The sequence below is a fragment of the Segatella copri genome (genome assembly GCF_019127135.1).
GTDB lineage: Bacteria > Bacteroidota > Bacteroidia > Bacteroidales > Bacteroidaceae > Prevotella.
In genome coordinates this window covers 1-57,671 of sequence record NZ_JAHOEA010000025.1, presented here as the reverse complement: position 1 = coordinate 57,671, position 57,671 = coordinate 1, and the positions used below count along the sequence as shown (strand labels likewise).

Annotated in this window: 38 protein-coding genes; 19 read left to right on the top strand and 19 right to left on the bottom strand. The window is 45.7% G+C overall.

Annotation, left to right across the window (positions count from 1 at the left end; all coding sequences use genetic code 11):
* Nucleotides 1-177: 177 nt before the first annotated feature.
* The 8 genes from KSW37_RS08275 to KSW37_RS08240 form a co-directional block, all read right to left on the bottom strand.
* Complete coding sequence (locus KSW37_RS08275) at nucleotides 178-1,461, bottom strand: glycoside hydrolase 5 family protein (RefSeq protein ID WP_217314032.1); 1,284 nt, start codon at nucleotides 1,459-1,461, stop codon at nucleotides 178-180.
* Between the two features lie 141 nt (nucleotides 1,462-1,602).
* Complete coding sequence (locus tag KSW37_RS08270; RefSeq protein ID WP_217314031.1) at nucleotides 1,603-2,916, bottom strand: glycoside hydrolase family 5 protein; 1,314 nt, start codon at nucleotides 2,914-2,916, stop codon at nucleotides 1,603-1,605.
* A 215-nt stretch (nucleotides 2,917-3,131) separates the two neighbouring features.
* Nucleotides 3,132-4,946 carry a cellulase family glycosylhydrolase gene (locus KSW37_RS08265; protein WP_217314030.1) on the bottom strand — a complete coding sequence of 605 codons (1,815 nt, stop codon included), beginning with the start codon at nucleotides 4,944-4,946 and terminating at the stop codon, nucleotides 3,132-3,134.
* Between the two features lie 30 nt (nucleotides 4,947-4,976).
* Complete coding sequence (locus tag KSW37_RS08260) at nucleotides 4,977-7,100, bottom strand: hypothetical protein (protein WP_254368593.1); 2,124 nt, start codon at nucleotides 7,098-7,100, stop codon at nucleotides 4,977-4,979.
* Between the two features lie 34 nt (nucleotides 7,101-7,134).
* Complete coding sequence (locus tag KSW37_RS08255; protein ID WP_254368592.1) at nucleotides 7,135-9,036, bottom strand: hypothetical protein; 1,902 nt, start codon at nucleotides 9,034-9,036, stop codon at nucleotides 7,135-7,137.
* A 26-nt stretch (nucleotides 9,037-9,062) separates the two neighbouring features.
* A complete protein-coding gene (locus KSW37_RS08250) occupies nucleotides 9,063-10,763 on the bottom strand; it encodes a RagB/SusD family nutrient uptake outer membrane protein (protein WP_022120883.1) in 1,701 nt (566 codons plus the stop codon).
* A gap of 18 nt (nucleotides 10,764-10,781) precedes the next feature.
* Nucleotides 10,782-13,955: a SusC/RagA family TonB-linked outer membrane protein gene (locus KSW37_RS08245; protein WP_217314029.1), complete on the bottom strand. Its 3,174-nt coding sequence runs from the start codon at nucleotides 13,953-13,955 to the stop codon at nucleotides 10,782-10,784.
* Nucleotides 13,956-14,244: 289 nt separating this feature from the next.
* Nucleotides 14,245-15,195, bottom strand: a complete 951-nt coding sequence (locus KSW37_RS08240; RefSeq protein WP_217314028.1) for an ATPase — start codon at nucleotides 15,193-15,195, stop codon at nucleotides 14,245-14,247.
* A 176-nt stretch (nucleotides 15,196-15,371) separates the two neighbouring features.
* On the opposite strand from KSW37_RS08240, the gene KSW37_RS08235 reads away from it, so the two are divergent.
* From KSW37_RS08235 to KSW37_RS08215, 5 genes are all read left to right on the top strand, one after another.
* Nucleotides 15,372-17,732, top strand: a complete 2,361-nt coding sequence (locus KSW37_RS08235) for a mechanosensitive ion channel family protein (protein WP_217314027.1) — start codon at nucleotides 15,372-15,374, stop codon at nucleotides 17,730-17,732.
* Between the two features lie 76 nt (nucleotides 17,733-17,808).
* Nucleotides 17,809-18,558 (top strand): 3-deoxy-8-phosphooctulonate synthase, encoded by a 750-nt coding sequence (gene kdsA, locus KSW37_RS08230; protein ID WP_217314026.1) that lies wholly within the window; start codon nucleotides 17,809-17,811, stop codon nucleotides 18,556-18,558.
* Nucleotides 18,559-18,603: 45 nt separating this feature from the next.
* Nucleotides 18,604-19,584: a KpsF/GutQ family sugar-phosphate isomerase gene (locus tag KSW37_RS08225; RefSeq protein WP_217314025.1), complete on the top strand. Its 981-nt coding sequence runs from the start codon at nucleotides 18,604-18,606 to the stop codon at nucleotides 19,582-19,584.
* 60 nt (nucleotides 19,585-19,644) lie between these two features.
* Nucleotides 19,645-20,910 carry a cardiolipin synthase gene (gene cls, locus KSW37_RS08220; protein WP_217314024.1) on the top strand — a complete coding sequence of 422 codons (1,266 nt, stop codon included), beginning with the start codon at nucleotides 19,645-19,647 and terminating at the stop codon, nucleotides 20,908-20,910.
* Nucleotides 20,911-20,976: 66 nt separating this feature from the next.
* Nucleotides 20,977-21,594, top strand: coding sequence for a response regulator transcription factor (locus KSW37_RS08215; RefSeq protein WP_228115308.1), 618 nt, complete (start codon nucleotides 20,977-20,979; stop codon nucleotides 21,592-21,594).
* A gap of 132 nt (nucleotides 21,595-21,726) precedes the next feature.
* On the opposite strand, the gene KSW37_RS08210 is transcribed toward KSW37_RS08215, so the two are convergent.
* Entirely contained in the window at nucleotides 21,727-22,683 is a 957-nt protein-coding gene (locus KSW37_RS08210; protein ID WP_006846389.1) for a LuxR C-terminal-related transcriptional regulator, read from the bottom strand.
* 369 nt (nucleotides 22,684-23,052) lie between these two features.
* Here KSW37_RS08210 and KSW37_RS08205 point away from each other — a divergent pair, with 369 nt between their 5' ends.
* The 6 genes from KSW37_RS08205 (at nucleotide 23,053) to KSW37_RS08180 (ending at nucleotide 32,862) form a co-directional block, all read left to right on the top strand.
* Nucleotides 23,053-24,348 carry a hypothetical protein gene (locus KSW37_RS08205; protein WP_118253774.1) on the top strand — a complete coding sequence of 432 codons (1,296 nt, stop codon included), beginning with the start codon at nucleotides 23,053-23,055 and terminating at the stop codon, nucleotides 24,346-24,348.
* Nucleotides 24,349-24,413: 65 nt separating this feature from the next.
* The gene (locus KSW37_RS08200; protein WP_217314023.1) at nucleotides 24,414-25,742 is read left to right on the top strand and encodes an imelysin family protein; all 1,329 of its coding nucleotides are present in this window, start codon (nucleotides 24,414-24,416) and stop codon (nucleotides 25,740-25,742) included.
* Between the two features lie 118 nt (nucleotides 25,743-25,860).
* Complete coding sequence (locus KSW37_RS08195; RefSeq protein ID WP_217314022.1) at nucleotides 25,861-27,663, top strand: di-heme oxidoredictase family protein; 1,803 nt, start codon at nucleotides 25,861-25,863, stop codon at nucleotides 27,661-27,663.
* A 167-nt stretch (nucleotides 27,664-27,830) separates the two neighbouring features.
* Entirely contained in the window at nucleotides 27,831-30,095 is a 2,265-nt protein-coding gene (gene ccsA / locus KSW37_RS08190; RefSeq protein ID WP_217314021.1) for a cytochrome c biogenesis protein CcsA, read from the top strand.
* Between the two features lie 274 nt (nucleotides 30,096-30,369).
* Nucleotides 30,370-32,013 (top strand): hydroxylamine reductase, encoded by a 1,644-nt coding sequence (gene hcp / locus KSW37_RS08185; RefSeq protein ID WP_217314020.1) that lies wholly within the window; start codon nucleotides 30,370-30,372, stop codon nucleotides 32,011-32,013.
* Nucleotides 32,014-32,193: 180 nt separating this feature from the next.
* The gene (locus KSW37_RS08180) at nucleotides 32,194-32,862 is read left to right on the top strand and encodes a Crp/Fnr family transcriptional regulator (RefSeq protein WP_217314019.1); all 669 of its coding nucleotides are present in this window, start codon (nucleotides 32,194-32,196) and stop codon (nucleotides 32,860-32,862) included.
* Between the two features lie 207 nt (nucleotides 32,863-33,069).
* On the opposite strand, the gene KSW37_RS08175 is transcribed toward KSW37_RS08180, so the two are convergent.
* The 5 genes from KSW37_RS08175 to KSW37_RS08155 all read right to left on the bottom strand — a co-directional run bounded on the left by KSW37_RS08175 (nucleotide 33,070) and on the right by KSW37_RS08155 (nucleotide 36,792).
* Nucleotides 33,070-33,831 (bottom strand): tRNA 2-thiocytidine biosynthesis TtcA family protein, encoded by a 762-nt coding sequence (locus tag KSW37_RS08175; protein ID WP_437183116.1) that lies wholly within the window; start codon nucleotides 33,829-33,831, stop codon nucleotides 33,070-33,072.
* Between the two features lie 54 nt (nucleotides 33,832-33,885).
* A complete protein-coding gene (gene rny, locus KSW37_RS08170) occupies nucleotides 33,886-35,421 on the bottom strand; it encodes a ribonuclease Y (protein WP_217314017.1) in 1,536 nt (511 codons plus the stop codon).
* Between the two features lie 26 nt (nucleotides 35,422-35,447).
* Nucleotides 35,448-35,747: a cell division protein ZapA gene (locus KSW37_RS08165; protein ID WP_022120985.1), complete on the bottom strand. Its 300-nt coding sequence runs from the start codon at nucleotides 35,745-35,747 to the stop codon at nucleotides 35,448-35,450.
* Between the two features lie 11 nt (nucleotides 35,748-35,758).
* Entirely contained in the window at nucleotides 35,759-36,052 is a 294-nt protein-coding gene (locus KSW37_RS08160; protein WP_217314016.1) for a hypothetical protein, read from the bottom strand.
* 89 nt (nucleotides 36,053-36,141) lie between these two features.
* On the bottom strand, nucleotides 36,142-36,792 hold the full coding sequence (locus KSW37_RS08155; RefSeq protein ID WP_217314015.1) for a hypothetical protein: 651 nt from the start codon (nucleotides 36,790-36,792) through the stop codon (nucleotides 36,142-36,144).
* Nucleotides 36,793-37,020: 228 nt separating this feature from the next.
* Here KSW37_RS08155 and rfbA point away from each other — a divergent pair, with 228 nt between their 5' ends.
* From rfbA to KSW37_RS08140, 3 genes are all read left to right on the top strand, one after another.
* Nucleotides 37,021-37,896, top strand: coding sequence for a glucose-1-phosphate thymidylyltransferase RfbA (gene rfbA / locus KSW37_RS08150; protein WP_217314014.1), 876 nt, complete (start codon nucleotides 37,021-37,023; stop codon nucleotides 37,894-37,896).
* Nucleotides 37,897-37,959: 63 nt separating this feature from the next.
* Nucleotides 37,960-40,503, top strand: coding sequence for a GumC family protein (locus KSW37_RS08145; protein WP_217314013.1), 2,544 nt, complete (start codon nucleotides 37,960-37,962; stop codon nucleotides 40,501-40,503).
* Between the two features lie 81 nt (nucleotides 40,504-40,584).
* Nucleotides 40,585-41,013, top strand: a complete 429-nt coding sequence (locus tag KSW37_RS08140; RefSeq protein WP_217314012.1) for a BT0820 family HAD-type phosphatase — start codon at nucleotides 40,585-40,587, stop codon at nucleotides 41,011-41,013.
* 132 nt (nucleotides 41,014-41,145) lie between these two features.
* Here the strand turns inward: KSW37_RS08140 and KSW37_RS08135 are convergent, their stop codons facing one another.
* The 4 genes from KSW37_RS08135 to KSW37_RS08120 all read right to left on the bottom strand — a co-directional run bounded on the left by KSW37_RS08135 (nucleotide 41,146) and on the right by KSW37_RS08120 (nucleotide 46,753).
* Complete coding sequence (locus KSW37_RS08135; RefSeq protein WP_217314011.1) at nucleotides 41,146-43,296, bottom strand: peptidylprolyl isomerase; 2,151 nt, start codon at nucleotides 43,294-43,296, stop codon at nucleotides 41,146-41,148.
* A 176-nt stretch (nucleotides 43,297-43,472) separates the two neighbouring features.
* On the bottom strand, nucleotides 43,473-44,744 hold the full coding sequence (locus tag KSW37_RS08130; protein ID WP_217314010.1) for a hemolysin family protein: 1,272 nt from the start codon (nucleotides 44,742-44,744) through the stop codon (nucleotides 43,473-43,475).
* 19 nt (nucleotides 44,745-44,763) lie between these two features.
* Nucleotides 44,764-45,390: an LPS export ABC transporter periplasmic protein LptC gene (lptC, locus tag KSW37_RS08125; protein ID WP_437183117.1), complete on the bottom strand. Its 627-nt coding sequence runs from the start codon at nucleotides 45,388-45,390 to the stop codon at nucleotides 44,764-44,766.
* Nucleotides 45,391-45,472: 82 nt separating this feature from the next.
* Entirely contained in the window at nucleotides 45,473-46,753 is a 1,281-nt protein-coding gene (locus KSW37_RS08120) for a hypothetical protein (protein WP_217314008.1), read from the bottom strand.
* A gap of 165 nt (nucleotides 46,754-46,918) precedes the next feature.
* Between KSW37_RS08120 and KSW37_RS08115 the strand changes: the two genes are divergently transcribed.
* The 4 genes from KSW37_RS08115 (at nucleotide 46,919) to feoB (ending at nucleotide 54,969) form a co-directional block, all read left to right on the top strand.
* The gene (locus KSW37_RS08115) at nucleotides 46,919-48,196 is read left to right on the top strand and encodes an Lnb N-terminal periplasmic domain-containing protein (protein WP_367397494.1); all 1,278 of its coding nucleotides are present in this window, start codon (nucleotides 46,919-46,921) and stop codon (nucleotides 48,194-48,196) included.
* A 67-nt stretch (nucleotides 48,197-48,263) separates the two neighbouring features.
* On the top strand, nucleotides 48,264-48,623 hold the full coding sequence (locus tag KSW37_RS15995; RefSeq protein WP_254368590.1) for a hypothetical protein: 360 nt from the start codon (nucleotides 48,264-48,266) through the stop codon (nucleotides 48,621-48,623).
* A gap of 232 nt (nucleotides 48,624-48,855) precedes the next feature.
* A complete protein-coding gene (secA, locus tag KSW37_RS08105) occupies nucleotides 48,856-52,194 on the top strand; it encodes a preprotein translocase subunit SecA (protein WP_217314006.1) in 3,339 nt (1,112 codons plus the stop codon).
* Nucleotides 52,195-52,437: 243 nt separating this feature from the next.
* Nucleotides 52,438-54,969 carry a ferrous iron transport protein B gene (gene feoB / locus KSW37_RS08100; RefSeq protein ID WP_217314005.1) on the top strand — a complete coding sequence of 844 codons (2,532 nt, stop codon included), beginning with the start codon at nucleotides 52,438-52,440 and terminating at the stop codon, nucleotides 54,967-54,969.
* Nucleotides 54,970-55,245: 276 nt separating this feature from the next.
* Here feoB and KSW37_RS08095 read toward each other — a convergent pair whose 3' ends face one another.
* A complete protein-coding gene (locus KSW37_RS08095) occupies nucleotides 55,246-56,415 on the bottom strand; it encodes an MFS transporter (protein WP_217314004.1) in 1,170 nt (389 codons plus the stop codon).
* Between the two features lie 171 nt (nucleotides 56,416-56,586).
* On the opposite strand from KSW37_RS08095, the gene KSW37_RS08090 reads away from it, so the two are divergent.
* Nucleotides 56,587-57,453 carry an SGNH/GDSL hydrolase family protein gene (locus KSW37_RS08090; RefSeq protein ID WP_254368589.1) on the top strand — a complete coding sequence of 289 codons (867 nt, stop codon included), beginning with the start codon at nucleotides 56,587-56,589 and terminating at the stop codon, nucleotides 57,451-57,453.
* Nucleotides 57,454-57,671: the final 218 nt, after the last annotated feature.

Here is a 57,671-nt window from a genome sequence, read left to right as displayed (position 1 = left end):
AAGGCAAAAAATAAAAAGGGGTGCGTCACAGACTTATGACACACCCTCTTGAAACAGCCAAGAAATTCAGGGGTGTAGCAGTTCCCCAAAGTGGACACGAAAAAGCCAGAAAAAAGAGGGTGCACCATGAACTGATGGCACACCCTTCTAAAACAATTAACAATTTCACCAAGCTTATTACTTACCAATCTTCTTCATTCTGTCTACCTGCGTCTTTACTACATCCAATGTAGATTTATCGGTAGAGAAAACAGAATTCAGACCTTGCGCTTCCTGAGCAGGATCACCGGTGTAATCATCACCTACCTGCCACTGCTCATGCTTAGGATTGGCAAAGCCGCCCCATCCCCAGAAGTTACAACCGGCAAAGTAACCGCCGGATGCAGCATTGTCGCCAACAAGACTGAACACGTACTTATAATATCCGTCACGTGCTTCTGTTGTAGAAGAAGTTGAGAAAGAGAAACCATCACGAGGATAGCCGAACTCCTCCATAACCAATGGCTTCCTGATACGTCCGCATACCTCAAGATGTTCATCAATATACTCCTTGGTGTTCTGGCAGGAGATTCCCAAATCTTCCTGCAAATGGTCTTTTCTCGCCCAACTCCAGTTGTATGGCCAAAGATGAATGTTGCAATAATCCACATTCTTGTCGGCACAGATCCGTTCCCAACAGTTCAGTTCACCTTCGCATCCCCATTTGCCTTCGCTACCGATAGAAATCAGATGATTCTTGTCGAGCGAACGGATCAGCTTGCTTGTTTCACCCAGCCACTTTTCAAAAGCAGGCAACTGCTCTTTGCTGAAAGCACGAGGCTCGTTACCTATCTGCCATGACATGATAGCCGGGTCATCCTTATACTTCTTCTTTGTATATCTGTTGGTTCTCGTAAGTATGAATCTCACATAATCATAGAATAGCTGATGCGCCTTTTCGCAGGATGCATATTTGGCAACGAAGTTCATAAAGGCAGAATAGCCGTCGATACTAGGAAGCGGAGCCTTACCAAAACCAGCCTGCTCCAGATAATAGCCATAACCGCCACTCCATTCCCAGGAGTTGTTCAGGTAGAGCACGGCTACCATCTTGCGTTTGCCCATCTCCATCAGAAGATAGTCGAGACCGGCAAGAATCGTATCGTTATAAACGCCCGGAGCTTCCTGCAGCGTCGGTTCCACCTTGGTCTTCACTCCTCGCTTTCCATCAGAGCCCACCAGGATGCGGAGATTATCAATGCCCATCTCCTTCATCTTATCGAGTTCCCTACAGAGACGCTCACGGTTGCCGCCCTGTCCTTCTGAACCGAGGATTGCACCATACCAGAAATTGGTACCTACATAATAATAAGGTTTACCATCACGAACAAAATGTCCGTCCTTCACCTGCACAAAGTTTGACTTTGCAGAGATATTGCATGTAGCCAAAGCCATCATCAATAAAATAAATATCTTCTTCATTTATTATTTAAGTTTACAGTTTAAAGATTCATTTTCGGTTGCAAAGATACTAAATAAGGGCAAAAAAGCATGATACTTTTTTGCCCTTTCTACATATAAATCTAAACTATGCTTATTTATTATTGCTTTTTCTGCTTTTTTCTAAGGTTTCGGATAGATTTTCAGGTAATCTTCCATCCCTTCGGCTGCTCCCTGCATCACACCTTTAAATATATAGGAGTCGGAAACCACCTGCTTCTTTCTGTCGAAGATGGTCATGTGAGGAAGAGGCTGCACATTGATATCCCAGACGTATGGGATAAGTCCTGCCTTCATCATTTCGGCAGTCACAGCACCATACCATGCCATCATACTCTCATTATGCTTCTCCTGATTACCACCGAAGAGAGAGGCATCCTTACGGTTGGCACCATATTCACCGATGACTACCGGATACCCCTGGTCTACAAATTTACGTTTCATCTTCATCATCTGATTGGTGATATGCTGGTAGGCATCCACGTTCTTATTATTATACCAGATGGTGTTTATGGTTCGTCCCTGGTCATCGGCAGGCGCATGTCCTTTCCAATAAAGAGCCACCTTGCCCCAATCGGCATCCTTGTCCATCAAGGTAAATATATAAGGATCGTAGAAATGAACCTCTGCCATCAGGCGGTTCTTCGCCTTATCCTTCAGACGGGTGATATCATAAGAATCCTTGGCAGCCAAATCAATCTCGGTCTTTGGAGCCTGAACGATGAGTACACGGCTAGCATTATTACCACCGGTAGCACGGACGGCATCGATAAACACCTGTTCGTATGCCAGGAGCCGGTCGGCAAACTCCTTGCTTTCGGGAGCCATCATGTCGCCCTGAGCCTGCGGACTGGCACCTCCCACTCCCGGTTCGTTTAGGGCAGCAAAGAGAACCCGCTGGTCATACGCTTTGAATTCCTTTGCAATATTCGTCCACAGCTTGCGGAACATCTCCTTATGCTCTGCCACATTCACCCCACTGGTAAAGGCATCATGCTCCATCCATCCGCCATCCCAGTGTTCGTTGATGATGACACAGAGACCAGCATTGAGACCATAGTTTACGATTTCCTTGATTCGTTTCATCCAGACAGGATCTATGGTCATATTCTCCTTATCCGTAAGATGCCCAGCCACCCAGGATGTAGGGATGCGAAGACTGTTGAACCCCTGCTGCTTCAAGCTCCGGATATAACTTTCTGAAGTTTTATCATTCTGCCATGAAGTTTCCGACTTCAGTCCAGCCTGATTGGTAAAGACATCGTTCCAGTCGCATGCCTCCATCGTATTACCCAGGTTAACTCCTGGAGCCATATAGTGAGCCAGTTCGGTAGCCGTAAGTTTCATTTTCGAGATACGACCATCCACTGGTTTAACCTGTGCGCCAGCCCAAGCGAAATGAGCGGCAGCCAATATAATCATAACTATCTTCTTCATATATCAATCTAACGTATTATCGGGTTTTGAAGTTATCATGTTGCAAAGATAGCGAAAAAACAGTAGCGTGAATGTATATTTTTGATAAAAGGATAGGTATATTATGTTAGGATGTACGATATTTGCACAAAAAAAGGACGCACATCAGAGAAAGATTCCCCGATATGCGCCCACACCTACTTTATATCAAACCTAAAGACTTAATATCTCGTTTTTTATTTAGCAGGCCACTTTGCTGCAGCAACAGCAGCCTGGATACTCTCAAGCATATTAGCATTGCTAACACTTGCACCAGCACGGTTGAAGATGGTCATGCTAGGAAGACCGCTATTGGTATCCCATGCCATTGGAACACAACCATTATTGATAGCACTAGTTACAACAGCCTTGTAATAGTCCTTAACTGATGCATCATGAACAGCATCCTTACCGATGGCCAGACGCTGGTTGGCACCAAACTCACCAATCACTACAGGATAGCCCTTGTCGAAGAACTTGGTCTTCATCTTCTTCATCTGAGCCTCTACATAATCCTCGTTGTATTTGGCATCAGCTGTACGACCAGCCTCAGAACCATTGGTGTTATTCTTGCCCCAATAGAGGCAATACTTGCCCCAATCCTTGTCTTCACTCAGATCGGTAAAATTATATGGATCATAGAAGTGAACCTCTACCATCAGTCGGTCGGTAGCAGAATCCTTAATCTTAGACATGTAGTTGTTGGCTACAAATTTATCGATATCGGTATTAGGGCCCTGAACTATCAGAACTCGCTTGGCATTGTTGCCACCTGTAGCACGCACTGCCTCAATGAAAGTCTGCTCATACTCTGCAATTCTATTGGCCAAATCCGCAGTGCCCAGCAATGCATTGTCATCACCGCCACCCACACCAGGCTCATTCATACCGGCAAAGATAAGACGCTCGTCATAATTCTTGAAACTATTGGCTATCTGAGTCCAAATCTTGGTGAGTTTTGCCTTGGTAGCATCCACATCAGTAGCAGCAGTGAAGCCATCATGCTCAATCCATCCACCATCCCAATGCTGGTTGATGATGACATAGAGATTGTTCTTGATGCAGTAATCTACCACCTCGTGAACACGGGTCAGCCAATCGGCATCGATGGTGCAAGCCTCAGCATCTGTGATGTGACCCATCACCCAAGAACAAGGAATACGGACGCTCTTGAAACCGGAAGCCTTCACCAGGTCGATGAGCTGCTGGGTAGTCTTTGCCGACTGCCAAAAAGTTTCAGAACCGATACCGGCATTCTTCCAGTTATTGGCAGCATTTCCTGCCTCCATCGTATTACCCAGATTCCACCCCGGATACATCAAGGCAGCAATATCCATAGCTGTCTTGCTCATATCACCAGTAGTAGTACCCTGCTCCTGGTTAATGGTAACAGCTTCGGTGATGGAAGTACTGTCGTTTACCACCATGGTATAGCTGATGGTTGCCGAACGGGCATTGCTGATGTTGGCAGCCACAGAATAGTTGTGGGTGTATTCCACCATGTTGGCACGAGAAGTAATCTCACTCACCCAGTCATTGCTGATTACCTGAGAATAACTTGCATTTGCCTTCAGGGTTACTGTAACCTGACCACCGGCAGCCCCCACATTCATGGTTTTACCTGATGATATGAGCAGTCCCTCGGTAGAGTTCTGGCTCACGGTGATAGTTTTGGTATCAGAACCAGCCGCTACGGTGATAGTTGCCGAACGGTCATCATTGGCAGTATTTGCCTCTGCCTTGATGAGGAAATGATGGGTAATACTAGAAGAGCCAGCCACTGGAGTTACAGCCAACCAAGCCGCTTCGGTAGAAACCGTTGGTACCTGAGCCGCCTTGACATATAAATCAGTCTCACCACCATTCTTCGTAAACGCCATATCAGAACGGGAAACCACGAAGTCCTTAGAGAGTCCTTCACCGCCTCCGATGGTATCCTCATCAGAACAAGCTGAGAAACTGACCATGGCAAAAGCCATGATCAGAAACGATAAAATTGTTATTTTCTTCATATTCATAGAATATCAAAATAATACGTATGATTACTTACTTGGAGTCAAGACATGATTAATCTTAACCTTAACCTGAGTAGGATCAACCAGGTCTTTCCACAAATCGTAGAGTTCGATGGACCAAACCACTGCACCCGAGCACTTATCTGCCAAAGAAGCGGAAACCTCGTAGGTGCCATCGCCCTTCACATAAGTGCGACCGAATTCAGAACCGCCCCAGTAGCTAGGATACCAGCTAGGTGTGGCATAAGAAAGTTCTGTCTTGTAGTTCTTGGAAGCAGAATCCTTCAGGTTGCCGTCGATACCTGTGATGGTAAAGTTGACAATCAGATTACCAGTGAATGACAAGGCTGAAGCATCCACTCCATTTGCCTTGGTATTACCATACTCATTGTAGATTTCAATGCGACCGTCTGTGCCCTTGCCATCCTTGTTGACGAACTCTGTCTTGGAGAAATCCATAGAGAATTCAGGATCCACATCAAACTTGATGCTCACAATCTCTGCAGTAATCTTGGATGCATCGATGGCATCAGCTGCCAGATTGTTGATATCCACACAGAATACCGCTGCACCTTCTGCCTCGGCACCACCTGTCTCCATCCAAACCGTATAGAGACCATCGCCAGTAACGTTGGCATCATACTTGGAATTATCAAAGGCTGACCAGCGACTTGGATCCCAAGAAGCATCACCATATTCCAAACCAGCCACATGACTGCCCGCACCTTCCTTCATGTTATCTGTCAAACCAGAAAGACGGAAAGTAACCACCATGTTCTTGGTAAACTTAATCTGAGCCTGGTTGATGCCAGGATTGCTGCCCGTAGAACCATACTGGTTGAAAATCTCGATACGGATTCTACCATTATTTTCAAGGTCACCGACAACCAATTTGGAATTATCAACCTTCAACTCAGGTGACATACGAACAGGACGAATCGCCAAGCCCAGGTTGCGGGCCGAAACACCAGATGAAGCAGTACCATTGCTCAGATTGAGCGTCTGGCTATAATCCGTAGCGATGCTATAGTTATTGCCGCTCCAATACAAGCCCTGGTTGCCCTCACCTACCTTGGCAGTTCCATTGCGGTAACCGGTGTAAGGCATAAAGATGCTGTTGCCATTGGCTGCAGTAAATCTGATACCCTTCACGCCCTTCACCTCAACTTCTGTCTGAGTGGTATTGGCAATCAACTCACTCATCTGATCAGCTGTAGGAGTAGAACTGCGCATCAAGGCACCCGCATCCACGTTCACCTTCTTCAAGATATCCTTATCCGTACCGGCGATATCTTCCACTGTATTGTAATCGATGAGATAAGTACTCTGATTCACACCAGTCAAATCACCATAGCCCAGAAGGGTACCTGTCTCTTCCTCTGATTCTGCACCCAGGTTGCATTTAGCCCAAAGGATGCTCAAACCCAAGTCAACATATTCCATTGTCTGAGCAGGAGTGGTAAAGCTCTTGGTCTCACCATAGACAAAACCATCGCCCAACTCGAAATATGATGTATAATAGTAAGTAGTTCCAGGAAGCAAACCTTCCACACGTTGACTGATGGTCTTGGCACTGGCAGAGATTGGATAATTGATACCATTCTCTACATCTGCCTCAGAGGTTGAAATCTTGAAACCATAGTTCATCTGGGTCTCTCCCTCTATCAGGATGCCTTCCAAGCCATTGGCTGTAGCACTCAGGGTAGCCTTGGTAGCCGTAACATCCGTGGCTCCGGCTGTAGCAATCTGGGCATCGGTAGCCACGAAGCTCTTCACCTCACCAAACTTGGTTACTATGCCCTGCAACTGTACGTAGGTGGCATAATAATAGGTATTACCCTTGGTCAATCCCGAGAGAGTAACGGTTACATTACCTTCGGCATCAATAACGCCTGGCTGCTTGGTACCGGCTGTGGTAGGATCGGGGTTGGTACCGTAAACAACACCTACCGCATAGGCACCTGCATCCTGCTTACTCAAGTCCAAGACCTTGCCGCTGACTACTGCCGAAATAGCAGTAACAGAAGCATCTCCCGTCTCAATGGTGCTAATCACATTTCCTGTGGCTGCAGAGTAGTCATCATCATCGCTACAGGAAGAGAGCGAGCAAAGACCGGCCATCAGCAGCATCACACCTGCTAAATATTTCATTTTCATAATCTAATCCACATTAAAGTTTCTAATCTTATTTACCCTCTGATGGTGTCACTACAGGAGCACCTGTATCCATCTTCACGGTGATAACCACTTCGATGCTTGAAGAACACTTGAAGTCGGTAAACTCATTTTTGCCGGAATCAAACTTGAAGCATGCGGCAGGTCCCCATGGGTTCAATACATAACGACGGAAGGAGTTGGTACTTGGGTCGTCATCTGTATATCCTCTTGGGATGAGTGTATCATCAAAATCAACACTCTTGCCATCTACCTTGATGCTCTTGATGGTGATATCGCAGTTTGGATTGTCCTTCAGAATCTTGTTGACGTCGATGTAGAGAAGATATGGATTGCTCTCTGCACCCTCAAACTTCAAGGAATAGTCGCCATCGCCTGTGATGAACACATTGGTGCTCATATAGTTGGCGATATCGCCATCGTGCTTCCAGCCCCAACCGGAGTTGTTGAAGAAGAGGTTTGCCTTATACTTAGGACCTGATGCAGAACTTGCGCTCTGGGCTACCCAGTGGTATGCCTGATACTGATAGAGATTGCCCTGGTCATCAAGACACTGGCTACCGAGCCACAGATCCTTCAGATGTCCGGTATAATCATCCTTGCTGACTTTCAGGATGCGCAGGGTGTTGTCGGCATTGGCATGCATGTTGTAATTGCCCGTTGCAGAAAGCTGGGTATTTCCGAAGCCCTTGTCGAAGGTGAATACGCCCTCATCGGTCAAGGTATATTTACCAGAAACCTGACTTCCATCAGGAGCGGTATAGATATAACTCTTTGACTCGCTGTTCATCACGAGGGTTGCATCCTCGATACCACTAGCTGCTGTAAGCTGAATGCCCTTGGCACTACCGTCGAGGTTGCAATAGTCAAACTGCCGTCCCTCTTCATTATCAGGGTTAGCCAACTTGTAGGTGATTTCCTTATTGGTCTTCTGCTCTACCCAGTCGCGCCAGTCTGTCATCAGCGTTGGCTTCACCTGGGTGTTCTCTGGCGCGGAAGGAGTCCAATTGTCCCAGTATTCCTCTGAAACGAAGTTGTAGCAAAGCAAGCACTTGCCCTCATCAGAATTGTCTCGAACTGTTGCTATCTGCAAACGGTCGTCGGCAAGTCCCATCAGTTTCAGTCCGCTACGCCAGTTGGTAGCAACCTGGTCATGTCCCGAATTGTGGAGCAGCTCCGCATCCGAGAAGGTGATGGTATGATTGTCTGTATCCAGCATGTAAGTACCCTTAAGGGTCTCACCTGTCTCAGCATTATATACGGTGACATGGGCACCGCCAATCAGGTCGAACTCCATATAACCATAGTCGATAGCCGACATCACCCAGGAGTTGCCTGCGATATCAGGAGTCCAGTTCCAATGGTCGCCGGCAGAAGCGATCTGTCCCATCATACAGGTACTCCAGTCATCATCCATACCCCAGAATCCGAGCGGACCTGCCCAGAGGTCAGAATGCTTGGTGATGGTATTGGCATCGATATCCAACTTCCATCGCTTCGATTTGCCTACACCTCCGCTCAGGTAGGTCCAAAGAGGATCGGTAACGAATTCGGCACAGAAATCATCTACCTTGAACTCGGCGTAGGGTCCCCAGAGGAAACCGCCGCGGGTTTCAACACCGACACGTGCCTGATAGGTACCATTGAAAGGAATCTTCAGGCTCACCTCATCCTGCTGGAAACGTCCCTGAGGCGTATCAAAGACCACCGAATAGCTCGATGGCAACAGACTCTTGAACTTGACGATATTAGGATTGCTTTCGTCGTGAGTAATCGTGAAGGCGATGTTCTCTGCCAAATCCTCAGAAGACAAGTTCTTATCGCCCAGATCAAACTCGTCTGGAGAGCAGCTCGCCATGATGAGAATCATGACAGCTGCCAAAAGCGAATATATTTTATTTATAATCTTCATAAAACCAATACTTTAAAAAGTTAGAATTACCAACCTGGATTCTGCTTCAGGAGACCATGAGAAAGTCCGATCTCGGTGATAGGAATCTGAATCAAACCACGTTTCTTGATGATATTCTCGGCACTGATGGATACGGTGGTTTTCTCGCCGCCATCCTTCACTTCCCAGGAACCGGCAATCTCCCTGGCTGCCTGCTCCACGCCCTGACGGAGCTGATCCCAATAGCGGATTCCCTCGAAGGCAAACTCAAGCTTGCGCTCTTTCAGGATGTTCTCCTTGGTGGCTGTCTGCTGAGAATAGTTGCCACTCAGGGTGGTGCCATCATCCTCGGTATAAGCACGCTTGCGAACCTGGTCGAAGTAAGACTGGGCATTAGGACTGCCCAACTCTGCTGCCATCAACAGGACATCGGCGTAACGGACGAGGACCCAATCCTGGAACTGACTGATTTGGAAATCGCCTGCACCCACTGTTTCCGTGTAATGCTGCAACTTGCCATCACCAGCAGTTTCGTGCTTAGACAAAGGGGTATATTTCTTAACGAAATATCCGGTGTATTCACGCTGGTCGGCAAGATAGGTGTTCTCGTAATCCTTCAACTGTGAAGCATCGATGATAGAGGCTGAACGGCGGGTATCACCCGTAGCATAGGCTGAAGCAATGGATGGTGTAACAGTGCATGCACCCCAACCCTGGCCATAGCCTTCGTAAACCAGACTACCGGTACGCATTCCTATCATTACCTGGAAACGGTTACCATCATTGTTGCCATTATAATCGGCTGTGTAGTTGAACTTCATCGAGAGTATGGTCTCTGGGTTTCCAGGACCAGCCCAGGAAGAGTTCTCATGTGCCCAAAGTCCTACGTGGTCACCGCTCTTGTCATCAGCAGAAGCTGGCCACAAATCTCTGAATCGAGGTACCAGACTGAACTCGCCACTGGAGATGATATCCTCGCAGGCTGCCAGGGCATCCGCCTTGGTCAAGCCCAGCTGATCAGGCTCCTTGCCATAATAGCCACTATAGAAGAGGTATGCGCGAGCCAGAATTGCCTCGGCACCATACTTGGTGATATGTCCATCGTTGGTAGCCGCATCCTTCTTAGGATAGGCATTGGCAGGAATATGCTCGATGGCATACTTCAAATCTCTGAATACCAGACTATATACAGAGTCAGGAGCAGCCTGAGGAACCACTTCGCTGGTGGCATGTTCCAGCAACGGAATATTCTCCCAAAGGCGAAGCATATCGAAATAGCACAAGGCACGAAGAGCATGAGCCTCACCCAGATAGGTGTTCTTTGCATTCTCATCATCCCAGGTAATGCCTTCACCCTTATCGATAAACTCATTGCAGCGGAAGATGGCTGCATAATAGCTCTTCCACAAGGTTTCGTGCATATCGGTATAAGACGGTGCCTGATTCATGTCGAAACGGTCGAGAATCTGCGTGTTGCGGCCATCGGTGTTACCCGTACCGCCAAAGCACTCATCACTCATCGTCTCGGTCAACTGATAGACGGTGAACGAAGGACCATCTGAAACGGTACGCTGCCAACCATCGTAGCAGGCATAGAGCGAGCGAAGTCCATCTTCCTGACTCTTATAGAAATTGCCGGAATTTGATTCTGTCTTGGAAGCCACATCCAGCCAACTGTCGCTGCAAGATGCCAGACCTCCCATAGCCAAAATACCCAAAGCGGCTATCTTTATTTTATTTGTCTTCATAATGATATCTCCTTTAAATTAGAACTTAAGATTCAAACCTACCATGAAGGTACGTGGACGTGGATAGTAACCCAAATCTACGCCTGATGCCCAACTATTGACACCATAACCGATTTCTGGGTCCATGCCGTCATACTTGGTAAAGGTAAACGCATTCTGAACCTGGAAGTACAAACGGGCCTGAGATACGAACTTCTGATGAAGCAGCTTGGCAAAATCATAACCTAAGGTGATGTTGCTGATTCTCAGGAAGTCACCATCCTGGATAAAGAGGTCGGAGAACTGATAGTTCACATTGGTCTCTGTTACACGTGGATATTTGTTGGATGTTCCCTCACCTGTCCAGCGCTGCAGAATAGCTGAAGTGTAGTTGGCAGTCTTGGCACCTACATTGCGGTAGCTCTGAACGATGTCGTTGCCTACAGAACCGTTGGCGGTTACAGAGAAGTCGAGTCCCTTGTAGCCGAAGCCGAGTGAGAAACCATAGGTAAAGTCTGGCATACCATTGCCCAGGTTTACCTTGTCGGCATCATTGATGGTACCATCGTGGTTGACATCGTAATACTTCACATCGCCTGGTTTTACAGAAGACCCCTGAAGTACGCCATTGCCTGCCGCTACCCACTCGTTGATTTCTTTCTGGTTCTGGAAGATACCAGCGGTCTTGTAACCCCAGAAGTAACCGATTGGTTCGCCATTGCTGCAACGGTAGAACTCGGTAGAGTTATCATAGAGCTGACCATTACCATCGGTACCATGAATGATACCATCGGATGTAGGGATGCTTCCCACCTTATTCTTATTATAGGCACCGTTGACATTCACATAGTAGTTGAAATCTCTACCAATGTTGTCGTTCCAGCCCAAACCGATTTCTATACCGGTATTCTCTACGTCACCTCCATTGAAATAAGGGGCTCCCGTACCGGCTGTGCCTGGGATAGGCTTAACCAGCAACCAGTCTTTGGTGGTCTTCTTATACCAGTCGATGTTGACATTCAGCTTGCCCAGGAGACGCAAATCCAAACCGAAGTCCAACTGCTCTGAAGTTTCCCACTTCACATTCTCGTTAGACAGACGGCTTTCGTAAGCACCATAGTAATTTGACTGTCCGTCAGCACCCAAAGCCGTACCGAAGTTATAGTAAGCGCCCGATGTTGAGATAGGAGAAATAAACATCAGGTCGCCAATATTCTGGTTACCAACCTGTCCCCAGCTTGCACGCACCTTGGCATAATCAAGCACCTTGAGCAGAGGCTTCACCCATTTTTCATTGGTTACAATCCAACCGGCAGAAACAGAAGGGAAGTAGCCCCAGCGGTTGCCACGGGCAAACTTAGAAGAAGCATCGGCACGCAGGGTAGCTGTTGCCATATAGGTTTCCTTCCAGTTCCAGCTTACACGACCAAAGTAGCTCACCATGCGCTGTGACAGAGAAGGAGCACCGCTGGCACCCAGACCATCGGTAGCGGTGGCAGCGGTACCATTGCTTACATAAGCATGGTTCCAGTCGGCAAAGCCACTCTTCAGGGTGGCATTGGATGCACTTACGCCTACGCCATCAAAGCGCCAGGACTCCATACCTGCCAAGGCTGTGAAGCTATGATCCTTTACCTTGAAGTCGTAAGACAGGGTGTTGGTCCAGGTCAACTGCCAGTTATGTCCCATATTCTGGTTCACACTGGTACGGTTGGCTGTGTTGTAGCTATAGATAGAGAACTGATAGAGAGGAGTAAACGAACGGTAATCGCTTGCATAATATTCGTAACCTACTACGGTGCGATACTTCAAGTTCTTGATAGGCTCAATCTCCGCATACACATTACCGGTGAAACGGGCTGCATTCGACTGATTGTTATTGTTCGTCATCATCAAGCCGTATGGGTTGCCATCGGCATTATACCAGTCGCTGTTGCTGGTATCATTAAAAGGAGAATCATACTTGTTGTTGTCGCTATAGACTGGCGACAATGGAGAGGTATTGAAGGCACTGCGCAGAGTGTTGTTGTAAGCATTGCCCACAGCGATACCCGTATTCTGGGTATAGATGAAACTGATCTGCTCACCCACCTTCAACCAGTCCTTCACCTTCCAGTCGGAATTGACACGGAAGTTGTAACGTTCATAATTGCTGACGTCCTTGCCGCCAACAATACCTTCCTGGTTCATATAACCCAGCGTCATGGCATAATTGGCAGTCTTGCTACCGCCATTTACACCTATATTATAAGAAGAAGTTTTGGCATTCTTCACAAACATCTGATCTACCCAGTCGGTGTCAATCAAATCGCCATTGGCATCATAGATACTCTTGTATTTACTCCAGTCGTAGGCGTTCTTACCCGAGTTGATGGCAGCCTCATCCAGAATAGTCATATACTCACTGGCATTGAGCATATCAATGCTGCGTGGCTTGTTCTGCCAACCCACATAGCCGTCGAAGCTAACCACGGCACGGCCTTCCTTACCACTCTTGGTAGTAATCAGAACCACACCATTGGCCGACTGCGAACCATAGATGGCAGCCGATGCCGCATCCTTCAGCACATCAATGCTTTCGATATCGGCAGGATTCAGAGAAGCGATGTCACCACGTACACCATCAATGATGTAAAGCGGATCAGAACCACTCACGGTACCCATACCACGGATGTTTACCTTCAAACCGGAACCCGGCTGACCGGATGTTGAGATGATGCTCATACCAGGAGTCTGTCCCTGGAGCGCCTGAAGCGGATTGGAAGTGTTCAACTTGGCGATGTCATCACCCTTCACGTTGATGTTAGCACCCGTCACCAGCTTTTTCTTCTGAACACCGTAACCTACTACGACAACTTCATCAAGTGACTGCTTGTCTTCATTTAAGGTTACGTTGATTGTCGAACCTGTAACTTTAATCTTTTGGGTGATAAAGCCAAGATACGAAACTTCGAGTGTTTGTCCATTCTTTGCTTCAATGGTAAAGTTACCATCCAGGTCAGTAACGGCACCCGTCTTTGTACCCTGCACCATGACACTTGCACCAATCAATGGTTCATTGTCACTGCCAGAGATGACAGTACCCTTAACCGTCTGAGCATTGAGGACACCCGCTCCGATTCCTAACATTGCCTGGAACACCAACATGATGGCTACCAGAGCAACTTTGCAGAGCATGTGGCTCTGCGAGAATTTCTGAGATGTTTTTCTCATAATTACTTTAGGTTTAAATTAATAATTGTTGCTTCTAGGTGTAATATAGGGCCTATGTAACATAGGTCGAATATTGCCTTTATATAAATAAGGTATAAGCCTCGGTTATGAGGATTGCCTCGATTTATCGTTGTTTACATTTACTTTTCGGGGGCAAAGATAGATAAAAAACAGACACAATGGGGTATGTTTTGGTTAATCAATTACGTATAAAATGTTGCGCAACCTACATTTTTTAACGAAAAAGCACCAAAATGTAGCATAAAATACATTTTGGTGCAAAAATTGCTTAATTAATATGATATTTTATCAACCCCGGCATCGGAGCTTTCAATATCTGGGAAATCTTGAGATGAAACTCATCCTCCATCACATTTCTCAAAGGTGATTCAAAGTAATGAGCTATGCTTCCAACAAAACCAAGCATCGGGATTTCTTCTTCCAAGGATGAATGCCATGCCTTCATGCCTGGCTCCAACTGACTTATATCTTCGGTGCTCGCCTTGACATATTTAATATAAGGTGTGAGATTCTTTGCATAGAACTGATTGAAGCTCTCCAATATCATACGATAGAGAGCCATCGCTTCGTTCAGTTCGTCGGTTCCATTCTCATGTTTCTCACCTTCTGCTATCTGTTCTGAGATAAAAGGACAGATGGAAGCCAGGAAGCGATTGGCAAGCGGCTGTCTGTACACCTTATTAATAATAGTAGGATAATCCAAGCCCGACCAGGCAAGATATTTATTCTTTAGCGATACAGGCAATGTGCCCTTGAAGATACCATTGAGGAAAAGTTTGCCGATTACTGCCCCACTACCCTCATCGCCCAGGATATATCCCAACGGAGGAGTGTTCATCACAATCTTCTCTCCATCGTAAAGACAACTGTTGGCACCGGTTCCCAAAATACAGGCGATACCCGGTTTCTTGCCAAACAGGGCACGGGCTGCTCCCAGCATATCACCTTCAGCCTCAACCTTGGCTTCGGGGAAAGACTGCTGCAAGAGTGATTTCATGCGAGACTTCATCGCCTCGGTTACTCCACTGCCATAAAAGAAAACCGCCTGAGGCTGCTCTGACAGAACAAGTTCCTTACACAACACATCCAATATCTCGGCATCACTCTGATGAATCGGACTGATGCCCTGCGTCTTACAGGTAACCATCACGTTACCCTGTTCATCAACCAGAGCCCAATCGGTCTTGGTACTGCCACTATCTGCTATGAGTATCTTCATATTCTTATCTGATTAATTAACGTATCCTTTGACGTTGCAAATATAATCAATTTATATGAAAAATGGAAAAGATAACCCTAAAAATCGAACGTAAAGGTGCTAATATATCAAAAAAGGCGATTTTCTCTTTGCTTTTTCACGAATTATTAATAACTTTGCAGTCAAATTTACCAAATATGAAGAAGAGACTATACATCATAATTCTGCTGATGATGGCATTCGTGCTGCCAAGCAACGCTGTGCTCAAGGAAGCTAACCTGGACACAACGCTCTATATGCTGCGCACAGAATTGACCAACTATCATATAGACTTGGAGAGACAGAACCAAGCTGCCAAGGCCCAACAGTTGGCTGTGATTCAGGAACTCATCAGTATTGTGAAACAGGCTGACCAGAACTCCATCATGCTCTATTCGCAGCGCAATGGGTATATTTTCGACATGACGTATGCCTGTCATGAGGCTACAGAGCAGTTTAAGAAGTTTAAGTCGAAGGCTGTTCCTTTCCGCCAGATGATCAAGAAGAACAATGTTGAGGTGGCGCGTTTCGATTCGCTCATCAACTATCTCTACGGCATGAACACCATGTTTCTCAGCGAAGAAGCACAGGTGAACCGAAACGTTGACCTGACTCTGGCAGTCAATATCCGCCGCCAGCTGGTAGAGAAACAGAAACAGCTGCAAGCCTATGTACAGGCTTACGACAGAACCGACCGTAAGCTACAGGCACTCAACGACTATGCCAACCACAGATACGAAGATATCCAGAACAGCATCTTCAATAATGGAGGCGACAACTATCTGCGTATACTCCGCAATATCAGCATGAACTATAAGGAGGCGAAGACGTCTGTAACCGAGAAATACAAGCCCGTACCGGGCATGATGTCGCAATGGGATGTACGTATCATCTTCATTCTCTTTGGTATCATCATCTTCTGGGGGCTCATCTCTATCTTCCTCAATCTCTTTACCATCCGCATCGTGATTACCCAACTCATGAAGCATGGTATGTTCGAGAACAGAAAGGAAAGTTTTATGGCAAAACGACCATGCCTTATCATGGCGATGACGGTAGTAACCTTCGCAGTCATTCTGGGTATCGTAAGAATGGCGGTTACCCAGAACTTCGTGATTATGGCAAGCCAGTTGTTGGTAGAATATTCCTGGCTGGTTGGCGTTATTCTGGTATCCATCCTGCTACGTGTAGACAACGATAAGATCAAGAATACCTTCCGTATCTATTCGCCATTGATGCTGGTAGGTTTCATCGTTATCGTGTTCCGTATCATCCTGATACCAAACGACCTGGTAAACCTTATCTTTCCACCGGTCCTTCTGCTCTGCGCTCTCTGGCAGTGGAATGTGATAGGCAGAAAGCACAACCAGGTATTGCGCACCGACAAGACATACGCATTCATATCGCTTGCCGTATTCGGAGTAAGTACCATTTTTGCCTGGACAGGTTTCACACTGCTTGCCGTCCAGCTTATCATCTGGTGGACCATGCAGCTTACCTGCGTGCTTACCATCACCTGTTGCGAGGGATGGCTCAGCGTATATGCCAAGCGTAAGAAGTTGGCAGACAAGGCGATTACCGATAAATGGCTGTATCGCTTTATCTATAAGGTATTGCTCCCTATTTCAGGCGTGCTCTCGTTCATCATCTCTATCTATTGGGCAGCAGATGTATTCAACATGAGTGATACGACTTGGGAGATATTCAACAAGGATTACATCAAGACCAGCAACTTCACTGCATCGCTTTTCAGTATTTCAGAGGTAGCTTGTCTGTACTTCCTGTTCAACTACATCAACATTACTTCTGTAGACTTCATGCGCCATCACTTCGAGAAGGCAGACCCGACTTCTGCTGCCTCAAAGATTGTGATGTTCAAGAACGTGATGCAGGTGATTATCTGGGGTATCTGGCTGATGATAGCCCTGAACGTGTTCCAGGTAGGAAAATCATGGCTGCTTGCTATCTTTGCCGGCTTATCAACCGGTCTGGGTTTTGCATCAAAGGATATTCTCGAAAACATCTACTACGGCATCTCTCTGATGATGGGCCGTGTGAAGGTGGGTGACTATATTATCTGTGACGGCACCCGTGGTAAGGTGAGCAGTATCAGTTATACCTCTACGATGCTGGAGGCTACCGATGGTTCGGTCATAGCCTTCCAGAACTCGCAGCTCTTCTCCAAAAACTACAAGAACATGACCAAGAATCATGGTTATGAGCTGGATATTCTGGAGGTAGGTATTGCTTATGGCAGCAATGTGAAGGAAGTGAAACAGATTCTGATTGATGCCCTCATGAAACTGGACTGTATCTATCAGGACAAAGGGGTGAAGGTATTATTGAAAAGTTTCGATGACAGCTGCATCACCCTCAGAATTGTGGTATGGGTGAACGTGCTTACCCAAGCCATCGACGATGCCACCATTATGGAGTGCATCTACGATACGCTCAACGATCACAACATCGAGATTCCGTTCCCACAACGTGAGATTACAATCAAACAAGTTAATAATTAACAGGTTATAGTTTACAGTTAATAGCAGGTTAGCCCCCTATTAACTATAAACAATTAACTATAAACTATAAAAAAATATGGCAACATTCATAGCAGGTCCTTGCGTCATCGAGTCAATGGAACTATTGGAAACAGTAGCTCAGGAACTCGTCCGCATCAACGAAAAGTTAGGAACTAAAATCATATTCAAGGCTTCATTCGATAAAGCCAACCGTACCAGCATCCACTCTTTCCGTGGTCCAGGACTGGAGAAAGGTCTCCAGATGCTGGGAGATATCAGGGAGAAATACAACCTTCAGGTTACAACAGATATTCATGAGAGTTATCAGGCTTCAGCAGCAGGCGAAGTTTGTGATATTCTCCAGATTCCAGCCTTCCTCTGCCGACAGACCGACCTTCTGGTTTCTGCAGCCAAGACTGGTAAAACCGTCAACATCAAGAAGGCACAGTTCCTGAGCGGTAGAGATATGAAATATCCTGTAGAAAAAGCATTGGAGAGCGGTGCCAAGGAAGTTTGGCTCACAGAACGCGGCAACTGTTTCGGCTATAACAATCTCGTGGTAGATTTCAGAAACATCCCTGACATGAAGGAGATTGTGCCAAATGTCATCATGGACTGTACCCATAGCGTTCAGCGCCCGAGTGCAGGTGACGGCAAGACGGTAGGCGACCGTAAGTTCGTTCCAGCAATGGCAAAGGCGGCTAAAGCTTTCGGAGCTACCGGCTACTTCTTTGAAGTACATCCAGACCCAGACCAGGGCAAGAGCGATGCAGCCAATATGCTGGAATTAAACAAGTTGGAATCACTTATAGAAGAACTTTTGTAAGTGAAGAGTGAAGAACGAAGAGTGAAGAATTCAAATGATTTAGAAATGCCCGATAAAAATAACAATATAGATGATAAGATTGTTCGCGGTTATGGCGAACAGGCTCTTAAAGACGAGGCGCAAGCCATCCTCGACCAGATACCTTATCTGAACGACAACTTTGAGAAAGCTGTAGACATGATGTATCATTGCCAAGGCAAGATTATCGTTACAGGTGTGGGCAAGAGTGGACACGTAGGTGCCAAGATTGCCGCTACACTTGCCTCTACAGGCACACCAGCCTTCTACATCAATCCACTGGATGTCTATCACGGCGACTTAGGTGTGATGACCGACAAGGATGTGGTTCTGGCACTGAGTAACAGCGGTCAGACCGATGAACTGCTCCGTTTCATCCCGATGGTACTCCACATGAATGTTCCTATCATTTCCATCACCGGGAATCCAGATTCCCTGCTGGCAAAATACTCCAACCATCATATCACCGTAAAGGTAAAGAAGGAGGCTTGTCCGCTGAACCTCGCCCCTACCAGCAGTACTACTGCAGCATTGGCTATGGGTGATGCACTGGCTATCGCCCTGATGCAGGTACGCCACTTCAAGCCTCGTGACTTTGCACAGTTCCATCCTGGTGGAGAATTAGGCAAACGACTGCTGACCACAGCAGAAGATGTGATGCGCAGTGATGATATGCCTATCATTCCTAAGGAAATGCACCTGGGCGAGGCTATCATCCACGTAAGCAAGGGCAAACTGGGATTGGGTATCTCATTGGATGAAGACAACCACGTTATCGGACTTATTACCGATGGTGATATCCGACGCGCCATGGAGAAATGGCAGGCAGAATTCTTCAACAAGACTGTAAGCGACATCATGACCACCACTCCGAAAATGGTGACTCCGAAGACGAAGATTTCGGAGATTCAGCGCATCATGCACAAGTATAAGGTGCATACGGTACTGGTTGTAGACAAGGATAATCATTTAAAGGGCATTGTAGATCACTATGCCTGCATGGTATAATTTTTTAAGCACGGATAACACAGATTACACGGATTTATAGATAACACGGTTATAGATAAGATGAGATATTTTTTATTAATAGCGACATTATGGCTGTCTTGTTCGCTGTGCAGCGCACAGACCAGCGATTCACTGATTGTTAATCAGCTTCGTGGGAAAGGTGTGAGTTTTTCTCACGATAATTCCGTGACCCTTCTGATGAATGGTCAGGAAAAGTTTGATGATATGTTCCAGGCAATCCGACAGGCTAAACATAGTATACATCTGGAATACTTCAACTTTCGTAACGACAGCATCGCCTCCCTTCTCTTTGATATTCTTGCACAGAAGGCAAAGGAGGGAGTAAAGGTGAGAGCCTTATATGATGGTTTCGGAAACTCTTCCAACAACAAGCCTCTGCGAAAGAGACATCTCAAGAAAATCCGTGCCAACGGCATAGAGATTTATGAATATAAGCCCCTGAAGTTTCCATGGGTACATGCAATCTTCAACCGTGATCACCGTAAAATCGTTGTCATCGACGGGCAGATAGCCTATACGGGCGGTATGAACGTAGCCGATTACTATATAAAAGGTACAAAGGTGGTAGGAGAATGGCACGATATGCACTGCCGAATCGACGGCAGTGAGGTAAATACCCTGCAGAAGATATTCCTCAAGATGTGGAACAAGGTGAGCGGACAGCATATTGATGGCGAAGAGTACTATCGCAAAGAAAAAGAAGACTACCTGGTAGAGAATCTCAAGCCAGACACAACAGCAACTGCCTACAGAAAGATGGTCGGCATCATCAATCGTGAGCCTCATATAACAAAGGATATCATCCGATATTTCTATGTGAATGCCATCAATGATGCACAGGACAGTATCAAGATTATCAGCCCCTACTTTACCTTGAGTCATAAACTTAAAAAGGCATTGAAGAATGCTGTGAAAAGAGGAGTAAAGGTAGAAATCATGCTCTCTACCAAGAGCGACATTCCTCTGACTCCTGACTGTGGTTTCTATAATGCGCACAAACTGATGAAGGCAGGATGCAATGTCTGGATGTATACGCCGGGCTTCCACCATACCAAGATTATCATGGTAGACGGCAAGTTCTGTACCGTGGGTAGTGCCAATCTCAATGCCAGAAGCCTGCGCTGGGACTATGAAGAGAATGCAGTGATTGTGGATTCTTGCACTACACAACAACTGGTACAGCTCTTTGATGGGGAAAAGAAAGACAGTTTCTTACTCAATGAGAAGAACTGGAGAGAGTGGCGTACGGGCTGGCAAAGATTCAAAGGATGGTTTGCCGCAAAGGTACTCACTCCATTCTTGTAAAAACAAGATATAAGTATAACCCAACTTTCACTAGTAGAAGTAAAACAAACAGAGATGAATGAAGAAATGATGAAAGCCATGGCTGGCAAACAGATGCCAGAAATGGCAATAGTAGAGAGCAATACACTCGCCGCAATGGGACTCAGACAACTGCTTGAGTCGGTGATGCCCATGATGAAAATCTCGACCTTCGGTTCGTTCCGTCAGTACGAGGCAAACAATCCAGACCACTTTGTTCATAGCTTTGTATCTATGCACATTGTACTGGAACACCGCTACTTCTTCACACAGGGCAACAGGAACCGCCACGTGATCGTTCTGACACCCAGCAACGATCCCAATTCGCAACTTGCTGAATTTCATTGTCTCTGCGTCAATGTACCAGAAGGATACCTGATAAAAGAGCTTCTCAACCTGCAGCATTCCGGGCATCCTCATGGCGAACATATCCCTGCCATGCCCCCCGTCACTCAGGAAAAAGTTCTGTCGGATAGAGAAATAGAGGTATTATCTCTGGTAGCACAAGGGAAAATCAACAAAGAGATAGCCGACCAACTCTGTATCGGACTGACTACAGTGATTACCCATCGCAAGAAAATACAGGAAAAACTGGGATTAAAAAGTGTGTCTTCACTCACCATTTATGCTGTGATGCATGGTTTTGTGGACATCAATATGATTTAGCCTTCACCATAAATAGTGATGCAGAATCATCACATACCTAAATATAATGATAACGCCTTCCCCTCATGTGAGAGGAAGGCGCTATCATTTTAGAAAAAATAACATTATTTAAACTGATATTCCACAGATAAACTACAGCTTTACAGAAGAAATATCAACCAAATTGTTCACGATGGCATAAATTGTAAGACCTGCAGGAGAGTGAATCTGCAGCTTTCGGGCGATGTTTCTGCGATGCGTAATGACCGTATTGATAGAGATAAACAGGTGGTCAGCAATCTCCTTGTTGGTCATTCCCTGAACCAAAGCAACAATCACATCTTTCTCACGGTCGCTCAACTGTTCGTCACTCATCGGAGTCTGATTAATCATGCTCGAAATCTTGGCACTCACATCGTTCTGCTTCAGTTTACGCTCTGCATTTCTTACTGCAGGAATAAAGATTTCTTCCTCAACCTCAGAATGATGTTTCAGCCATTCCTCATTATTATATATATCATAAAGAGTGGCACTGAGCTGATTATTATGCAAGCCATCAGAAGGCAAATACTTGATAATGATACTCTTGAGTTCCTTTAACTTCATATCTACCTGAGCATGGTGCTTTGAGAAGGTTTCTATATCAAAGCTTGCATTGGCATTACCATCTATAAGTGCCTGAACATAAGGGAATACCATCTTTTCTTCATACCGCATGTGATTGGTTATACTATGGGCATAATCATCATAAAGTTTGAGGATAAGACGTGCCAGATTATCTGTTTCATCCAAAGCCTCAACGAGTTCCTTACGGATGAAAGGCAACTGGAAATCAATATAATAGACATGGGATGCCTTGAGATAATGCAAAAGGGTCGGTAACGACAAACGGTCGGCATTGTCATACTCTTTATAACCATTGATGGTATAATTGACCACAGCCAAGAAAGTATAGGTATCCACCTGCTGTTCTTCGCAAACTTCGCGCACAGTTTTATCACCAAAGCCCAGGTTGATGCCGAAGCTGCCGAGGCTCTGTAAAATGTTATAATTGTCTCTAATGATGCTGATCATCTTGTCATCAGCTTCATACATCTTCTGATTTTTCATCTTTCTTTCTCCTTAAATGAAAACATCCTTGTATCAAGAACATTCATAATGTTTCTATTTCGGTTGCAAATATACAAAAAAGTTTCGAAACTCGCAATACCTAGAAATGGGGATGCCGTAGTTTACCGATTTTTAGGTATTGCAAGATATTTTAAAACTCCGTACCTTTGCACCCGAAATCGAGAAAGAGCGCAGTGATGATTGCCACTCCCGAGCGGCAGAGCTGCGTAATTCCTTATCAAGTCAGATTGGCTTTAAGGAGATACTAGGCCTCTTAAGTATCGAGACCGCAAGCAGATATCTGCGCTCTTTTCTTTATATATATAGTGTAAGGATAATACGAAAATAATAATTCTAAAAAAAATAAAGATGAACAGTTTAAGAATTGGATTGATGTCCGCTGCCCTTGTTGCCGGTTTGGCAACGGCAAGTGCACAGACTGTGGCTGCCGATAGTGTGATGCAGCATGTAAACGGCAAGCGCCTCAGCGTGGGTGGTTATGGCGAGGTGGCTATGAGCCGCAACTTCTATAGCGACGCTGGCAAACGCTACTCTAACGCTACTGCTTATAAGAACGCTCCCGACCACGGACGCTTCGACATTCCTCATGCAGTCATCTACCTGGGTTACGACTTCGGAAAGGGATGGACCATGGGTACTGAGATTGAGTTTGAACACGGAGGTACCGGACAGTCTATCGAATACGAGGCTGAGGAAGCCATCGAGTATGAACAGGAGGTAGAGAAAGGTGGCGAGGTGGAACTTGAACAGTTCTGGATTCAGAAATCATTCGGTCGATGGGCTAACATCAAGGCTGGTCACATCGTGGTACCTGTAGGTTTGACCAATGCCTATCACGAGCCATTGAATTTCTTTACTGTTTATCGTCCGGAAGGCGAAAATACCATTCTGCCCTGCACCTGGCACCAGACTGGTATCAGTTTCTGGGGAAAGAGCGGTAAGTTCCGCTATGAGGCACAGTTTCTGGCTGGCTTGAACGCCTATCGTTTCAGTCGCAGCAACTGGATTCAGGGCGGTGCCAAGAGTCCATACGAGTTTGAGGTAGCCAACAAATATGCCGTAGCTGCCCGTGTAGATAACTACAGTATTCCTGGTCTGCGCATCGGACTGAGCGGTTACTACGGCAAGGCGATGGGCAACACCACCCCGCTGGATACCCAGCACAAAAACATCAAGGGAAATGTATATGTAGGTGCCTTAGACTTCACCTACAACAAGTACAACTGGAAGATTAGAGGCAATGTGGATTATGGCTATGTAAGCGATGCTACAGCCATCACCAGCATCGTATATCCAGGTACGGCGAATGTCAAGCCTAATGAATCTGGTAGCGGCAAATACTTCGGCAGTCATGCCATCGCTACCATGGTGGAAGCAGGCTATGATGTTTTCTCCCAGATTTCCAAGTTGCGTGAAGACAACCAAAAGCTGTATGTGTTCGGTCATTTCGAGTATTACGATTCATCGGTACACAACACCACCGCCAAGTGGACCAACCGCAAGATTGTGGCAGCAGGTATCAACTACTTCCCTCTCCCACAAGTCTGTGTAAAGGCAGAGTACAATCAGCGCATCTTCCACTCTAAGTACAACAATGAGCCAGCCGTAAACATCGGCATCGCTTATCAGGGCTTCTTCCTCTAAATCTAGGGAAGCAGCCGTATCATAGTTTATAATTTTCATATTCAAACATAAAAAACAAAGAAAAAATGAAAAAAGTTTTCCAGAAGGCATTCTTGTTCGTAGCAACAATGACCTTATCTTTGGGTTTCGCTTCTTGTAGCGATGATGATGACCCAGTAACAGAGGGTAACGTAGTACCAGCAACAGAATTATCTGCTGTTGCCAACACTTATGTAAACGACATTATCAATCCTACCTACAAGGATTTGAGAGACTATGCCAAGGTTCTGAAGGATGCATGCGACAAGGCATACGCCAACGCCAAGGCTGGCAACTTGAGCGATGCAGATATCACCGATGCCTGCGAGGCTTTCAAGAACGCTCGTCGTGAATGGGAGCGCAGTGAGGCATTCCTCTATGGTGCAGCAGCCAACAACGAGATTGACCCACACATCGACTCATGGCCACTCGACCACGACCAGATGGTAAAAGCACTCAACAATCAGAGCATCATCTCCGGTATCAAGGGTTCAAACCCTGCTCAGTTTATCTATACAGAACACCAACACTTCGAATCAGTAATCGGTTTCCACGGATTGGAGTTCGTACTCTTCCGCAATGGTGCTGAACGTACTGCAGCCATGCTGAATGCCAACGAGACAGAAGCAGGCATGACATCTGTGAAGGGTATTGATGAGTTGGCATTTGCTGCCGCTGTAGCTGGCGACATCTACAACATGACTTCACTCCTCCAGTATGGTTGGAATGGTGATGCAACCCTCGGTTCTTGGTTGACATCCAATTGCAATTGGGTGATTGATGGTCTTAAAGATCTGGAAGATAGCGCAGGTGCCCTTTCTTCTGCAGGTATCAGTTACGGTCAGTTCCTCCTCAATGCCACAGGCGAAAAGGCTTGGTTCCCAACATGGCAGGAGACCTTGGAGAATGTATTCGTAGGCGGTTGCTCAAGTATCTGCCAGGAGGTTTACACCCAGAAGCTGGGCCAGGCTTACCGTGTAGCTACTGGTAATGGTGGTACAACAGAGGATGGCGAAGCTGAGTCTCGCGACTATATCGAGTCTCCATACAGCAAGCGTTCATTCATCGACTATCAGGACAACATCTACTCTATCAAGAACTCTCTCTATGGTACACGTGATGTAACTGCTACAACTCCTGTTGCTAATTCATTGATGACTATCATGAAGAAGTATAACTACAGTGGCTACAGCGCATTGAACACAGCTCTTGATGAGGCAATTGCTTCATTGGAGACAGCCAAGAAGAGCGGTATCGCCTTCGTGGATGATCCAGCCAATGCTCAGGTAAAGACTTGCATCGACAAGATCAACACCCTGGACGATGAGTTGAACAATGCTGGTTCATGGTTCCGCGCATTGAAGGTTTCCAAGTAATCTATCCATTACAGCAGAAACAATAAGAATAAAGGATAACGTAGCTTTGCTTTCTTCAACAGAAGCAAAGCTACGTCATTTGGGTTAAAGAGAAGATATTACTAAACAAAGATACATTATGAATAAGAATTTTAAGAATTATGCCTACATGTCGTTCGCCCTGGCTTTGGCTACGACAATGGCTAGCTGTTCTGACGATGACAACAAAGTTGAAATTCAGGAAACAGATGCCGCGTACGTAGGTAAGGAAGTGGGTAACTTTACTGCCGACGAGTGGTATCCTGGCGGTAAGCTGGGTACAACTGAGAACACAGGTTCCAGCAGTTATTCTGACCAGACACCTGCAGTAGATAACGACCCAGAACTCTTCAAGCAGTTCTTTATCGGCGAGCAGATGTTCGAGCGCCAGTATTCATGGAACACAGGTGCATTCAAGGGCTTAGGTCCTGCTTCAGTCCGCTCATCTTGCTTTGATTGCCATCCAGAGTATGGCCATGGCAAGCGCAAGGCACAGTATGAAACCCGCTATGGTAATGGTAACGGCTATCTGCTCGTAGTATATCATCCTGTAGATGGTGCCAACAGCAATGATGGTGGCTATGTAGCTGAGGTTACAGGTATGCCTCAGACACAAGCACAGTCTCCATTCTTGCCACCTATCGATGAGAGCAAAATCAATATGAGTTGGGAGCACGTCAACAAGATGGAAACAGAAGAGATACCATCCATGCAGTTCCCTGATGGCGAAAAGTTTGATTTGATTTATCCTGAGATTTCTATCCCTAAGAGTGCCTTCAACACCAGTCCTACTCCATACGAAACCGGCAATGGTGCAGTAGCTGTAAGATTGGAATCTACCATCGGTATTGGTGGTACAGGACTGGTAGATGCCATTCCTAACGAAGCTATCAAGGCACAGTACGCATCAGAGGCATCTTACTTCAAGAAAGCTGGACTTGACGTAAAAGAATACATCAATCCAGCATTTTGGGATGCCGACAAGAATGACTTTACCGACGGAGCATACTATACAACATTTGGTAGAGATAGCAAATACGCTACTGGGGGCGTGCATGCAGATGGCAGCACATTCGATCCAAACACCTCTGAATTGAACAAAAGGATTGTCAAGCGCTTCACTTATGCCTTGACCCGTGGTAGTTTACAGGATGGTCCTGGTGCTAACGCTATCTGGAACATCACCAACGTAACCCGTAAGGATCGTCCTTGCCTCTATACCACGGCCCCTTGGGCAAAGGCAATGTCAGAGAATAAGGATGTGATTGCAGCCATCAAGAAGGACCCTACCTCTCCTTATTATGCAGATGGTACTGACGAGGGAATCAAGGAAGCTGTAGCAAACCTGTTGGATCCAAAAACCAACCAGTTTGACAACCAATGGCACAACTTCAAGCCTGAGCAGAGCATGGACGATTTCTATGCCTTCATGGTATGGCATCGTGGACTTGCAGTACCTCGTGCCCGCAACTTGAATGATCCACAGGTACAGCAGGGTAAAAAACTCTTCATGGAATGGGGCTGCGCCAACTGTCACAAGCCATCATGGAAGACCGGTGACGATAACTACGTAACATCCAAGTACATCGCCGACAAGAAGTTGCCTCGTTATCAGAACCAGACCATTTATCCATATTCTGACTTCATTCAGCACAAGCTCTATATGATGAACGACATCCATGGATCATGGTGCCGCACCACTCCACTTTGGGGTCGTGGCTTGAGCTACGTGAATACAGGTGCTGAAGACCGCCTGCACGACTGCCGTGCCCGTAACGAGGTAGAGGCAATCATGTGGCACTGCTACAGCAAGAAGAGTCATGCCTATAGTTCAGCCATGAACTTCTACAAAGCATCGAAGAGCGATCGTGATGCAGTGGTTAAGTTCCTGCGTTCTATCTAATCATAAGATATTACAAGAAGAAACAAAAATAAGAAAAGCTGCCAGGCTATCAAAAGCATTTGGCAGCTTTTTTTATCAGAACCTCTAAATATACGTATAAAATCTTGCTTGTCTCCGAATAATATCGTAATTTTGCAGCGGAAATTCTATCAAGATTCCAACTAAGTATGGTTAAAAAGATTATATTCATTCTTTACATCCTTGTGCTCGTATGCATGGCTTCCGCCACCATCGTGGAAAAAAGCCAGGGCACGGATTATGCTCATGCCCACTACTATGGGGCATGGTGGTTCATTCTTATCTGGGCAGTACTTGCTGCCCTCGGTGCTTTCTACATCATCAAAAGAAAAGTGAAGTGCGCTTCTACATTGGCACTCCATCTCTCCTTCATCATCATCCTTGCCGGGGCATTGCTCACACATATATCGGCTAAACGGGGCATGATTCATCTGCGAATCGGTCAGCCTACAGATACTTATATGGCTCAGGATGAAGAGCAGGGTATGAAGGAAGAGAAACTCCCTTTCTCGCTCTGCCTGCAGAAGTTTGAAGCGAAGATGCACGATGGAACCAACGCCGTGGCTGACTATTCTTCAAAATTCACCGTAATAGACGGAGATGATAAGAGCGAAGGCGAAGTTTCGATGAACAACATCTATTCCCACCGGTCGTACCGTCTTTATCAGTCATCTTACGATGAAGACGGCAAGGGAAGCGTGCTCGCTATCAATGCCGATCCATACGGCATACCAGTCACCTATACTGGCTATGCGCTGCTCTTCATCTCCCTCGTATGGATGCTCTTCGACCCTAAGGGCGGTTATCGCAAACTACTGAAGAGTCCTTTGCTCAAGAAGGGAGCCTTGATGACAGCACTCATCCTCAGCATGGGCAATATACAGACACTGCATGCAGAATCTGCAACAGGCAATCTCCAAAATGCTGTATTGCCAAAGGAAACTGCAGAGAAGTTTGGCGAGCTTCATATTCTCTACAACGACCGCATCTGTCCGGTACAGACCTTTGCCCTCGATTTCTGCAAGAAGATATATGGAGCCAGGAGCTATCAGGGATTGACTGCAGAACAGGTACTCTCTGGTTGGGTATTCTATGGAAATACTTGGGCAAACGAGCCTTTCATCAAGATCAAGAGCGGAGAAATGAAAACAGCGATGAATCTGCCTGACTATGCTTCGCTCAATACTTTCTTCAATCGTGAGATGGGTGGCTATACCATCGGACAGTATGTTCAGGAATACTACAATGGTCAGCAGGACAAGTTCCATCAGCAAGCCGCTGATATCGATGGCAAGATACAGATCATCATGGAATTGCGTGAAGGTGTTTCATTGAAGGTTCTTCCTTACACCTTCACCAAGAACGTGAAAGCTACCAAAGATCATCCTTTCATCAAGGCGGGTACCACCACCTGGTTTTCACCTGTAGATAAGTTGCCACAGGCCGTGGAGCACCAGCATGCGCTCTATATCAGGAATGTATTCTCTCTGCTGAATGGTGATGTAAAGGCAGGCAATACGAGCCGTGTAAACGAGTTCTTCGTCAAGATGAAGAAATATCAGGAGGTTAGTAGCGGTAATTCGCTGCCAACAGCTACACAGTATAAGGCAGAACGCATCAATAATGCCTTTCCTTTTGCAACCATTCTCTTCATGGCAAACCTCACATTGGGTTTCATTGCCCTCTTCTACACCATCTATCGCATGACGAAGAAGAAAGATATCAAAGTATTGAACATCGCTTTGCCTATCCTGCTTGGCGTATCCTTCCTTGCCTTAACCTTCGGATTGGCATTGAGATGGATTATCAGCGGCAACATACCTATGTCTAACGGATATGAAAGTATGCTGACTGTAGCCTGGTTCGTGATGCTTATCAGCATTTTGATGCAGTTGCGCATCCGCATCGTGATGGTATTCGGCTTTCTGATTTCAGGATTCTTCCTTCTGGTAAGCCATATCAACCAGATGGATCCTGCTATCGGACAGATGATGCCGGTATTGAACAGTCCATTACTCAGCATCCATGTCAGCATCATCATGATGAGCTATGCACTGCTATCCTTGACTTTCATCTGCGGCATCATGGGTATCTGCCTTCGCTCTCATGGCGAAGAGCTTCAGGCACTGAGCCGCATCTTCCTATACCCTGCCCTCACCACGATGGGATTCGGAATCTTCATCGGAGCCATCTGGGCTAACGTGAGCTGGGGTAATTACTGGAGTTGGGATAGCAAGGAGACGTGGGCGCTCATCACCTTTATGATTTATGCAGTAGTAGTGCATACGCAGAGTCTACCGGTTTTCCGCAAGCCGCTGGTGTATCACATCTACATCACCCTAGCCTTCCTGAGTATCGCCATGACCTACTTCGGTGTGAACTATTTCCTCACGGGCATGCACTCTTATGCATAGCCCATCAGAAGACAGAATATATTTAGTCTTAAGGCAAAATTTATTTTCCCTTAAGGATAAATATATGATGGTGTTGACATCAATCTAATCATCATACTCTTCAAGAAGGGAGAAATCCGTTCCCCCACACTCTTTTTATGTTTTTTTAATATCCTACGGTCACAATTGTTACCGTAGGATTATTTTTTAAGCCGTAATTTTGCAGCCGGAAACCAGGAATGGCAGATTGCCGCCTGGAAGAAAACATTAAAATAACTCATTAATTTATAGCAATATGGCAGAAAACAAGATGTTCTGTTTCCAGTGTCAGGAAACAGCTAAGGGTACAGGCTGTACCATCAAGGGTGTTTGCGGTAAGGAGGCTACAACTTCCAAGTGGCAGGATCTGCTGCTCAGCGTGGTTCGTGGCATAGGAACCATACAGCATAGCATAGGCAAAGAGCCGACACCAGAGGTAACCCGTTTCCTCACGGATGCACTCTTCACCACCATTACCAACGCCAACTTCAACGACCAGGATATCCTGCAAAAGGTAGATAAGGGCATCGTACTGAAGAAACAGCTGCTGCAAAAGGCAGCAAACATGAATATTCACCTCCCTGCCTATCAGGAGGTAACCTGGGGTGGCGAGAAGACAGACTATGAGGCAGAGGGCACCCGTGAATCCGTGCTCCGCCACGAGAATGCAGATATCCGCTCGCTCAAGGAACTCACCATGCTCGGTCTGAAGGGCATGGCAGCATACTACGAGCATGCAGCCCATCTGGGAGAAGAGAACAGCGAGATTATCAGCTTCATCTGCCGTGCTCTCGCCACCATCAGCAACCCTGATGCTGATATGAACACGCTGCTGGGCATGGTGCTCGAAACAGGAAAGTACGGCGTGGATGTGATGGCACTCCTCGACAAGGCCAACACCCAGGCATACGGTAATCCGGAACTCACCCGGGTGAACATCGGCACAGGCAGCAATCCGGGCATCCTCATCTCCGGTCACGACCTGAAGGATATCGAAGATCTCCTCATCCAGACCGAAGGCACGGGCATCGACGTCTATACCCATGGCGAGATGCTTCCTGCCCACTACTATCCGCAGCTCAAGAAGTACAAGCATCTGGTGGGCAACTACGGCAATGCGTGGTGGAAACAGAAGGAGGAATTCGAGAGCTTCAACGGTCCTGTAGTCTTCACCACCAACTGCATCGTACCGCCATCGCCATCGGCAGGCTACAGGAACCGCGTCTTCACCACCAACTCTACCGGTTTCCCTGACTGGAAGCATATCCAGGCGGGTGCCGACGGCCACAAGGACTTCTCCGAGGTGATTGCGCTTGCCAAGACCTGCCAGCCACCTAGGGAGATAGAGACAGGCGAGATCATCGGCGGTTTTGCGCATGCCCAGGTCTTTGCCCTGGCAGACAAGATAGTAGAGGCAGTGAAGAGCGGAGCCATCCGCAAGTTTGTGGTGATGAGTGGCTGCGATGGCAGAATGAAGAGCCGCAACTACTACGAGGAGTTTGCCAAGGCGCTGCCTCAGGATGTAGTGATACTCACCAGCGGCTGTGCCAAGTTCAAGTACAACAAACTCAATCTGGGCGACATCAACGGCATTCCTCGTGTGCTGGATGCCGGTCAGTGCAACGACTCCTATTCCTGGGCGGTTGTGGCATTGAAGCTGAAGGAGATCTTTGGAGCCAGCGACATCAACGAACTTCCTATCTTCTTCAATATTGCCTGGTACGAGCAGAAGGCTGTCATCGTACTTCTTGCCCTGCTGCATCTGGGCGTAAAGAACATCCATCTAGGTCCTACGCTCCCAGCCTTCTGTTCACCAGCCGTACTGAAGGTACTGGTAGAGACCTTTGGCATTGCCGGAAACGGAACGGTAGAAGAGGACATCAAAAATTATATAGGATAAGAACAGCAGCTACTGAGTTAAGGGAGAATCTGTAAAACTCGGGTAAAAAATCAAAAGATAAGTTTTCATGTTTAAAAGGCACTTTGCAATAACACTCTCGATAGTGTTGCAAAGTGCCTTATTTTTTGAGCGAACAATAAATCGGGGGAAAATGCGTTATTGAATATAAAACTTAAATGTATGAAAGAATCAATATTCGTTACCTTGCAGAAATGCACGGTGTTTGAGGGGTTTACTCCAGAGGAAATCAGAGAGGCACTGTCGATGGTAAGCTACCGGATGGTGGAGCTTGCTGCCAGGGAAACCTATGTGCTGGCAGGAATGCCCTGCAGATATGCCGACATCATTGTCGAGGGGGAGATGATAGCCCGCATGTCGGGATTGTCGGGCAAGCAGGCTCAGATAGAGCGGCTGGGAGAATCGATGCTGATAGCCCCTGCCTATATCTTCGCACATAATAACGAGATGCCCGTAAGCGTGGAGACAAGCAGGAAGACTACCCTCCTGCGCATGAGGCCTTCGGAACTGAAACTGCTGATAGATACTGATGAGCGCATACGCTGGAACTTCATCCAGCACCTGTCAAGGATAGATATCTTCCTTTCGCAGAAAATGCGCATGCTCTCCCTTTTCTCCGTCAAGGAGAAGGTGGCGCAATACCTCATCAAGATGGCTACCGAACAGCAGAGCAGAACCATCCGGCTGGATGTCAGCCGACAGGAAATGGCAGATATCTTCGGTATCCAGAAGTTCTCGCTCCTCCGCTGCCTGTCCGAATTCGAAGAGAAGGGCGCCATCAGGATTGATGGCAAGACCATCACCATACTCAACTCGGATGAAATGAAATAAGAAGCAAGAATGAGAAAGCCTTGGAAATTGCTAAGAACATGCTTGCCGATGGTGTTGACATCAATCTAATCAAGAAGTATTCCGGTCTAACCCAGGAACAAATACAATAGGCTTCGATGGCAAATGAAGCCTATTTCATTGTCCAACGAAAGTACTTTCATGTGCTCATGAAAGTACTTTCGTTTTTTATTGCTTTTCTACTATATTTTATTCCATAAAGACAGAGCGCCAAAGACTGTAACGCGCCTCTAGATTCAACTGTTCCAAATGCTGGAAGACGGCTTGCATATCCGCACGGCGGGTAGTCTCTTCGTAAGGACATAGTGCCTTCTGCTTAGTGAAATGCAACTCTTCTGCTACCTGCCGGATATCCGCCTCATGCACCAGACAAAGGGGGCGGATGATGGTGAGGGGATAATGTTTTAAAGGAAGACTGGGCTGCATGGTGGAATGCGAACCCTCGAAGGTGATGTTCATCAGCAGGGTAACGAGGATATCATCCATGTGATGTCCCAGAGCTATCTTATTAAACCCGTGGCTTACAGCAAACTCGAAGAGCGTCTTGCGGCGGTTCCAGGCACAGAGGAAACAACGGGTCTTGCGGGGATCGGTGGATTCATCGAACGAACTATGCAGGATATGGAGTTTGATGCCATTCTCTGCACAAAATGCCTGCAGATAAGAACGGTCGGTCTCGTAAGGGATGTTATCCATAATGATATGCGCCGCCTCTACCTCGATATGCGGCTTATAGATGCGAGCACGCTGAGCCAGCAAACGGACCAGTTCCAGGGAATCCTTTCCACCACTCAAGGCTATAAGAATATGGTCACCATCTTCCAAAAGCCGGTAATCGACACATCCTTTATTGAATCGCTTTAATACTTTCTGTTCTGCTTTCATCATATTCTGAAAAGGGAAAAGAAAAGCCGCACCCTTTTTCCAGAGTACGGCTTTATCAAGATACATCTCTCTACCTTGCAGAAGAGAAACGACAATTTAAACTTCAAATATAATTCTATCTTACTTAGCGTAAGCTACACTACGAGTCTCACGAATCACAGTAATCTTAACCTGACCAGGATAAGTCATCTCATTCTGAATCTTGGTTGCGATTTCATCAGAAAGTTTGATACTCTCTTCATCGTTCATCTTATCCGCACCCACGATGACACGGAGTTCACGACCTGCCTGGATAGCGTAAGTCTTGGTTACACCAGGATAACTCATGGCGATAGCTTCGAGATCATTCAAACGCTTGATGTAAGCCTCTACAATCTCACGACGGGCACCAGGACGAGCACCAGAGATAGCATCACAAACCTGTACGATTGGAGCCAACAAAGTATTCATCTCAATTTCATCGTGGTGAGCACCGATAGCATTGCAGATATCTGGTTTCTCCTTATACTTCTCAGCAATCTTGGCGCCATACAATGCGTGTGGCAATTCACTCTCCTCATCAGGCACCTTACCAATATCGTGCAAGAGACCAGCACGCTTAGCCTTCTTAGGATTCAAGCCCAATTCTGATGCCATGACAGCACAGAGATTAGCTGTTTCACGAGCATGCTGCAAGAGGTTCTGACCATAAGAAGAACGATACTTCATCTTACCGATGATACGAATCAACTCTGGGTGCAGACCATGGATGCCGAGGTCGATAGCTGTACGCTTACCAGTCTCGATGATTTCATTATCCAACTGCTTCTTCACCTTGGCTACCACCTCCTCAATACGGGCTGGGTGGATACGTCCGTCAGCTACCAACTGGTGGAGAGCCAGACGGCAAACCTCACGACGAACAGGGTCGAAGGCTGAGATAACGATTGCCTCTGGAGTATCATCCACTACGATTTCTACACCAGTTGCAGCTTCCAAGGCACGGATGTTACGGCCTTCACGACCGATAATACGTCCCTTCACCTCATCATTATCGATATGGAAAACGCTGACAGAGTTCTCAATAGCTGTTTCAGTAGCAACACGCTGGATTGTCTGAATCACAATCTTCTTAGCCTGCTGGTTAGCATTGAGTTTGGCATCATCCATAATCTCATTCACATAGCTTGCAGCATCGAGTTTAGCCTGATCTTTCAGACTTTCAATCAATCTCTGCTTAGCCTCTTCAGCACTCAGACCAGAAAGTTCTTCCAGTTTAGCCTGTTCCTGTTTCTGCATCTTATCAAGTTCCTGCTGCTTGACAGACAAGAGTTTCTTCTCGTTGTCAACACGCTGCTGATACTGATCAATCTCCATCTTGCGTCGACCGAGGTCTTCCTGACGCTGATTGAGAGAAATCTCGCGCTGTTTCAGCTTATTCTCATTCTGCTGGATGCGAGAATTACGCTGCTGCACTTCTTTTTCGAGTTCCGCCTTCTTATTGAGGAATTTCTCCTTCACTTCCAAAAGTTTCTTCTCTTTTACTACTTCTGCCTCTTTGTTGGCAGCATCTATCATTTCATTATATTTTCCCTTAATGACATAACGGAAAATGAAATACCCTGCAGCACCACCTATAACAAGGGCCACCAAGGCTGCTATAATAGTTACTATCATTATTATATATATGTTTATTAATATTCTTATTTCAAAGCGTCTTCAATCTCGGAGGTAAGCTTCTCAAGAATATCGTCATAAGGTTTCGTATCATTCCGATCCGATTCCTTCTCATATCTCAATGCCACATCAATGAGCGCCATATATAAGATTTCCTTATCGCTTTTTCTGCCTTTGAAAATCTTGGTATATGAGTTTACAATATCATCTATCAGTTTGGCTGATTTACGATAATACTCCTCGTCCTCTCTAGGTATTCTTACCGAGAGATCGGTATCATAGACGTGTAATCTTATGAGTAATTTATCTTGTTCTTGTTCTGCCATCGTTCCGATTTTTATTTTTCACCCAATAGCGTAATACACTTATTGACATCTCTAATAAGTTTGGTGATACGTTTCTGCGTAGTTTCGATATCTGCATCAGAAATCGTCATCATCTTTGCCATCTTCAAGCTGTCGTAATCATTCTGCGCTTGAGCCAACTTTTCCTCCAATGCCTTGATCTTGGCATCGCGCTCATCCACCATCGCATAGAGTTCTGCATTCTCCTGCTTGACCTCGTCAAACTTGAGAATCATCTGCCTTACTCTTGTGGCAAACGTATTGATTGTTTTCTCATTTGCACTCATGACTATTATTTTTTGGCTACAAATTTAAGAGAATTATTTGAATAAAACAAATATTCTGCTATTTTTTTTTATTTTGGGCGCAACATTTGTTACTTTCCCATCTTCTGCTTCGCCTTTTCTACGTCTTCATCTGATGGACGTGGCTCTTTTTTGGCAAGCATCAATACCTGGAAGGTAAAGTCGGTTACCCATTGCTGGCTGAATGCCAAACGCTTGTTGAACTGGCGTAACTGAAGCACGGTTTTCAGCACACTGGCATCAGAGAAATCGTTCTTGGTAAAGATATCTTCTACTGTTTTAGCAGTCATCTTATATAGCGAATTCTTCATGAAGCTAGGCAAACGGAGTTTAAACTTCATCAGATTGCCCATCAGCATCATCAGATCCTGCGTAAAGTTTTGGAACTGGATAAGATATACGTTTACATCCTGCAGTTTGTGACAGTTCTTACGGATACTGGAATCTATTTCCTTGAAGAAGACATCATCCGTATCATAGATATTCTTCATCATTTTCTTCACCTGTGCCTTTTCGCCAATACCCAGACGATTGTTGACCGTCGGAACATGCAGACTTGTCTTGAAGACACGCAAGTCTGGCAACATGGCCAAATTGGTGATACCTAACTGAGAAGCAAGTGCTGCCTGAAAGTATACACGGACCAAGGTCATGTAATCTTCCATTCCACCTACCTTTTTATCGTCGTCTTTACGACCGAATAGTTTAGCAAAAATTCCCATTCCTTTATTATTTTATTTTCTATATCTATTTAAATTGTTCTGCAAAAATACAATAAAATCAGTAAATACCCAAATCAAAGCGATGTTTTTTCTCTAAAAAGGTGTTTTTTTAAATAAAAAATGCAATTTTATGTCTTTTGATTTCCCACATTCAACTTTTTTTAGTAACTTTGCCGCGTTTTTAAGACAATACTTTTCAACTCAAACAGTTTAGAAATAGAGAAGAATATGAAAGGAATCGTATTAGCAGGTGGTTCGGGTACAAGACTTTACCCTATTACCAAAGGTATCAGCAAACAATTGATACCTATCTTTGATAAACCAATGATATATTATCCTGTTTCCGTGCTGATGTTGGCAGGAATCAAGGAGATTTTGATTATTTCTACCCCTTTCGACCTACCAGGCTTCAAGCGGTTGTTGGGCGATGGCAGTGAATTGGGTGTACACTTCGAATATGCAGAACAGCCTTCGCCAGATGGTTTGGCACAGGCATTTATCATTGGAGAGAAATTTATCGGCAACGATTCTGTCTGCCTGGTTCTGGGAGATAACATTTTCTATGGAGCCGGTTTTTCAGGACTGCTCAAGGATAGCGTAAACGCTGCTGAAGAAGGATTGGCAAGCGTATTTGGCTATTATGTCAACGACCCAGAAAGATATGGTGTGGCAGAATTTGATGAAAACGGCAACTGCCTAAGCATTGAAGAGAAACCAGCAGCCCCAAAGAGCAACTATGCGGTTGTAGGTCTCTATTTCTATCCTAACAGCGTGGTGAATGTAGCTAAGAACATTAAGCCTAGTGCAAGAGGAGAGTTGGAAATTACTACTGTAAACCAGCACTATCTGGCAGAGAAAACGCTCAAGGTAAGAACTTTGCAGCGAGGTTTTGCATGGCTTGACACAGGTACACACGACAGTCTTTCTGAAGCAAGTACCTTTATTGAAGTCATAGAAAAGAGACAAGGTTTAAAAGTGGCTTGTCTGGAAGAAATTGCATTCAAACAAGGATGGATAAATAAAGAGCAATTGTTGAAACTGGCTCAACCGATGCTCAAGAACGGATACGGACAGTATCTGAAAGAACTTGCTGAAAGCAAATAACGAAAACTCTATCATTTAAAAAGAGTATTATAATAAGGTGTAAACACAATAGAACATTTAATAATGGAAGAAACAAAGAACTTAGAATTGGGAAGTGGACAAGAGCAAGAAGAGAAGTCAGCTATCGACTTTCAATTGATTTACTCTACACTTATCCTTAACTGGAAATGGTTCGTTCTCTCACTCATTGTATGTTTGGGAATGGGGTATCTCTACTTGCGCTATGCAAAACCTCAATATCAGGCTACAGCAAAGTTGTTGATTAAGGATGACGACCAGAACAAGAGCAGAGGTATGGGTAACAGCATGATTCAAAATGCCGCGAACCTCGGTTTTATTTCAAACTCAAATGGTATAGACAATGAGATTGAAATCCTTTCTGCACAAGACTTGGCCACTCAGGCTGTAATAGACATGAAGTGCTATGTAAACTATTATCACAAAGGCACATTCAAGGATCAGCTGGTTTACAAAGAGCAGGAAGTCAACGTAGATTTAGACCTGGCTCATCTCAAGAAACTGAATGCTCCTATCAAACTCAAAATTGAGAAAGACGGCAACCAGTATTTGGTTACAGGTTCATACTATATTCCTGTTGATGCATTCTCATTTCAGAAGGAGCCTGTAAAAATCGAAAAGACTTTAGCAAGTTTACCTGCAAGCATCAACACCCGCGTCGGAACGCTCAGTTTCACAAAGAATGGCAATTTCAAGTTAAAGGACGGAGAAAGTCTGAAGGCTATCATTGTTTCTCCAGAGATGGCGGCTTCAGGCTATGCTAAAGCATTGGCTGTCAGCCAGACTTCCAAGACGACAACTATTGCCGAACTTGTATTGAAAGACGAAGATCCTCAGCGCAGTATCGACTACCTGAATACATTGATAAAGGTATATAACCGCCAGGCAAACGAGGATAAGAACGAAATTTCTTATCGCACAGAGCAGTTCATCAACCAGCGTCTGGAGAAAATCAACAGCGAGTTGGGTAGTACTGAAGGTCAACTTGAAAGCTACAAGAAGCGTAACAATGTAGTAGAGATGAAGCTCAACGCTACAGCAGCTATAGCAAATTCTGATACATACGCCCAGAAACTCCAGGAGGCCAACACACAGGTTGAACTGCTGAACGAGCTCGGCAAATATATGAACGAGCCGGGCAACAAGTACCAGCCTATCCCATCAAACGTAGGTTTGACAGACGAAAGTTCTACAGAGTTGATTAATGAATACAACAAGATTGCATTGAACCGTAATCAGATGTTGCATTCTGCCAGCGAGAGCTCTCCAACCGTAACCCCATTGACAGCACAGTTGGAAGACCTCACAAAATCTATCAAGCGTGCTATGCGCCAGGCTAAGTTGGGTATGGAAATCCAGCGCAACAGCATCGCTCAACAGGCAGCTATGTATGCTAACCAGATTGGCAACTCTCCAGAACAGGAAAGAGTTCTTACACAAATTGGCCGCCAGCAGGAAGTTAAATCAGGACTTTACCTGATGCTGCTCCAGAAACGAGAGGAAAACTCTATTTCGCTTGCTGCAACAGCAGATAAGGGTAAGGTAATCGATGCACCTTCATTGGTAGGCAAGGTGAGCCCTAAGAGTTCTATCATCATGCTCATCGCATTGGTATTAGGCCTTGCAATCCCAGCAGCCATCCTCTTCCTGATTGAATTCTTCAAGTATAAGATTGAGGGACATGAAGACGTCATGAAGCTGACTCAGATTCCTGTCATTGCCGACATTCCTGTGGCGAGCGATGCTGCCAAGAAGGAAGGCAAGGCAGATATTGTGGTTCACCAGAATGTAAACAACCTGATGGAGGAAATCTTCCGTGGCTTGCGTACCAACATTCAGTTTATGTTGAAGGAAGGCGAGAAGGTAATGCTGTTTACTTCTTCTACCTCAGGTGAAGGTAAAACATTCGTGGCATCAAATGTCGGTATCTCGCTCGCCTTGCTGGGTAAGAAGGTTATAATGGTCGGTCTCGACATCCGTAAGCCTCGTCTGGCAGAGCTCTTCCAGATTGACAACCACCATAATGGTATCACCAATCTGATTGTACACGACCATAATACATGGGATGACATTCAGAAACAGATTCTCTCTTCGGGCGTTAACAGTAACCTCGACCTCCTTATGGCTGGTCCTGTTCCTCCTAACCCAGGAGAGTTAGTAACCAGAGCAAGCCTTGACGACATTATCAGTCAGTTGAAGGAACATTACGACTATGTTATCCTCGATACGGCTCCTGTAGGTCTTGTAAACGACAGTTTGCAGCTTGGACGTCTGGCTAATCTCTGTGTATACGTCTGCCGCGCAGATTATACTCCAAAGGCAAGCTTCGGCATGATCAATGGTCTGAACGAAGAGAAGAAATTGCCTAACATGTGCTTAGTACTCAATGGCGTCGACCTCTCTAAGAAGAAGCACAGTTTCTACTATGGTGTAGGTAAGTATGGCAAGTACGGCAAATATGGCAACTATGGTTCTTATGGCTCATACGGCAAATATGGCAAATATGGAACTTATGGTCAGTATGGCAGCTATGGTAACTACAGCAACAGCCACTATGGCAACGCCAACGACAACAGTATCAAGAAGTAATCAAGAACATATATACAACCAAAAAAGAGAGTCTTTCTATCTATATAGGAAGACTCTTTTAGATTAAAACCCTTCATAACTATGGCAACAATTGCAGTAGATTTCGATGGTACTATCGTAACCCACGAGTACCCTAAGATTGGTACAGAGCTACCATTCGCAACAGAAACATTAAAGATGTTGATAAAAGACCACCACAAGCTGATTCTCTGGAGCGTACGCGAAGGCAAACTCCTTGATGAGGCAGTAGAATGGTGTAGAGAAAGAGGAGTTGAATTCTGGGCTGTAAACAAGGATTACCCTGAGGAAAACCTGGAGAACAACAATCACTTCTCACGCAAGCTTAAAGCCGATTGGTTCATCGATGACCGAGGTATCGGCGGTTTGCCTGACTGGGGTGAGATTTATCAGATTATCACCAACCATACAAGCTATCGTCGAGTACTGAAACAGAAGTTCGGTGAACAGCAAGAAGCTCCTAAAAAGAAACATTGGTGGAGCCGCAGATAACAGATAAAGAAGATATTTCTCCAAAAGATATCATAATAGATACAATAAAAGATATCCCAATAAACAAAAAAGGTGTATTGCTCATTGGCAATACACCTTTTTTTATTTATTGGAATGAATTACTAGTCTGAATTAGAAGAACAAGTAGCGGTTATCAACTACATGAGCGTTCAGATAAAGCTCATTCATGAAGTTACCTGCATACTGCATAGCCTTCTGACGGCACTTCTGCTCGTATGTCTTGTCATCGAACTTAACAGGACGGTTAGTCTTGTTTACAACCTGGAAGAGATAAACACCAGCGTTACCCTTCACAGCGTGAGCAGAGAAAGCACCCTTCTTAGTACCAGAAACAGCACCAGAGAGAGCTGGCTCGCTAGCACCTGTAGCTGCAACAAATACAGGAGCAGCAAAAGTAATCTGGTTTACAGAAGAAACCTTACCGCCCTTAGCCTTAGCTGCAGCAATGTTCTTAACACCATTCACCTTAGCCTCAATCATCTCAGCCTTCTTGTCTTTGATAACCTCAGCCTTAACAGTCTCCTTGACAACAGCATCGTTCAAATCACGATAACCGATGCGATGAATCTTATCAAGAACTACAACCAACAGGTGGTTGTTGTCACCACACTCATAGAGAGGTGAAATCTCACCTTCCTTGCTATCGAAGATCCACTTCAAAGCCTCGCGTGTAGAATGGATGTTTGCTACATAATGAACAGAAGTTGTAATATCCTTCAAGTCCTGAACCTTGTAACCTTCCTTAGCTGCATTCTTCAAGAGATCCTCTGACTTAGGATTTGCACTTACGAAGCTAGAGAACTTGTTGTAAGCTGTACGGTAAGTACCCTGAGAGAAGTCGATAGGCTTCTTGATAACGGCAGCAGTATACTTGCTGACCATTGCCTTGCGGTCAAGAACCTGAAGAACTACATAACCCTGACCCAGCTGAAGCTGGTTCAAAGAATTGACAGCAGCCGTGTTCAATGTATTGATGAATGTCTTATTGTCCTTATCCATAGACTGAGCATACTCATACTGCTTAGTAGTCATCCAAGCCTTGTCACCAGTCTGACCATACTTCTTAGCGATAGCCTCGAAATCAGCACCACCGGCAATAGCGCCTTGAATAGAATCTGCCTTAGTCTTAGCCTCAGCTACAGAGTTTGCAGCAACCTGGATAACACGATACTGTACAGAATCTGGCAATTCCTGCTTAGCTACCAACTTAACGATGTTCAATGTATTGTCACCGGCATTAGCCTTTACAGTAGAGGTAGAACCTACAGCCATAGAATCGAGCTGAGCAGCGATATCACGTGGGAAAGCATCCTTTGAAACAGGAATACCAAGATAGGCTACAGTAGAAGCTGACTTACGTACAACCTCTGTAGGATCTGCAGCAGCGGCCAACTGTGAGTGATAACCTGCAAATTCCTTGTTAAGAGCAGCACGGTCTGCATTTGAAGCCTGAACCTCGATATCAACAAACTTGATGTCACGGCTCTCAACAGGCTGCTTGAAGCGTGCCTTAATCTCATCATACTTAGCCTTCAGATCGCTTTCAGAAATCTTCACCTTATCATCCTGGATATCAGAGTATGGGAAAGCTGCCAACTGAATCTGGCTCTCTTCATTCTCCTCCTTGAAAGCCATCTTAGCCTCTACAGGATTTGACAGGAAGCAACCGGCGAGAAGAGCCTGATACTTCTGAGCCAAAGTCTGCTGACGAAGTGTCTTCTCGATGAATGACCAGTAGTTGTAAATCTTGGTATACTGATCCATCATCTGTGCGTTAGCAGATGGGTTAGCTTTCTGTGCCTTGTAGTCTGCCAAGAACTTCTGGAGAGAAGATGCGTCGAAACGACCAGTCTGCTGATTAACGAAAGGAGTCTGCTGAAGCATAGGGTTAGTACCTGTCTTCAAGATGTCCTGAAGTTCAGCGTCTGTTACTGTAAGACCCAACTTGCTAGCTTCCTTTGCGATAATCTGGTTCTGGATGTATGTATTCCATACCATATCCTTCACCTGATTCATCTGCTCTTCAGGAAGATTTTCCTGACCCTGTTGCATTTTAATAACTTCTGAATACTCATCAACGAGCTTCTGGAAATCCTGCACGCTGATTTTTTCGCCCAAAACCTCACCTATCTGCTGGCGCTCATTATTCTTTGCAGAATCGCAAGAGCGGAAAGCTTCCTCGGCAATAAAGGCGAAAAGGCCGAAACTGATGATACAAACCAGTATCACGCCTCTTTTTCTAATTGTTCCTAATGCTGCCATTACGTTTTAATTATTATTATTATTTTTATTTTTTTCTAAGTTTAGATTGAACCACTTTTAATGCTAGTAGCCAATTGTCTGCAAAAATACAAAAATAATACGAGAAAAGGGAATTTTTTGCTATCTTTTTTGACTATTACCTCAAAAAAAGCAAAAAATTCCCTTTTCTCGCTCAGCTATTTGATGATGTGGAGTTTAACAAGCTCTATTTTACGCGATGTTGACTTGATAATCTTGAACTCAAAGTTATCAAACTTAATCACCTCGTTGAGTTTAGGAAAACTCTGATATTCATGCAATATCAAACCGCCTACAGTCATATATTCATCACTTTCCGGCAGCTCAAGACCAAACATATCGTTCACCTTGTCAATCTCCAGTCGTGCAGAAAGGAGATAGTCACCATCATCGGTTTTCTTAGCTACATATTTGGCTGAATCGTGCTCATCTTCTATATCACCGAAGATTTCCTCCACGATATCTTCCAGACTCACCAAACCGCTGGTACCGCCAAACTCATCTACAACGATACCTAAAGACTTCTTCTGCTGCAAAAAAGTCTGCATCAGTTTCTGCGCCTGCATCGTTTCCGGCACAAATGGAAGTGTACGGATATGATCCTGCCAACGTGAAGGATGGTGGAAGAGTTCGGAACTGTGAATATATCCCGCAATATGATCTATATCCTCTTCATATACAATGATTTTCGAATTACCGCTCTCGATGAATTTCTGCTGCAGTTCTTCGAGAGAAGTATCCATTTCAACTGCCTGAATCTCCGTACGGGGCACCATACAGTCGCGTACTTTAGTATCGGAGAAATCAAGGGCATTCTGAAAGATCTTCACCTCGTCATTAATTTCATCTTCATTGGTAGCATTATCGATACTTGACTGAACAAGATAATCAAGATCTACCTTAGAAAAGCCTTCATCTGTCCCCTCTGCATCCATCTTCATACCCACCAGACGCAATAGACACTTACTCAAGAAAGTACTGAATTTACTGATAGGCCACAATACCACATAGCACAGATAAGCTACCGGACTGAAGATAGAAAGCAAGCGGTTCGGGTTAGACTTGAAAAGCGTCTTTGGCAGAAACTCCCCTGTAAAGAGTACTATCAGTGTAGACAGGATGGTATCTGCAGGCACCGTAAATGCTGCATCAAAGCCTGCGAAAATCGTATTGTCGAAAAGACGGGCTATCAGGATACCATAAACCACAAGGGCTATATTGTTGCCCACGAGCATGGTACTGACAAAGCCATTCGGGTGATTATAAAACAAAGATAACAGTCGCTGCGTAAGGCCATTCTTCTCCTTATCCATCTCCGCCAACATACGATTGGAAGAGACGAAGGCAATCTCCATTCCGCTGAAGAATGCAGAGAAGACCATCGTAATGAGAATGCCTACGACTAAACTCATATCCACCTGTTCATTCATTATATCTTTTTCTTTTTAATTAGTGCATGATAGGAATCGTAGTGGCTCTGACAGGTGTAGCAGGCTGACGGAAGTTATTCTTGACAGAATCAGGCTGGCTGCTCAACGTATCGGCACCACCACCGCCTCCTGTCAGGTCTCCCTTTTCAAAGCTACCCTTCGAATTGCTCACGAAATAGCGCGTCATCTTTTCATCACTCCAGAAATGAGAACCCTGAAGCGTTCTTTCCGGAGTAACAAGTTTGCTGAACACGTTACTTGACAATTCGTGCTTGTTCTGGTCCCAGGTAAGCTGCTCACTGTTGAAGCGCAAGCCTTCCTTGGTCAAGATGCTCACCCTACCATAGAGTTTCCATATCTTCTGTTGATCATAATAATAAGCTGTATCACACTGGATATAGCTATTAATATGGAATTTCTCATCAAACTGCTCCAGCAAAAGTCCCTTATCAAAAATCCACAAGGACGGATTCTTGCTGGTATTCACCTCCCACCGCTCTGTAACGATGCGATATTTGATAACTCCCGAGTCGCTAACCAATGTGTTTACACCATACGACGTCATCATCGCCACCGAGTCTTGCGGACGGATGGCGGGCGCAGTATGTTCTACCTGGTTCTGGCAACCTGCCAAAATCAGGAACATCAGAATACCGACAATATAAGAGCCTTTTATTCTATACATTATTATATAGAGATTCTATACATTATTATATATAAGTGGAAGATTAATCCATCTTCCACTTCTTAAACCAATCCTCGTTGAATGTGAATCCGATATTGATACGGAAAGAATTTTCCTTAATCAGATCCTTAGCCGAACTCTTCACCCACTGACCGCTGATATTCAGCATAGAGCGGTTGTTGTAAGCGTTCATGATAGGAATACCGAAACCGGCACTTACAGAGATTTCCTTCGGACCATCAACACCATTCATCTTATAATAAGGTGTGGCGTAGCTGGCACCTACACGATACTGAACACGCTTGAAGAAAGCACGGCTACGCTCTCCATAGCAATACTGGGCACCAAGATTAAACTTGCTTCTATCTTTGTAGATGCCATCCTGCAAAGTGTAATGGGTACCATCAAAACTAGGATAACCCAAGCTACCCCACTTCTGCAGACTGTAATCAAAGCCAACCTTCCACTGGTTGTTATGATTCCACATCACACCCGCACCAATCATGGTAGGCAACTTGTAAGCCTTGCCGATAGAGTAAGCGGTGGTATCAGTAACACCGTTCTGGGTATCATTAGAAATGATTTTCATATCAGCAGAAGCTCCCAGACCATGTCCTGGTGAGAAGGTGACACCTACGGTAGCCCAATCTTTCTTTGAGAACTGATGGGTATACTGTACACCGAAATCAACCTTATAGCTGTTCACCTGCATAGAATAGTAGCGGGTGAGGGTCTTGTAATAAGAATTGCTGTAGCTGTTTGCTACACTTCTGTCTATACTACCCCAGAGATATGAGAAGTTGGCACCTACGGACAAGCCCTTGACCGGTTCCCAACCCGCACCGATGTATGCCTGATGCAAACCACCATCGCCGGAATAAGTATTAGTATAGTAAGCTTCCTTGTCAGCATTCACCCATTCTGATGCAGAATAATTATAGCCAACATTGGTAAAAGGAATGATACCGAAGCTCATACCTACATGTGGCAGCAAGCGGAAGCCTGCAACAACATACTCAAAATTTGAGTTGTTGGCATTCTTCTTCACACCATTCTCTTCAAAATTTGTCACCTGACCAGAGATACCGGCATCAAGGATAAAAGTCATCGAATCAATCGAAGCATAAGATGCAGGGTTGAGATAGTTCACCTGATTATGCTCATGAAAGCCAAGACCGACTCCATTCATACCGCGATTAAAACCAGAAGTCTGGTCCGACAAGATGCCAAGACCATACTGGCTGTATGGCGAATTAGTACCACTTTGGGCATTAACCATAAGGGCTGACCCCAACAACAGGGTTGCTAAAAAAAGCTTTCTCATTCTTTAATAATCATTCAAAATTATATTCAGAGTGCAAAAGTATTAAAAAAAATCTAGAAAAAAGAAGGATAATTGAAAATAATAAGGTATTTTTGCATCGTGAAACGTTTTAAGCATATTTTTAGTGCCATTTTAGCAGTAATTTTAATCAATTTAACTACTGAAGTGGCTGCGCAGGATTTTTCAAGAGACAAGGACTCTGATATTTCTGTGCAGAACAGTCGTGTCAATGAAGAAGCTACTGCGTGGCTCGATTCTGTTGACATTTCTCTCCTGACTTGCGGACCAGGTCAGGAGGTGTGGTCGTATTATGGACATACCGCTCTACGCATCCAGAACAAAGCTATGGGAACGGATGTTGCCGTCAACTGGGGTATGTTCAGTTTTAACCAAAGTTGCTTTGTACTCCGTTTTGTTTTCGGACTCACCGATTATCAGATCGGCATCTACCCGATGAGCGACTTCATTGCCGAATATGCACATGAAGGCAGATGGGTAAGACAGCAGCGCCTCCGTCTCTCCCGTACAGAGAAACTGGGAATTCTGAGAAGCATCGACAAGAATGCACAGCCGGAGAACCGCGTATACCGCTACAATTTCTTCTATGACAATTGTACGACCCGGGCACGCGAGATGATTCTCTCCAACATTGGGAACCAGAGTACCAACTTTAAAGATATTCCTACCACTTCTACCTACAGGGAAGAGATTCACAAACTCAACGGACAGCACCGCTGGGCAAGATTCGGGAATGACCTCCTTTTGGGTTGTCAGGCAGACCGCCCTATCACACAAAGAGAATGGGAATTCTTGCCAGACAATCTGAGCAAAGACTTCGCCACAGAAGGAAGAACCGACTTTATTGATGCATCTCAGACTACAGACGGCAAAACCAATGCAACAAGTGCCAGCGGCTATATCACTCTGGTAGATGAAACATCCGATATAATCCCAGCCCAGGCACAAATAACAGACGATGCTCCTGTTACACCGCAAATGATAGCCATAGCCCTGTCAATCATCATTATAGGAACAACGGTAAGAGAATGTATAAAAAAGAAAAACTACTGGTGGTTTGATGCCATTCTGCTCGTCCTGACAGGATTACCGGGACTGATTCTCTTTGCCATGATCTTCTCGCAGCATCCTACCGTACAGATAAATTTCCAGATTCTGATACTGAATCCGCTCAACCTCATCTTCGCCTGGAAGACGGTCAAGAGGATGAAAGCAGGTCATCTGTATTGGTATTACGAACTTCTGGGATGGCTTCTGCTCATAGCCCTGTTCTTACAGATATGGCAGAACTATGCTGAGGGTATGAGTATTTTGGCACTTTCTTTGCTAGCGAGATACTGCGTCAAGTCGACCATGATGGATTTAAGTCCAAACAATTATGGTTTGCAGAAGCATATCGTAAAGAAATTCAGAAAGAATAAATAGACATTAAAATATACGTAAGGAAACGATTGGCACAACATCGTTTCCGAACAGAAGAAGATAAACAACAATGATGGTAAACAGATATATCACAGCCCTTTTGGTTGTCCTGGCGGCAACCGGCATGGAGGCGCAGACTTATCAGCAGGCGCTGAAGTTTGCGCTTACGGATATATCCTACGATGAATTCATCCAGCAACCGGAGGCGAAGGCATTGGAGGAGGACATTCTCTGCGTGCTCAAAGCCATCAAAGCGGCTTCAGAAGATGAAAGCATCGCAACGCATCATCCTACCTTGTCGGCAATACTAGCCTCCAATTCTTCTGACATTCTGACAGACATTCATTCACATATTTATTATGAATCCCCTACGGAGCACAGACACAAAGTTCCGTATGGGAGTATCGTTATTCGAGGTCCAGACTGCTGATTTTGTGCTTTCTGTAAGCAAAACTCAGAAGATTTGCCATAAAAACAGGTAATAATTGGCAATTTCTTGCAGATTTACGGATATTTTTAGTAAATTTGCAAGCTAGTAAACAAACAACAGGAAAAAGCAGAAGAGGAAAAAGGACTGACAGAGCAGCATTTGTCTTCACTTCTTTAACTCCTTAACTTCTTTTACTCCTATATTTCGAATAATAATAAAAAATAAATATACAATGAACTTTAACAAAATTCTCCAGTCATTGTTTGGCAACAAGTCAACACGAGATATGAAGTTGATTCAGCCAATCGTAGAAAAGATCAAGGCAGAGTATCCTAAGATGCAGGCCTTAAGCAATGACGAACTTCGTGCAAAAACAAAGGAAATCCAGAAGTACGTAAAAGAGTATGCCAACGAGGAAAAGGCTAAGATTGCTGAACTCAAGGCAAAAATCGAAGACACTCCTATCGATGAGCGTGAAGGTATCTTCAACCAGATTGATAAGTTGGAGCAGGAAGCACTCGACAAGTATGAGGTAGCCCTCAACGAGGTTTTGCCTCAGGTTTTCGCTATCGTTAAGGATACTGCTCGCCGTTTCGCTGAGAACGAGGAAACAATAGTTACTGCTACCGACTTCGACCGCGAGTTGGCTTCTAATCCAGCTAACGACTTCGTTACCATCGATGGCGACAAGGCTATCTATCACAACCACTGGACTGCCGGTGGTAATGACATGAAGTGGGAAATGATCCACTATGATGTACAGCTCTTCGGTGGTGTTGTTCTCCATCAGGGTAAGATTGCCGAGATGGCTACCGGTGAGGGTAAAACCCTTGTAGGTACTACTCCTATCTTCCTGAACGCCCTCACAGGCAATGGTGTTCACGTCGTTACCGTGAACGACTACTTGGCTAAGCGTGACTCTGAGTGGATGGGACCTCTCTATATGTTCCATGGTCTCTCTGTAGATTGTATCGACAAGCACCGTCCTAATTCCGACGAGCGTCGCAAGGCATACCTGGCAGATATCACCTTCGGTACCAACAACGAGTTTGGTTTCGATTATCTTCGTGATAACATGGCTACCAACCCAGCCGACCTGGTACAACGCCAGCACAACTACGCCATCGTCGATGAGGTCGACTCTGTGTTGATTGATGACGCCCGTACCCCATTGATTATCTCTGGTCCTATTCCAAAGGGCGATGACCAGATGTTCGAGCAGTATCAGCCATTGGTTGAGAAACTTTACGAGGTACAGCGCAAGCAGGCTACAGAATTGCTCGCCGAGGCTAAGCAGAAGATTAACGAAGGTACAAAGGCTAAGAATCAAGAACTCCTTGACGAAGGTTTCCTCGCACTCTTCCGTTCTTACAAGGCATTGCCTAAGAACAAGCCATTGATCAAGTATCTTTCTGAGGAAGGTATCAAGGCTGGTCTGCTGAAGACTGAGGAGTACTACATGGCAAACAATAACCGTGAGATGCCTAAGGCTACTGAGCCATTGTACTTCGTAGTAGACGAGAAAATGAATTCTGCCGACCTTACCGATAAGGGAACCGACTGGTTGGCTAAGCAGGTAAACGACAAGGAACTCTTCGTATTGCCTGATATCACAACTGAGATGAGCGAACTCGAGGCTCGTACAGACCTTTCAGACCAGGAGCGTCTTGACAAGAAAGACGAGATGCTGGCTCACTATGGTGTACAGAGCGAACGTGTTCACACCTTGCAGCAGCTCTTGAAAGCATACACCATGTTTAATAACAACGACGAGTATGTCGTGATGGACGGACAGGTGAAGATTGTGGATGAGCAGACAGGACGTATCATGGAAGGCCGTCGCTGGAGCGATGGTTTGCACCAGGCTATTGAGGCTAAGGAGCATGTAAAGGTAGAGGCTGCTACACAGACCTTCGCTACCATCACACTTCAGAACTACTTCCGTATGTACCACAAGCTCGCCGGTATGACCGGTACTGCAAGTACAGAGTCAGGTGAGTTCTGGGATATCTACAAACTCGATGTTGTTGAGATTCCAACCAACCGTCCTATCCAGCGTAAGGACTTGGATGACCGTGTATACAAGACAGCCCGCGAGAAGTATCGTGCAGTTATCGACGAAATCGAGGAAACACGTAATGCTGGCCGCCCAGTCTTGGTAGGTACTACATCTGTCGAGATTTCTGAGTTGTTGAGCAAGATGTTGAAGATGCGCAACATTCCTCATAATGTATTGAACGCTAAGTTGCACCAGCAGGAGGCTCAGATTGTAGCCGAGGCAGGTCGCTCAGTTAACGGTAAGGGTGCCGTAACCATCGCTACCAACATGGCAGGTCGTGGTACCGATATCAAGCTGACTCCTGAGGTAAAGGCTGCAGGTGGTCTTGCCATCATCGGTACAGAGCGTCATGAGAGCCGTCGTGTAGACCGTCAGCTCCGTGGTCGTGCCGGTCGTCAGGGTGACCCAGGTTCTTCTGTATTCTATGTATCATTGGAGGATAAGCTGATGCGTCTGTTCGCTTCAGAGCGTATCGCCAAGGTAATGGACCGTCTCGGTTTCGAGGATGGCGAGCGTATCGAGAGCCCAATGATCAGCAAGAGCATCGAGCGTGCTCAGCGCAAGGTTGAGGAAAACAACTTCGGTATCCGTAAACACCTCTTGGAGTATGATGACGTGATGAACCGTCAGCGTACCGTTATCTACGAGAAGCGTCGCCACGCCCTCATGGGTGAGCGTATCGGTATGGATATTGCCAACATCATCTGGGACCGCGTATTGAACATCGTCAACAACAACGACTTCTTCGGTGCCAAGGAAGAGTTCCTGAAAGTTCTCGCTATGGAGATTCCATTCAACGAGGATGAGTATGAGAACGGCAGACGTGAGGATTTGGCAGAGCGCGCTTTCCAGGAAGCAATGGCTACATTCAAGCGTAAGACAGACCGCATCCAGACTACAGCTATGCCTATCATCAAGCAGGTATACGAAAACCAGGGTGCTATGTACGAACGTATCATGGTGCCTATCACAGACGGCAAACGCATGTACAATATTCCTTGCAACCTCAAGGAGGCATACGAGAGCGAGGCTAAGAACGTGGTGAAGGAGTTTGAGAAGAGCGTTGTTCTCCAGATTATCGATGACGACTGGAAGGAGAACCTCCGCAAGCTCGACGAACTGAAGCACTCTGTACAGAATGCAAGCTACGAGCAGAAGGATCCTCTCCTCATCTTCAAGTTGGAGAGTGCCAAGGTTTGGGATGCCATGATCAATGACATGTACGACCGTATTGCAAGTATCCTGATGCGTGGTCAGATTCCAGTAATGGAGCAAGAGCAGCCAGTTCAGGAGGCAGCTCCTGAGCAGCGCACTCAGCAGAACTATGTTGAGAGCAAGGTTGATTTGGATGCAGAGCGTGAGGCCCAGGAGGCAGCTGCTAACCAGGATACCCGAGAGGGCGCACAAGTAAACCGCACTCCTTACCGTGCAGAGCACATGCCACGTCCTAACGACCCATGTCCATGCGGAAGCGGCAAGAAGTTTAAGAACTGCCACGGCAGAAACCTGTAATCACAGAAAATGATGATGCTCTTATATATAATAAGGTATAAGAACATTCATCATCAGAAATAATGATAAGAATACCTAGATTTGATGATACTCTCATCATTTCTAGGTATTTTTGTTTTAAAACTACATTATTGCTACCAAGTTGCAAAAAATTATTAGTATTTTTGCAGTTGAAAAGAAAAAATAGCTGACCATGAGGTCATGCTCCAAAGAAAAGAACAAGATTAAAACAAGGAAAGATATATGAAATTATCAGAACTTAAAACAGGTGAAAGCGCCGTTATCGTCAAGGTATCCGGTCATGGTGGCTTCCGCAAGAGAGTCATCGAAATGGGATTCATCAAGGGCAAGAAGGTAGATGTGCTCCTTAACGCCCCACTCCAGGACCCAGTGAAATACAAGATTATGGGTTACGAGGTGTCACTCCGCCACAGCGAAGCCGACCATATAGAGGTGGTTTCCATTGATGAAGCCAAGAACGATGCAAAGCTCAGCAAGGCGGAAGAAGAAGACCGCCAGCAGGTAATTGACTCAAAAGTAGTAGATTCCAACGATAGCGACGAGCAGGCGCTCGGCGACAAGATGCTCGTGGCTGAAAGAAAAGACAATGCCAGCAACGAAGCCCTGGCTGAACAGGAAGCAGAAAGACTCCACCACGTCATCAACGTGGCACTGGTGGGAAATCCAAACTGCGGTAAGACTTCCCTCTTCAACTTCGCATCGGGTGCTCACGAACGTGTTGGAAATTATAGTGGTGTAACCGTGGATGCCAAGGTAGGTGAAGCCGATTTCAACGGCTACCACTTCAATCTGGTAGATTTACCGGGCACCTATTCGCTTTCAGCCTATTCTCCAGAAGAACTCTATGTGCGCAAGCAACTCATCGAGCATACGCCGGATATCGTCATCAACGTCATCGACACCAGCAACCTGGAGCGCAATCTCTATCTCACCACCCAGTTGATAGACATGCACATCCGCATGGTCTGCGCCCTCAATATGTTTGATGAAACCGAGAAGCGTGGCGATAACATCGACTACGACAAACTGGGCGAACTCTTCGGTATCTCGATGATTCCTACCGTCTTCACCAATGGTCGAGGCGTAGATAAGCTCTTCGAAACCATCATCGAGCTATACGAAGGCAAGGAAGATGCCAGCGCTCACTATCGCCATATCCACATCAACCACGGACATGAGATAGAGCATGGTATCGAACATATCCAGAAATATCTGAAGGCAGATGATTCCATCCGCCAGCGCTACTCTACCCGATACCTCTCTATCAAGTTGTTGGAGAATGATAAGCACGCCGAGGAATACGTAAGCCATCTGAACTCTGCCAAGGAAATCTTCGCAGCCCGTGATGAGGCAGCCAAACGTGTGAAGGAAGAGAGCCTGGAAGATAGCGAAACCGCCATCATGGATGCCAAATACGGTTTCATTCATGGCGCATTGCAGGAAGCAGGCTATGAACCGGGCAAGGCGAAGGATACCTATCAGGTAACCCACCTCATCGACAGCATCCTGACCAATAAATATGTAGGCTTCCCTATCTTCATTCTCCTGCTGTTCATCATGTTCTCAGCCACCTTCGTACTGGGCGAGATTCCTAAGGGATGGATTGAGGACGGCGTGGCATGGTTGGGAGAATTCATCAGTACCACAATGCCGGATGGACCAGTGAAGGATATGCTGGTAGATGGTGTGATTGGTGGTGTAGGTGCCGTGATCGTGTTCCTGCCACAGATTCTGATTCTGTATTTCTTCATCTCTTATATGGAGGATTCGGGATATATGGCTCGTGCGGCATTCATCATGGATAAGCTGATGCACAAGATGGGCCTGCATGGCAAGTCATTCATCCCGCTGATTATGGGATTCGGATGTAACGTGCCTGCGGTGATGGCAACGAGAACCATCGAGAGTCACCGTTCGCGTCTGATTACGATGCTGATTCTGCCATTGATGAGCTGTTCGGCTCGCCTGCCAATCTACATCATGGTCATCGGAACGTTCTTTGCCATCCAATACCGTTCACTCATCATGGTATCGCTCTATCTCATCGGCATCTTCCTAGCCGTGATATTGAGCCGCATCTTTGCCAGTTTCGTGGTGAAGGGCGAAGATACCCCATTCGTAATGGAGCTGCCTCCTTACCGTTTCCCTACCTGGAAGGCGATAGGCCGACATACCTGGGAGAAGGGTAAGCAGTACTTGAAGAAGATGGGTGGTATCATCCTTGTAGCAAGTATCATCGTATGGGCTTTGGGTTATTTCCCTCATAATGAAGAACTTGATAACCAGGCTCAGCAGGAACAGAGCTATATCGGCAGAATCGGTAAGACCATCGAGCCTATCTTTACCCCACAGGGTTTCGACTGGAAACTGGATGTGGGCTTGGTTTCCGGAGTGGGTGCCAAGGAGATTGTAGCCTCAACGATGGGTGTGCTCTACAGCAACAACGACAGTTTCTCTGACGATCAGGATTACAACGATGAAGACGGGAAATATGAGGTTTTGAAGAAGCAGATGACTTCTGATTTGAAGAAGACCTACGGTTACAGCGATGCCGAGGCAGCAGCGAAGGCAACGCTCACCGCCTACTGTTTCCTCCTCTTCGTATTACTCTACTTCCCTTGCATCGCCACCATTGCCGCCATTAAGGGTGAGACGGGCAGTTGGAAATGGGCAGGCTTCGCCGCCGGCTACACCACGCTCCTGGCATGGGTAGTATCAGCCCTGGTCTTCCAGATAGGAAGTTTGTTTATCTAATCAAGGTGTCTGCTTTAAGAAAACAAACAAAGAGAGCGCACAACACCTGAACGACAGCCGCACAACAGCTGAACGACGCTCGCACAACACCTGTTGTGCAAGCGCACATCAGCTGTTGTGCGGCTTACTATATAATATATCCAGAAGACTTATTCTATATATCTGAAAGACTTCAAGTAACTATTCGGAAGACTTTAGGCATATACAAGAACGATATCAGTCATATACCTGAACGACATCAATCATATCATTAGAAGACATCAACCGTTTCCTTATTCAAGATAATCTCTTTCCTACCTTTGCGGCAACAAATGCTATCATCAGACCCAGGCAGGCTGCGATGCTGATGGCGATGCGGAGTCCGGTGGCCTCAGCAAGCCATCCGATAACCGGAGGTCCTACAAGGAAACCGAAGAAGCTGATGCTCGAAACGATGGTAATAGCGATGCTCGCCTTGATGGTTCCCAGTTTTCCGGCGATACTGTAACAGATAGGAACCGATGAAGAGATGCCGAAACCTACCAGCAGGAAGCCCAAGGTGGCAGGAATCAGATAAGGCAAGGCAGCAGCCAGCCACAAACCAGCCAATATCAAACCACCACAAATCTTCAAAACCCTAGCTGGGCCGTATTTCGTAACAAACCCATCGGCAAGGAATCTACCCAGAGTCATCGCTCCCATGCCAGCCACATAGCCCGCACGGATAAAAGCCTCATCGGGTTTTACTACTGATGAGAAATACACACCACTCCAATCATAAACGGTACCTTCACAGAACATGCCGGCAAATCCCATCAGTCCCAAAAGGAACAGAATCGGGTCGATGGTCTTGAAAGAGAACTTCGGAACATCCTCCTCTTCTGCTTTCGCCATGGCATCATTAACAAGAAAGCGGAAACCGACAGCAACGATGAGAATACTCAGAGCCAGAATAGTTCCAAAGTGGACATCTATCGGGAGTAAAGTATTGGCAAAGATGGCACCGATGATACCACCGGAGAATCCCCCCAAACTCCACAGACCATGAAACGACGACATGATGTTGCGCCCATACATCTTCTCTACCAGACATGCCTGCGTATTGGTGGCAATGTTCATCAAATTCGCCATCATTCCGAAAGCAATAAGACTCAAAATCAGATGAAAAACCGTAGTACTGCTACCGATGCAGAAAAGAACCAGAACATAGAGCAACTCAGAGAGAACCAGCATCTTCTTGCTGCCAAATCTACTCACCAGGATACCCGAGAAAGCCATCATCAGAAGCTGGCCGATAGGGATGGCAAAGAGCACAGTTCCCAGCTGTCCGTTGCTCAGATGCAACATCTGTTTTACATCCGGAATACGGCTTGCCCAACTGGCAAACACTACTCCCGGTACAAAATAATAAGCCGCAACCGCCACTCGCTTGCGCGCCAAATCACTCAAATTACTTAAATTACTCAAACTGATTGTCATCCTTAATAATATACCTATTATAAATACTTATTTCTATTAGCGGCTGCAAAATTACAAAAAAAAGCAGAAAAAGAGTGATATTTGAACAAAAAATATAGCTCGGTATGAGATTTTTGACGTACCTTTGCACTCAGAAAAAGAATTAAAAACAAACTAGCAATGAAGAAACAAACAATGATTACCCTGGCACTCGCCTTGACTTTGGCGATGCCAACCATGCCCGCCTTCGCCCAAAAGGCGATGAGCAAGAAAGAAATCGCCGAAAAAGAAAAGGCTTTCAAGAACCTTCAGCATCCCTGGAAGGGAAAGAAGGTGGCTTACTTCGGTGACTCCATCACCGACCCAAGAATCAAGGCATCGAAGGTGAAATACTGGGGATTCCTGCAGGATTGGCTCGGCATCACTCCATACGTTTATGGCGTGAGCGGCAGACAGTGGAACGACATTCCCCGACAGGCTGATCTACTCCAGAAAGAGCATGGCGATGATTTTGATGCCATTCTCATCTTTATGGGAACCAACGATTACAACAACGGTGTGCCTGTAGGCGAATGGTATACAGAAACTTTCGACAGCGTGAGAGTAGCCCGCCACAAGCCAAGCGAAATGGTACAGCGCCGCCACCGCCACTTCTGTATGGACAAGAATACATTGAAAGGTCGCATCAACATCGCCATGTCGAAGCTGAAGCAGATGTATCCTACCAAGCAAATCGTGGTGATGACTCCTGTGCACCGTGCCCTCTTTGCCAGTGGTGACAAGAACATCCAGCCAGATGAGATGTACGAGAATGCGCGTGGCATCTTCTTCGATGAATACGTGAAGGCGATTAAGGAAACAGGCAATGTCTGGGCGGTTCCGGTCATCGACCTCAACTCCCTTTCGGGTCTCTTTCCTCTTTATGATGCTGGTGCCCAGATGTTCAACAAGCCGGATACCGACCGTCTTCATCCTAATGATGCCGGCCACTCCCGCATGGCTAAGACCATCATGCAGCAGCTCTCTGCATTGCCTTGCGTCTTCTAGAAATCCACATCATTTTCTGCCCGCGTACATGAGCATCCATACCCACGTACACGGTGTCTTTTTGTAAATATGGTTGACTCCTAAAGTTTCAATTACATGAAAGAATCATTAGAAGCAACACTGAAAGATGTCGAACTTACCAAGGAAGTGTACCGTCTGTACACTCTTGAGCACCTAACACAACAAGAGATTTCAGTTAAATTGTGTATAGGTCGCTC

Coding starts and splice junctions, on each gene's coding strand:
- KSW37_RS08265 (WP_217314030.1), bottom strand. CDS start 4,946: ATGAAGAAAATAACAATTTTATCGTTTCTGATCATGGCTTTTGCCATG.
- KSW37_RS08255 (WP_254368592.1), bottom strand. CDS start 9,036: ATGAAGATTATAAATAAAATATATTCGCTTTTGGCAGCTGTCATGATT.
- KSW37_RS08275 (WP_217314032.1), bottom strand. CDS start 1,461: ATGAAGAAGATATTTATTTTATTGATGATGGCTTTGGCTACATGCAAT.
- KSW37_RS08160 (WP_217314016.1), bottom strand. CDS start 36,052: ATGAGTGCAAATGAGAAAACAATCAATACGTTTGCCACAAGAGTAAGG.
- KSW37_RS15995 (WP_254368590.1), top strand. CDS start 48,264: ATGATGGTAAACAGATATATCACAGCCCTTTTGGTTGTCCTGGCGGCA.
- KSW37_RS08135 (WP_217314011.1), bottom strand. CDS start 43,296: ATGGCAGCATTAGGAACAATTAGAAAAAGAGGCGTGATACTGGTTTGT.
- lptC (WP_437183117.1), bottom strand. CDS start 45,390: ATGTTCCTGATTTTGGCAGGTTGCCAGAACCAGGTAGAACATACTGCG.
- KSW37_RS08175 (WP_437183116.1), bottom strand. CDS start 33,831: ATGTATCTTGATAAAGCCGTACTCTGGAAAAAGGGTGCGGCTTTTCTT.
- feoB (WP_217314005.1), top strand. CDS start 52,438: ATGAAATTATCAGAACTTAAAACAGGTGAAAGCGCCGTTATCGTCAAG.
- KSW37_RS08270 (WP_217314031.1), bottom strand. CDS start 2,916: ATGAAGAAGATAGTTATGATTATATTGGCTGCCGCTCATTTCGCTTGG.
- KSW37_RS08240 (WP_217314028.1), bottom strand. CDS start 15,195: ATGAAGATACTCATAGCAGATAGTGGCAGTACCAAGACCGATTGGGCT.
- ccsA (WP_217314021.1), top strand. CDS start 27,831: ATGGTTAAAAAGATTATATTCATTCTTTACATCCTTGTGCTCGTATGC.
- KSW37_RS08205 (WP_118253774.1), top strand. CDS start 23,053: ATGAACAGTTTAAGAATTGGATTGATGTCCGCTGCCCTTGTTGCCGGT.
- KSW37_RS08225 (WP_217314025.1), top strand. CDS start 18,604: ATGCCCGATAAAAATAACAATATAGATGATAAGATTGTTCGCGGTTAT.
- KSW37_RS08260 (WP_254368593.1), bottom strand. CDS start 7,100: ATGAAATATTTAGCAGGTGTGATGCTGCTGATGGCCGGTCTTTGCTCG.
- rfbA (WP_217314014.1), top strand. CDS start 37,021: ATGAAAGGAATCGTATTAGCAGGTGGTTCGGGTACAAGACTTTACCCT.
- KSW37_RS08250 (WP_022120883.1), bottom strand. CDS start 10,763: ATGAAGACAAATAAAATAAAGATAGCCGCTTTGGGTATTTTGGCTATG.
- cls (WP_217314024.1), top strand. CDS start 19,645: ATGAGATATTTTTTATTAATAGCGACATTATGGCTGTCTTGTTCGCTG.
- KSW37_RS08130 (WP_217314010.1), bottom strand. CDS start 44,744: ATGAATGAACAGGTGGATATGAGTTTAGTCGTAGGCATTCTCATTACG.
- hcp (WP_217314020.1), top strand. CDS start 30,370: ATGGCAGAAAACAAGATGTTCTGTTTCCAGTGTCAGGAAACAGCTAAG.
- KSW37_RS08165 (WP_022120985.1), bottom strand. CDS start 35,747: ATGGCAGAACAAGAACAAGATAAATTACTCATAAGATTACACGTCTAT.
- KSW37_RS08200 (WP_217314023.1), top strand. CDS start 24,414: ATGAAAAAAGTTTTCCAGAAGGCATTCTTGTTCGTAGCAACAATGACC.
- kdsA (WP_217314026.1), top strand. CDS start 17,809: ATGGCAACATTCATAGCAGGTCCTTGCGTCATCGAGTCAATGGAACTA.
- rny (WP_217314017.1), bottom strand. CDS start 35,421: ATGATAGTAACTATTATAGCAGCCTTGGTGGCCCTTGTTATAGGTGGT.
- KSW37_RS08120 (WP_217314008.1), bottom strand. CDS start 46,753: ATGAGAAAGCTTTTTTTAGCAACCCTGTTGTTGGGGTCAGCCCTTATG.
- KSW37_RS08245 (WP_217314029.1), bottom strand. CDS start 13,955: ATGAGAAAAACATCTCAGAAATTCTCGCAGAGCCACATGCTCTGCAAA.
- KSW37_RS08195 (WP_217314022.1), top strand. CDS start 25,861: ATGAATAAGAATTTTAAGAATTATGCCTACATGTCGTTCGCCCTGGCT.
- KSW37_RS08180 (WP_217314019.1), top strand. CDS start 32,194: ATGAAAGAATCAATATTCGTTACCTTGCAGAAATGCACGGTGTTTGAG.
- KSW37_RS08140 (WP_217314012.1), top strand. CDS start 40,585: ATGGCAACAATTGCAGTAGATTTCGATGGTACTATCGTAACCCACGAG.
- KSW37_RS08145 (WP_217314013.1), top strand. CDS start 37,960: ATGGAAGAAACAAAGAACTTAGAATTGGGAAGTGGACAAGAGCAAGAA.
- KSW37_RS08215 (WP_228115308.1), top strand. CDS start 20,977: ATGATGAAAGCCATGGCTGGCAAACAGATGCCAGAAATGGCAATAGTA.
- KSW37_RS08235 (WP_217314027.1), top strand. CDS start 15,372: ATGAAGAAGAGACTATACATCATAATTCTGCTGATGATGGCATTCGTG.
- KSW37_RS08210 (WP_006846389.1), bottom strand. CDS start 22,683: ATGAAAAATCAGAAGATGTATGAAGCTGATGACAAGATGATCAGCATC.
- KSW37_RS08090 (WP_254368589.1), top strand. CDS start 56,587: ATGAAGAAACAAACAATGATTACCCTGGCACTCGCCTTGACTTTGGCG.
- secA (WP_217314006.1), top strand. CDS start 48,856: ATGAACTTTAACAAAATTCTCCAGTCATTGTTTGGCAACAAGTCAACA.
- KSW37_RS08155 (WP_217314015.1), bottom strand. CDS start 36,792: ATGGGAATTTTTGCTAAACTATTCGGTCGTAAAGACGACGATAAAAAG.